Genomic DNA, 45,979 nt, shown 5'->3' with positions numbered 1-45,979 from the left:
AACGCCATTGCCCGACAATTAAACAACCGCCCGCGCAAATGCCTCGACTTTGAAACACCAGCGGAGGTCTTTGCGAGGGAAATCATGAACTTTCAACCCAGTGTTGCACTTCAGACTTGAAACCGCCTCTTGTATTGCATAGGACTGGGGAGTTTCCGGCCATAGACTCTCCCCCGCCACTAATAAGAAAAATCGCCGTACAGGAGCCCAATTTGAGCACACGGAAACTGCCTTTCAACAAGGCAGAAATGATGCAGCGTATTCGGGGATTCAATTGGGGAAATACCCCCCTCGGTGAATTCGACACCTGGTCCCCAACCTTGCGCTGCGCGGTGAGCCTGATGCTCGATCTGCCCCACCCGGCCTGTGTGGTCTGGGGAAATGATCTGCACTCCGTTTACAATGATGGTTTTGCCGCATTGCTGGGCCACAGTCATGCTCAGGGTCTGGGACAACCCTGCCGGGAGTTGTTTGGCGCACGCTGGAGCGCCCTGGCTCCGGTCTTCGACGAAATGCTGAAGGGCAATCGGCAGAATGCCTGCGTCAATCCCTTGACGGGAATTGCTGACGGCAGTGAAACGGGTTTGAGCTTCTCGTGGGTACCGTTGCGGGATGAAGTGGCGCAGCCGCAGATCAAGGGCCTTTTTTGCGTGGCGATCCGTTTGCCCGGGCCGGATGGGGCAGGGCGCCCGCTGCCGGACATTCTCGATGGCAGCTTCCTGGGACTGGCAGAACGTCTGGCCAGGGCGGGCATATGGGAGTGGGATATTCAGGCAGGACGAGTCTACTGGTCACCGGCCTTCTTCGCCTTGTTCGGGCTTGATCCTGCGGTCCATTCCGCCAGCGTTGAGTGCTGGAAGAGCATCCTCCACCCCGAGGACCGGGACCACGCAGTCCTGCGTCTTGAAGCTGCAGTGCGTGACCGTACGCCGCTCTTCAACCCCTACCGGATCAGGCTTCCGGGCGGTGGGGTGCGCTGGATTGAAGCTTATGGGGACACCATGTGCAATGAAGCGGGCCAGCCGGTGCGGATGGCAGGTCTGTGCATCGACATAACCGAACGGGAGAGGCTGGCCTCGGAAAACGTTGAATTGCAGCGGCTGCTGGTGGACCATCGGGCGCTGGAACAGGAACTTCTGGAGAGCCGTGAGCGGCTTGAAATGGCGCTGACCGGCTCGCGCCAGGTGCTCTGGGATTACGATGTGTCCCGTGGGCAAATCGCTTGCGACTGGCGCTGGGGTCCCATCCTGGGATACCCACCCAGGCAACGGATCCATGATCTGGCAGCCTGGCAAGCGATTGTTCATCCTGATGATCTGGCGCTGGTCCTTTCTGCCATGGAGGCTCATGTGGAAGGTGATACGGAAAGTCTGTACTCCGAATATCGCCTGCGCCACAAGGATGGGCATTGGGTCTGGGTCGTTGTGCGTGGCAAGGTCGTTGCACGTGATGCGCATGGCGTGCCGATCCGGCTGGCCGGAACCATCACGGACATCAGCCAGCAGAAACGGCTGACACAGGAGGGGAGCGAGTTGCTGGCGCGTTTGGTTGCACTGTTACGGGAAGCCTCGAACCCTGAGGTGCAGCTCACATCTCCTGCGCCAGATCAGAATGCCCTCAACGGATTGACCCGGCGCCAGCGGCAGATCATGGAGTCCATTGCCAAGGGCATGACCTCGGGCCAGATTGCAACGCAATTGAAAATCGCAACGGCAACGGTCATCACCCATCGACGGGAGTTGATGCGACGCCTCAAATTGCACAGCGCCGCAGATGTGGTGCGCTTTGCATTGCGTAATGGGATTGGATGCGATTGACTTGATCCACCCATTCTTTTGCCGAGTGGCTTGGCGCAGCCATGTGAAACAGTAGCACCACAGATGGCCTTAATGGTCTTGTCATGAGGCAGGCGCTAAAGTAAATTTTAAAAATTGCAATTAAGCGTCTAAAAAATGCCGCAAAAAAACAAAACCGGGACACCCGACATCTTCGACACCCTAGAGGGATGGACCCGACAACCTCGACTTGCCTACGCAAGTTGGTTAAACAGCCAAAAGCTCAAGGACAGCACCAAAACAGTCTATCTGGCCATGTTCGGACGTTTTTGTCAGTGGACTGAAGAGCAGGGACTATCCCTGTTGAAAATCACCCCCTCCGACATCCAGCGTTTTCTGGAAACCCCGAACCCCCATGCGGTTGCCGCCCGGCAACCCGGTCAAACCGGACGGCAACGTCAACAATATGTCCGGCAGCTGGAGCGGGTCTTTGCCCATCTGGGTGCGCTCGGTTATCCCGGTGGTAATGCGGGCTCGGCCGCCGGCCGGGCCCGTATCGGGGAGGGAGACGACAAACCGACCCGGTTCCTGAGCAAAGCGGAAACCGTAGCGGTACGCACCCTGATCGAAGGACGCTGCAGCGCATTTGCAGAAAACAGTCCTGTCGCCGGTAACTGGATGGAATGGCGGGATCTTGCGCTGGTTGCCGTGCTGCTCGGAGCAGGATTGAAGGTTTCTCAAATTCCGCAAATCTCGCTTAATTGCATCAATATTGAGGAAGGCTTTATTGATCTGAGCCGCCCCAACCGGGCACACCGGGCACAGCTTCAGGATTTTGTCGGTCAGCCTCTCGAAACCTGGCTCAAGGTGCTCAGCCGCTTGCATGATGGCCCCCTGACAGGAAGCCAGAAGATCTTCGAAGCCGACCGCAGCATGGGTTTTGGCAGACACAGCAAACAGGCGGCGCTCTCCGCCTCATCCATCCACCGGCGTACTCAACGCCTGCTTGGGGAAGCAGGCATCACCGGCGAACGTGCCTGTGCGCAAACCCTGCGCAACACGTATGCGGCGTTACTGATCGATCAGGGTGCCAGTGACGCCGAGCTCATGGACTGCCTCGGCCTGCAGGCGGCGATCACCACACGGCGGCTGCGCAGCGCCCTGATCCAATTTCGTCAGAAATCTGAGCCCGGTGAGTCTTCACCTACCCTGCAGGCACCGGGGGACAATCTCATGAACATGGGCCCTCGGACGCCGTCGAATCCGTAAGCACTGCTGTTTTTCCTCCGCAGAAAGGGAGCGTTCCATCATGCGAATCCATTTTTTTGGAGCAGCTGGCGAAGTCACCGGTTCTTGCACGCTCGTCGAAGCCGGCGATGTGCGTTTCCTTGTGGATTGCGGCATGTACCAGGGGGGAGCCGAGGCCCACAGCAAGAATGTCCACGCCCTGGACTTCGGGCTTGACGTACGGAAGCTGGATTTCGTGCTGCTGACCCATGCCCATATCGACCACTCCGGCCTGCTCCCCCGGCTGGCGGTCATGGGCTTTCGTGGTCCGGTCTATGCCACCTCCGCGACCATCGACCTGCTCCAGGTGTTGCTACCCGACAGTGCCCATATTCAGGAAAAGGAAGCGGAGTGGCATCTGCGCAACCAGCATCGACGAGGCCGCCACGGACGGGGGATCCCTGCACCGCTCTACACCGTCACCGAAGCACAGAAATGCCTTGAGCTGCTCAAGCCCGTTCCCTACCGCACGCCCGTCCAGGCTGCCGGAACAGTACGGGTGTGCTTTCATGATGCGGGTCACATTCTGGGCTCGGCCTGGCTCGAAGTGGACATCAGCGGCCGGAAACCCCGCAAACTGGTGTTTTCAGGCGATCTGGGCATGCGCAACCGGCCCCTGCTTGAAGATCCCGAACCCCCGCCCCCTCGTGCCGACCTGCTGCTGATTGAATCCACCTATGGCGACCGTCTCCACCGTCCGCTGCCCGAAACAGAGGAAGAAATCATCACCGCCATCGGACGGACACACGCCTGCCATGGCAACCTGATCATTCCCTCCTTCGCGGTGGGACGCACCCAGGAACTGATCTATCTTCTGGCTGAGCTGGTGCGCCAGGAACGCCTGCCACCCCTCAAGATCTATGTGGACTCTCCCATGGCCCAGGCGGCCACCCGGATCACCCTTTGCCATCCTGGACTGCTGGATGTCCAGACCCATGAACTGACCCGGTGGCTGGAAACCCATCCCGGAAAAATGAAGATCGAGTTCGTGGCGGATGTGGAAGCCTCTCGGGCGCTCAACGGCGTCCGCAGCGGCGCCATCATCATTTCGGCCAGCGGCATGTGCGAAGCAGGCCGGATCAAGTACCACCTGCGGGAGAATCTGCCCCGTAGCGAGTGCAGTGTGCTGATCACTGGATTTCAGGCTGCCGGTACCCTGGGGCGACGCCTGGTGGACGGAGCCCGACTGGTCCGCATCTTCGGGGAGCAACTGTCCGTCAAGGCCCGTATCTACACCGTTGGAGGACTGTCAGCCCACGCCGACCAGGGAGATCTTCTCAACTGGCTGGGCATGTTTCATGAAGCGCCGGGACACACCTGCGTGGTACATGGGGAAAGCGCCGCAGCCAGCCACTTTACCGATGCAATCCGGCAACGGCTGGGCTGGAAGAACGTGACGCTTCCCCTCCGGGGCGACACCCTCGAAATCTGAAAAAAAACCCGAGGGGCGCAAGCCGCTCGGGTTTGAAATCCACACCAAAGGAGGAGGGTGGAGGAGACAGGTTCAACAATACTCCTCCGGATGCTGCAATGCAACATCCTTGTTACGGGAAGTTGTCGCGGCACGTAACAAATCCACGATCCCTCCTCCGTCTCCCTTACCCCTGTCCGAAAAATTTGCCCATTTCTTCAATGCTGCGACGCCGCTCCGCCTGCACATAGATCGTCGTGGTCTGCAGGCTGGCATGGCCGAGGACCCGCTGGAGCACGTCTAGGGGCAATTCCTGGGCAGCAGCCCGGGTGCCAAAGGTATGACGCAAGGCATGCGGGGCCGCCCGGCGCAGGGCGTTCCGCTCGTCGGGCTCCAGTTCGGCACGGGGGTCATCAGCCAGGCGCAGCAACACGGTCTTGACCGCACGGTACAGTCCATCCGGGGAAAACCCATTCCCCGTCAAACTGCCATCATCAGCGTCCAGATGCTTGTTACGGGCGCTTTCGGTCGGCGGAATCAGCACCGGAGAAATCAGGGCCAGTTCGACGCCCGGATTGGAAAAATCCTGCTCCCGGTCCTGCCAGTGAGCGTCCAGCGCCGCCACGACCCTGGGAGGCAAAAAGACAGTACGCCACCTGTTGCGCTTGCCCAGCACATCCAGTTCCCAGAGTCCGGCCGGGTGAGCCCTCAGGGGACGCAGGTGATTACGGGTCGCATGGGCAGCCTCCTCCCGACGCAAGCCGGTGTAGCCAAGCAGCAGCAGCACCGCCCGCACCAGCCGGTACTGGGCCTGCCGCCCTGGTTCGGCGGTGGCACACAACTGGTCGAGCAAACCATCGAGCCGGGCCAGTTTCTCCCACAATTCGCGGTTCAGGGCCTTGTCCAGTTGCAAGGGTGCCATGGCCCTGGCTACCGGTGGGTCTCCCACGGCCACCCAGGGATTGCCCGCCAGGTAACGTACCTCCACCAGCCAGGCGAAGAACCCGCGCAGAATGGTGACCGTATAACGCTGGGAAGCAGGGGACAGGGGGCCGACAAAAGGTCGCCAGCGAGGACCGAAACGCAGGGCCTTGATTCCACACCAATCCGGGTCCGGCGCCGCTAGAAAATCCTTGTAGCGTTCGCAGTGGTCCACCAGCACACTGGACAAAGGCTTGCGGGCCTTGTGGATGCACCACAACAGAAAACGCTCCAGTTCCTTCTGGTAGGCCCTGCGAGTCTTGTCCTGGGCGCGGAATTTATAGAGATAGGCCTGAATCGCTTCCAGATCATTGCGGGCCGCCACCAGGCAGAAAGCCGGACTCCGGTTGCTGCCCAGGCTGCCGTCCAGTTCCCCGGCCAGACTCACCCGCTCCAGGGGCACGAGGACAGGCTCGGCGGGATCGAGCAGAACCGGCGTCACCGGCAAGGGCAAGACAGGAGACAGATCCGGCAAGGGCCCCAGGGTGGCCGCCTGCTCCTGCAACCAGCGTATCAGCACCTCTGCCTTGCCTTTGCCCAAGCGGGGCAGGGGACGCCACCAGCCTGCCCCCCGGGCGGCAATCCAGGCCATCAGATCCGCCAGAGTCTCGAGCTTTTCACCCTTGAGGGAGCGGGCCACCCGGGGTTTGAACCAGACAGATACCGCATCCGCGGGACGCGGCGCCCGCATGTCCCGATCTGCCGCCTGGACCAGAAAATCCAGTGCCACCCTGGACCAGCGCTGGGAGCGCCGGGCCTGAGCCAGGGCCTCTGCCACGTGGGGGTTGGCCAGACTGGCCCGCTCGATCAGCTGATCCCGCAGATCATCCAGGCGGGCTCCCAGCGCCGCAGGACTTCCGCAGCCCAGGATGTCCAGATCATCCTCGCTGTAGTAAAGCGTGGCAATACGGGCCAGCGGGAGCTTGTTGAGCCAGGCCCTGAGGGCCGTGAAATCGGCCCGGGTGTAATGACGCTGGGGGCGGGCAACATCCAGATTCTGGGCCATCGAAGCTCTCGTAAGGCAGAGGACACGGCGCCAAAGTATAGCCCGCCCAGCAAGCCTGATAAATGACGGGCTTGCCCCTGACGCTTGCTACCAGTAACCCAGGAGCTTCCACCACACCCCACCGACCAGAACCCATACCAGCAGGTTGACCACGCTCATGACCAGACCAGCGAACCACCACTGCCCCAGGGTCGTGTACCCCGATCCAAAAATGATCGGCGAGGTCCCGGTGGCGTAGTGGGTGAGGGTCATCATGATCGACGAAGCCGCCGCCAGCAGCAGCGCGAAGGCCATCGGTGGCGCTCCGAGAGCGATCCCCGCAGCGTAGAAGGCACCAAACATCGCCGTGATGTGCGCGGTGGTGCTGGCAAAGAGGTAATGGGCGTACATATAGACCAGGGTAAGCAGTGTGACCGCCCCCATCCAGCCCAGCCCCAGCTGCAGGATGCCGCCCTGCAGGACCGACGACAGCCAGAAGATGATGCCGAGCTTGTTGAGGAAAGTGGCCATCATGACCAGCGCCGAGAACCAGGTGATCGTATCCCAGGCACTCTTTTCCGCCAGCACGTCATCCCAGGTCAGCACACCGGCCAGCAGCAGCAGGGCCAGCCCGGACATGGCCGCGGTGGTGGCATCGACCGCGTAGGCCGCACCTGCGATCATGTCCGGGATGCCTGCCCACAGGAACAGCAGCCAGGCAAACACTCCAAGCAGGATCTTCTCGCTGGTCTTGACCGGTCCCAGTTCTGCCAGCCGGGAGAGGGCGAAGGTGCGGGCATCCCGGGTGTCCCGGATCTCCGGAGGGTAAAGCCAGAGGATCACCAGGGGCATCAGCGCAATGGCCACCAGACCGGGCAGCAGCATGGCCAGGGCCCAGGTCCCCCAGGACAGGCTGATCTGCGCTCCGGTGGCTTCGGCCACCAGCTTGACCACCAGGGGATTGGGCGCGGTGGCAGTGATGAACATCGCCGAAGTGATGGGGTTGGTGTGGTAATTCACCAGGGCCAGATAGCGGCCGATCTTCTCCGAAGTGCCCTGTTCGGGCGACGACCCGAAACTGTTGGCAATCGAGCGCATGATCGGATGTATGATGCCGCCCCCCCGGGCAGTGTTGCTCGGCGTCAGCGGTGCCAGGATCAGCTCGGAGATGCTGAGGGCGTAGCCTATCCCCACTGTCTTGCGGCCGAACAGGGAGATGAAGTAGTAGCCTATGCGCGCGCCCAGACCCGTCTTGACCAATCCCCGGGAAATCATGATCGAAATGCCGATCAGCCAGATCAGGGAATTGGAAAAGCCACTCAGGGCATCGGCAATGGCTGCCGAGGGCTTCTCGTTGGTCACACCGGTGATGGCCACCAGGGTGATCGCAATGATGGCAATGGCCCCGATGGGCATGGCCTTGCCGATGATCGCGGCAATCGTGCCGATGAACATGGCCAGCAAGTGCCAGGCGTTCGGTTTGACCCCCTCGGGTACCGGAATGCCGAACCAGATCAGAAGGGTGATGGCCAGCGCGACAAGGGCAGGAACAGGCCGCAACGCATCGTTTTTCATTTCATGGCTCCCATGGAAAACACGCAGCCCACACGCTCAGGCAATCCGCAGGAAGGCCTGTGGGCGGGAAACATCCGTATATGGCCGGATGCTTATGAAGCATACTCCCAAGGACTGGGGCGAGATCAAAAAACGGAACGGCTTGTCGTCCGTTGCGTTTCAAACCACACTTGGCGCAGCGCTTCAGTCGCGTTTGCGCCGGACAACTCCCAGCCCAGCCCGACTTGTTCTCGGCAAACACGAGGGTTGTGATGAATCATGACTCAAGCCGGAGGACGTCGATCCATCCGGATCCGGTTGCGCCCTTCGCTCTTGGCTTGATACATCGCATCATCGGCCCGCTTGAGAATAGCCTCACCATCCAGCTCGCAAGGCGGAAACAGGGTCAGCCCCAGACTGGCCGAACAGGAATGGGCCACGGGTGCCCCCGTTCCGTCAGGAGCAGCCCCTGGAATGAGGTAGGGCTTGCCCAGGTCCTCCAGGATTCGGGCCGCCACCTGGCGGACCATGGCCATCGCGGTTTCCTCGGATTTGGCCACATGCACCAGCAGGACCACGAATTCATCCCCCCCCAGACGGGCTACCGTGTCCTGTTCGCGAATGGAATGGCTCAGGCGCCGTGCCGCCTCCTGCAGCACCTGATCTCCGGCCCGATGGCCATAGTGGTCGTTAACCGGCTTGAAGTTGTCGAGATCCAGATAAATCACCGCCCCATACAGCCCACTGCGCTGGCTCTGGGCCAACGCTTTGGCGAGTCGATCGAAAAACAGGCGGCGGTTGGGCAACTCTGTCAGCGCATCGTAAAAAGCCAGCTGATGAATCTTGCTCTCATATTGCTTGCGCTCGGTCAGATCCCTCAGGGTAGCGAGGAAAGCCGGCACTCCGTCCAGGCTCATGGCACTGATGACGACCTCTACCGGAACCAGTTCATCCTGACCCGCGCTGCGGAGCATCCACTCAAAACGGTGACGGCCTTTGCGATCCGCAACCTGCAGATACTCCTCCAGCAGCTCGGCCGAGGGCATCCCGCAGGGCTGTGCAGGCGGCGAAAGATCTTTCAGACAGCGGCCCATGCATTCCTCCTTGCGGCTCAGACCCAGCAAGGTCAGGGCGGCCGGATTGCAATCCAGCAGGACGAGGCTCCGGTTGAAGACGAAAACGGCTTCACTGCTGGCCTCGAAGAGCGTCCTGAAACGCGCCTCCGAACGGGCCAGGGCATGCTCGGCCAGCTTCAGTTCGGTGATATCCGAGGAAAAACCGACCAGGCAATTGGTCTGCCCTGGCCGCTCCAGCAGCAGCTTGACGGACCAGTAGTAGCGCATCTGCCCCCCGACCCGGAAACACTCTTCCCCAGCATGATGACCACCCTGGGCGTACACCCTGTCATCCAGCGCCCTGAAGGACTCGGCCTGTTCCTCTTCCAGCAGTTCCTCACTGGTATGTCCGATCATTTCCTCGGTGGATCGCTGGAAGAGTTGAGCTACCTTGCGGCTGACAAACAGGTAACGCCGGTTTTCGTCCTTCATGTAGATGTGGGCATCCACGTTGGCCATCACCGTATCCAGAATGGCGCGGGACTCCTGCAACAGCGCCGCGGTACGCTCGCGCTCGGTCACATCCACGTAAACGCTGGACAGACCCACAACACGCCCCTCCCGGTCAAGCAAGGGAGACTTGACGGCTAGAAAGCGCCGCGATTCGCCGCTGGAAGTGAGCAGGAAGGAGGCGTGGGTCTCCATCAGCCGGCAGGTCTCAATCACCTCCTGCTCTACGGCCTCGACCTGCCCGGCAGTCGCTTCATCGAAGAAATCCCTGGCCTTTCTGCCAATGACCGACTCGAGAGGTGCCCCCACCCACTGGCAGAAGATCCGGTTGGCGTAGGTATAGCGCCCTTCCCGGTCCTTGGTCACGATCAGGGCACCCAGGCTGTCGAGAACGCGCTGCCTCAGATCGTTCAAGTCACCGGAGTGCTCTCCCTCCGACACGGAAAAAACCGGACCTGACATGAGCCCCCCTCCACGGACAACACACGGACAAGGTGTGCCTTGGTTTCTATCGTTTTTGATAACTCTAGCGTAAACCCGCTGAATTCAAAGGCAGGAGTTTTGCCCAGGTGCGCCCCCGCAGAGGCCACGGATCCCCTCGGGACGTCACCCCTCTCGGGTTACCCGGGAGCGTCAACAACTTCAGGGAAGCGCATGTCATGCCTTGACCTGCCCTGTGCTCTGGCACGGGACATGATTTCCGGTACCGCCCCCTTCAGGGACGCCGAACGCCCTGCCCATTTATGAGGCAAAACAGAAAAAATGTTCAAATTCATCATCTTGAGCATCAAGCCCACACCTTATCCACAGGCTTGACCACGCTTGGAGGGGATAAAGGGGCAGCTTTCCACAGCGCTGCCGACACTCCGCCGGACATCCTTGGAGTCCATCACGGTCCGTTGCGGGATGACCCTCAGGTCATGCGGGTGATGGCTCGCCGGAAACGGAACAGGGACACGGTAAACAGCACGCAGCCGATCAGGAACAGGTACACAAAAGGTGACCAGACGGTGTCGAGACCTGCGCCCCGGTACAGGATGGCCTGGCTCAGTTCGGTAAAGTGGGTGGTCGGCGCCAGGGTCATGAGGGCCTGGACCCCCTCGGGCATGCTTTCGCGGGGCGTCATGCTTCCGGAGAGGATCTGCAGGGGCATGACGATGAGCATCAGCAGGAGGCTGAACTGGGGCATGCTGCGGGCCAGCGTGGCCAGAAAGATGCCCATGGACGTGGTAGCAAACAGATGCAGCGTGGTGCCCGCAAGGAAAAGGAGCAGGGAGCCCTCGATGGGGACCCCCAGGGCTCCACGGATCACCAGGTTGAGGGAGACGGTGGCGGCCAGGATGACCACCAGGGCACAGGCCCAGACTTTGGCAAACATGATCTCGGTGGGCGTCACGGGCATCACCAGCAGATGCTCGACCGTGCCGTGCTCCCGCTCCCGGATCAGGGCAGCCCCCGTCAGGATCATGGAGAGGAGGGTGATGTTGTTCACCACCTCCATCAACCCACCGAACCAGGACTGCTCCAGGGCCGGATTGAAGCGGGCCCGCAGGGCGAGATCCACGGGCAGGACGCTGTTCTCGCGATACCGCTGGGCAAACTCGTTCACCTCTCCCATCACGATCTGCTGGATGCTGGCGCTACCGGTGAAGGCCTGGCTCATCCGGGTGGCATCCACGTTGAGCTGGATCCGGGGTGCCCGCCCTGCCAGCACATCCCGCTGGAAGTTGGGGGGTATGTCGAGGATGAAGGTATAGCGCCCCTCGTCCATGGCCGGATCCACCTCCGGCAAGGCCAGCAGCGCCGGGGGATTGAAACGGGGCGGATAGAAGGCCGAGACAATCCGCGCCGACAGGGCTGACTGGTCCTCATCGACAATCGCAACAGGCGCCCGGTGCAGGGTTTCTGGCACCGTGGTCGCGGCCACGTAGATGGCCACCGTAAAGGTCCACCCGATCAGAAACACCATCATCGGGTCCCGGGCAAGGCTCCACAGCTCCTTGACCCCCAGCCGGTAGATGTTCAGGAGATGGCGCTTCATGTCAGCGCTCCTGCTTGTCCAGCAGCAGGATGGCGGCCCCAAGGATCACTGGCACGGCCAGCGCCAGGGGCCAGAAGGCCCCCTGCAGATCGGCAAATCCCAGCGCCTTGCTGAACACCCCCCGACTGATCAACAGCATGTGGCTCGCCGGGTAGAGCTCGCCGAACAGGCGGCCTGTCCCGTCCAGGGAAGAAACCGGATTGAGGAGCCCCGCGAACTGGACTGCCGGGATCATGGTGCCGATGGCCGCCAGGAACATGGCAGCGGTCTGGCTCCGGGTCACGGTGGACGCCAGCAGGCCCATTCCCGTGGCGATCACGCAGAACAGCACCGCCGCCACGCCCAGGGCCGGGAAACTGCCGGTCATGGGCACCCCGAAAATGCTTACCGCCACCAGGCACATGAGCAGGAAATTGAGCAGCGCCAGCAGCACGTAAGGCAGCTGCTTGCCCAGCAGGAACTCGCTGCGGGTCACCGGCGTCACATAGAGGTTGATGATGGACCCCAGCTCTTTCTCCCGCACCACCGCCAGGGCGGTGAGCATGGCCGGGAGCATCAGCAGCAGCAGCGGAATCACCGCCGGGACCATGGCCGGCAGACTGCGGACGTCCGGGTTGTAGCGAAAACGGGTCTCTATCCGGGCCAGGCCGGAGGACACGACCATGCCCCGGGCGCGGGCCTGCTCCAGCAACCACTGCTGATGCATGCCCTGCACGTAGCCCTTCACGGTCTCGGCCCGCTGGGGCATGGCCCCGTCAATCCATGCACCGATCTGTACCGGCGCTCCGCGGGCCACGTCGCGGGCAAATCCGGGGGGGATCTCCAGCACCAGGGAGAGTTCGCCGCTGCGCATCCGCCGGTCCAGCTCGCCGTAGTCCGCCAGGGGAGGGCGCTCGGTAAAGTAACGGGATCCTGCGAGATTGAGTCCGTAAGCCCGGCTGAGGACGGTCTGGTCCCGGTCCAGCACCGCGAAACGCAGGTTCTCCACGTCCATGGAGATACCGAAACCCATCACGAACAGCAGGACCAGGCTCCCCACAAGCGCCAGGGTTGCCCGGACCGGATCCCGCTGGAGCTCCAGGCCCTCTCGCCAGAAATAACTGTAGATGCGCCCCAGGCTCTCACGGATGCGGATGCCAGCGCCCTCGGGCTTCGCCCCTGCCGGACCTGCGCCCGCCACGGCGTGAGGGGCCGGCGCGCGCTCCTCCCGTGCGCCTTCCGCCTCACGCAGATAATCAATGAAGGCCTCTTCCAGGGTCGCCTTGCCCCGCCGTGCCACCAGCGCAGCAGGACGGTCACTGTCGAGCACCCGACCCGCATGCATCATGGACATCCGGTCGCAACGCTCGGCCTCGTTCATGAAGTGGGTGGAGATGAAGATGGTCACCCGATCCCGCCGGGCCAGTTCGATCATCAGCCGCCAGAAGTTGTCCCGGGCAATGGGGTCCACACCGGAGGTGGGCTCGTCGAGGATCAGCAACTCGGGCTTGTGGACCATCGCCACCGCCAGAGAGAGGCGCTGGCGGATCCCCAGAGGGAGTTTTTCCGGGAGGACATCCAGCACCTCGGCAAGGCCGAAGCGCGCCACCATTTCGTCCACCCGGGCCGCCACCTGGGCCTCGGGCACATGGAACAGGCGGGCATGGAGCACCAGGTTTTGCCGCACCGTCAGCTCGCCATACAGGGAAAAGGACTGGGACATGTAACCCACCCGCCGGCGGGTCGCCATGTCCCTGGGGTCCACCGGCTGACCAAACAGCCAGGCTTCACCCTCACTGGCCGGCAGAAGCCCCGTGAGCATCTTCATGGTGGTGGATTTGCCACACCCGTTGGAGCCGAGGAAGCCGAAGATCTCCCCCCGACGGATCCGGAAGCTCGCCCGGTCCACCGCCGTGAAATCCCCAAACCGCATGGTCAGGCCCCTGGCTTCGATGGCGACATCGTCCTCGTCTCCCCCCGCCAGAGGAGGAATGTCCACCGGCTGATGCTGGCGGCGCTTGGCCTCCGGCAGGAGGGCAATGAATGCGGCCTCCAGGGTCCTCGTGGCGGTGAGGGCCATCAGCTCGTCCGGATGACCGGTCGCCAGCACCCGCCCCTCGTCCATGGCCACCAGCCAGTCGAAGCGCTGCGCCTCGTCCATGTAGGCGGTCGCCACGATCACGCTCATGCCAGGACGGTCGGCGCGAATCCGCGCGATCAGCTCCCAGAACTGGGCCCGGGCCAGGGGATCCACGCCCGTGGTGGGCTCATCAAGGATGAGCAGATCCGGGTCGTGGATCAGCGCACAGCACAGGCCCAGCTTCTGCTTCATGCCTCCCGAGAGCTTGCCCACCGGACGGTCCAGAAAGGGCAGGAGTCCGGTGCTCCAGGTCAGGCTGTCGATCCGGCGGCGGCGCTCGGCGGTGGCGTGGCCAAACAGGCGGGCAAAAAACTGCAGGTTCTCCTCGACGGAAAGGGTCGGATAGAGGTTACGCCCGAGCCCCTGGGGCATGTAGGCAATCCGGGGGCACACCGCCTCCCGGTGGCTCCGGTGCGCCATGTTTCCTCCCAGGGTCTCCACTTCGCCCTGCTGGATCACCCGCGCGCCCGAGGCCAGCGCCAGCAGGCTGGATTTACCCACGCCATCCGGACCGATCAAACCCACCATGCGCCCTGCAGGCACCCCCAGCGTAATCCCGTCCAGGGCCACCACGGCGCCATAACGCAGGGAAACCTCCGTCAAGCGCAGGACCGGGGGAGGACCGTCCTTCATGGCCGGACCTTCCCGGACTGCAGGCGGGCAGGCCATTCCCCCTGGGGGTCGGTGCGGACCCAGGCAACACCGGGCAGACCGGTCTTCACCTGATCTTGGTAACGGGCCAGCAATTCCGGCGCGACCCGCGCCTTGACCCGGAACATGAGCTTCTGACGCTCGCTGGCCGTCTCCACCGTCTTGGGCGTGAACTGGGCCGTGCTGGCGACGAAACTGATCTGGGCGGGAATGACATATCCGGGCGCAGCGTCCAGGACGATCCGGACCTCGCTGCCCAACGCCACCCGCCCGGCAACCGTCTCGGGCAGGAAAAAGGTCATGTACACATCCCCCAGGTCCACCAGATTGAGCACCTTGCCCCCGGCGCCAATCACCTCCCCGGGCTGGACGACCCGGTACTGGATCCGGCCGTCCCGGGGCGCAGTCAGCACGCTGTCCGCCAGGTCCACCTCAATGCGTGCCACCGTGGCCTTGGCCGCCACGGCGGTGGAGCGGGCACCCGTCACCTGGCTTCGCGCCGCCACCACCGCAGCCCGGGCGGCCGCCACCTGGGCCTGGGTCGCAGCCAGTGCCGCTGCAGCGCTGCGGACCCGGGCCCGGTCATCATCCAGTTCCTGCCCGGACGACGCCCCTTCCTTGGCCAGGGTTTCAGAACGGACCAGGCGCCGCCGGGCCGCATCCAGCTCGCTGTCCCGCTGCAGCACCAGGGCCTGGACAGCCTGCAGGTCACTCTGCCGCGCCACCACCACCGCCTCGGCCCCCGCCACAGCCTGCTCCGCCTGCTGATAGCGGGCCTCGGCCTCATCCCGCTGGGCCTGCAGACTCTGCACCTGCATCCGGGCCAGGGGCTGTCCAGTCCGCACGAAATCCCCCTCCCGCACCAGGATCTGGTCCACCCGGCCAGCCATCTTGGTGGCCACATCCACCTCGGTGGCCTCGATGCGTCCATTGCCACTGACGAGGCCCTCCTGCCCGGCGTTGCCCCGCAGGTAAACCCAGGCCTGGAAACCTCCCCCCAGCAGGGTCAGAACCACGGCAAGGGAAACAAATTTATGGGCGATGGGCTTCATGATCTTTCCCCGGAGACTTCAATGGGCATGGGTCGCAGGGCAACGCTCCACAGGCGGCAGGCACCTCGTGGAGACTGCCGCCCCCGAGGGCCACATAAAGTGTCACCCGGGCACTCAGCAAGGCACGGCGAACCTGAACGTGCTGCTGTTCGACGGCCAAGCGGTCCCGCTCCGCATCCAGCACCTCCAGATAACGGGCGGCACCGCTCTCGTAGCGCAGGCGGGCCAGACGGGTACGCTCGGTCTGCACGGCAAGGGAGCCGTTCAGGGTCGCCAGCTGCACCGTCAACCACTGGATGGCAGCCAGACCGTCGGCCACCTCCCGGAAGGCACCCTGCAGGGTCTTCTGGTACTCCACCACCCCCTGCGCCTGCCGCACCCGGGCCAGCTCCAGCGCGGCCTCGCGCCGGCCGCCATCCAGGAGCGGCAGGGAAATCCCCGGAGAAAAGCTCCACACGCTGCTGCCGCCCTTGAACAGGCCATCAAGCTCCGCACTGGCCGTTCCTGCCGACGCCGTCAGGGCAATTCGAGGGAAGAAGGCCGCCCGGGCCGCGCCAATGCTGGCACCGGCAGCGCGCAGCCGGTGCTCGGCAGCCATCACGTCCGGACGAGCCATCAACAGCTCGGAGGGTAAGCCCACCCGTAACGCCACCCCGCTGAATACCGCCGGATCTACCCGGGCGGCGGGCAGGTGAGCCGCATCTCCGCCCGCAAGCAAGCCCAGCGCCTGGGCCTGGACGGCCCTGGCCTGCTCAAGCTGGGCCACCAGGGTATGAGCCTGCTGCCAGAGAATCTCCACCTGGGTCAGCTCCAGCCTGGAGGTCGCCCCCAGCTCGACCCGCCGCCGGAAGATCCTGAGGGAATCCGCCCGGCTGGCTTCGCTGCGCCGGGCCAGGGCAAGACGCTCATCCAGTTCGCCCAGCGCCAGGTAGCCCTGGATGACCTGATTGATCAAAGTGAGGCGAAATGCCTGCCGGGCGGCATCCGTGGCCAGATAGGACGCCAGGGCAGCGCTTTCCAGGTTGGCCACCCGCCCCCAGAAATCCAGCTCCCAGCTGGCCAGGCTGACACCGATCTGCTCACGACTGGCCAGGTTGGGACGTCCCGTCACGCTCAAGTCGGCGGGAGTCCGGCTGCGGGACAGGTCCACTCCCAGTGCCAGGGAAGGAAAGCGCTCGGCCCTCTGGATGCCGAAGGCCGCCTGGGCCTCGCTGACGCGCAGCGCTGCCGCCTTGAGATCCAGGTTGTGGATCAGGGCCTGTTCCACCAGACGCACCAGATCCGGTTCGCGAAGAAAACCCTGCCAGCACAAGGTCGCAGGGGCGCTCCCCTGATCCTCCGCCTCAGCACGCGGAGGGTAGCGCTCCGGCACCGGCAGGGCAGGGCGCTCGAAGGGAGGGGCCAGATTGATGCAGGCAGAAAGCAGCAGGCCAGCCAGCGGCACGAGACGCTTGCGCCAGGGCATGGCCAACGGTTCAAGCATGGCGGCAACTCCTTCGTGATCCACCCCCGGGAGGGAGCACAATCCGGAAGTAATCCGGCAGCGGCAAGGTGCCTGGGCGCCCGGATTACCGACCAATCGGTCGTTAGATTAACACTCTCTCAAACGGCCCGCACGGCCAGTTGGGTTTCAGTTATCTTTAGTCACCTAAACCCTCAACGAAACCATCCTACGAGTCTGATGGATCCAAAACCAGAAGTACTTTCCGTCCCTCAGCCGCCGCGCCGCAAGCGCCTCACGCCCGACACACGGATTCCCCTGATTCTCGACGCTGCCCTTACGGAGTTTTCCAACCAGGGCTACAGCGCCACCCGGGTGGACGACATCGCCACCCGGGCAGGACTCTCCAAGAGTGGTTTTTACGCCCATTTTTCGGGGAAGGATCAGGTTTTCGAAGCCCTGCTTAAACATTCCCTGCAAACCCCCAGCATTGATCTGGAGGCCCTTCTGGAAGGCGACCCGGACCTGCCAACCCTGGTTGACCGGCTTGTGGCCGCCATCCACGCCCCCCTGGACGATCCGAAAGTGCGGGCAACCACCCGCCTGATGCTGTCAGAAGGTCATCGCCTGCCAGACATCGTCCGACAATGGCGCCAGAACGTACTTGGCCAGGTGAACGACAGGATCTCCACCCTGCTGCGGATCTGCATCGATCGGGGACTGTGTCGGGATGGCCCTCTGCGTCAGTACCCCTGGCTGGTCAGCTCACCCATGGTGCACACCCTGATCCAGCAGCTCAGCTTCAACAGTTTCAGCGCCGCCGAAATGAATCAGGCCCGGCAAGCCCACAAGGCCATGCTGATGGAACTGCTGGCCCTGAAGTGACCTGACCGCCCCTCCAGCAGGTCCGTGACGCTGGGCAGGCACTTCCTGAAGGAGCCCTGAAGTCATCCGACATCGCCCGAGCCGGCCTTCTCGACCCAGGCCCGGGCAGTGGCTGCGGTCAGGCGGAAGTCGGGGCCCACCTGCTCCCGGGCCAGGACCTCACCGCCGTCATCCACGGCAGAGAGCAGGGCATGCGGTTCAAATTCGTCGGGCACGATGTCCAGAGTGACGGTGAGCACCTTGTTGCCCCGGGGAATCGTCAGACGCTGATGCAGACGTGCCTGCAGCTGCCGGGCCTGCAGCGCCCACTGCCTGTCCGCCTCGCGCACCAGGCCCTGGAAGGCCTCGGCATCCAGGGGGCGGGGAGCCAGGCTGTCGTCGTCGTATGGCCAGGGAAGCATCAGGACGTGCTCCCGGTCCTCCTCCCGCCACACTTCCGCAGCCCAGTCTCCGGATTCACTGCGCAGTATGCGGACATGCCGCGAGCCATCCGACCAGGCCCGGGAAGAGTGCAGACCCTGGGTTCGGGACTCCACCTGCGGAATGGAGCGGAGCCCGGGTCGTGGCCTGGCCGGTGTGCGGACCGGGGACACGACCAGAGGCAGTTGGGAACAGTCCGGCGGAGCAAGCTCGGAAGGCTTCGTGCGGGCCGTCCGGCGGATGGCGGTCGAGGGAAGACCGGCAGGCACTCCGGCCCCCTCGGGAAAATCAAAACTCATCTGGACGTTCATGGGTCAGATCCGGCTCTAAACAAGAATAACTGTACAAAATTACATATACCCAATCAAGCCTCTCGGTGCGCCCTCAATCTCCCGAGCACTGGAAATGAAACCGTAAAGAGACCTTCATGAGCCTGGAATAGGCTTTCGGGCTTTGCATACCAAAGCTCAGACCATGAAAAAAACCACGCTCGCCCTGGCCATCGGCCTGATTACCACCGGACTCCTGACCGGTTGCGGCTCCGACAACGACGGCCCGGCGGCCTCTGTCAGCAATGACAACAAGTTCTTCAACCGTACCGCCAGCTTCCCGGTGTGCGACCAGGTGGGCTCCTCCTGCGAGGACAGCACCCCCACCGCCGCCGAGATCGTTGCTGCCAGCGAAGACGGCATGACCCTGATCTACAGCAACAGCCTGAAGGGTGAAGCGGGCTTCGTGGATATTGCCGATCCGGCCAACCCCAAGGCCCTGGGGGCCCTGCCCATGGGCGGAGAGCCCACGTCCGTCACCGTGCTGGGGAGCTACGCCCTGGTCGCCGTCAACACCCGCACCGATTACGTGAACGTATCCGGAAAACTGGTCGTGGTGGACATCGCCCGCCGCGAGAAGGTGGCTGAAATCGCCCTGGGGGGCCAGCCCGATTCGGTTGCTCGCAGCAAGGACGGCAAGTACGTGGCCGTGGTGATCGAGAACGAACGGGACGAGACCCTGGGCAACGGCGCACCGCCCCAGTCTCCGGCGGGGAGCCTGATGATCATCGACGTGGCAGGTGCGCCCGCCACCTGGAAAACCCGCAGCGTCGCCCTGACCGGCCTCGCCAGCCTTTATCCAGGCGATCCGGAGCCGGAATACGTCTCCATCAACGACGACAATGTCGCCGTCGTCACCCTGCAGGAAAACAACCACATTGCGCTGGTGGACCTCGCTTCGGGCAAGGTCACCCGACATTTCAGCGCTGGCAGCGTCACGCTGGATCGGGTGGACCTGACCGACGCACCGCGCCCCAACCAGATCAGCTTCAGCGAAGTGATGAACGCCCGCCTGCGGGAGCCGGACGGGGTGACCTGGATCTCCCGGGACCAGTTCGTGACCGCCAACGAAGGCGATCTGAACGGCGGCAGCCGGGGCTTCTCGATCTTCAACACCGACGGCACGGTGGCCTACGATTCCGGTAACACACTGGAACACCTGATGGCACGGATCGGCCACTACAACGACAAGCGCTCCGATGCCAAGGGCAATGAACCCGAGAATGCTGCCTTCGGCCGCTTCGAGGGGACAGACTATCTCTTCGTCGCGTCCGAACGCTCCAGCGTGGTGGCGGTGTACGACATGAGCAAGAAGAACACCCCGGCCTTCAAGCAGGTGCTGCCCGCCGGTGTCGCGCCGGAAGGGGTGCTCGCCATTCCCTCCCGCAACCTGGTGATCGCAGCCAGCGAGAACGACGACCGGGCCGGCGTGGTGCGCTCAGTGCTCAACATCTACCAGTACCAGAACGCCCGCGCCGCCTATCCGACCCTCCAGTCGGTGGACCGGGCCGACGGCACGCCCATCCCCTGGGCGGCCCTCTCCGGCATGGCGGCCGCCCCCAGCGGCACGCTGGTGTATGCCATCGACGATAGCTTTTTCCGCGGCAACCGGATCTTCGAAATCGACACCAGCCTCAAGCCCGCCAGCCTGAAGCGGGAAATCCGCATCCTCGACAGTAGCGGCAAGATCGCGGCCCTGGCCGCCCAGCTGCCGGCCGCCAAGGACGACAACGCCTTCGACGCTACCGACCTGGCGGCTCTGGTCAATGCCGATGGCAGCGTCAACCTGGATCCCGAAGGGATCTCGATGGCCTCCGGCGGTGGCTTCTGGATCGCCTCCGAAGGCTCGGGCACCGTCGGCGACAGTGCCTACCCGGTCAAGTCCGCCAACCTGATCCTCAAGGTCTCGGCCAGCGGCGTAGTCGAAGACATCATCCTGCTGCCCGCCGACGTGAACGCCCGTCAAGTCCGCTTCGGCTTTGAAGGCATCGCCGAATCCAGCGGCAAGCTCGTGGTCGCCTTCCAGCGTGCCTGGCAAGGGGAAAGCCAGCCGCGCATCGGCGTCTTCGATCTGGCCACCCGCAACTGGCAGTTCCTGTTCTACCCGCTGGACGCCGTGGCCTCCCCCAACAAAGGGTGGGTCGGCTTGTCCGACATCACGGCCCTGGGCAACAACCAGTTCCTGGTGGTGGAACGGGATAACCAGGGCGGGCCGGACGCCCGCATCAAGCGCCTCTACCGTATCGACCTGACGGGCAAGAACCCGGGGGACACTGTGAGCAAGACCCTGGTCCGGGATCTCCTGCCCGACCTGCGGGCGCCCAGGGGGGTCGTGCCCGAGAAGATCGAAGGGCTGGCCGTCCTGGCCAGCGGTGATGTCCTCATCGTCAATGACAACGATGGCGTGGACGGCAGCAGCGGGGAGACCCAGCTGATCCATCTGGGCCCGATCCTGAAATAAGACTGGAAGCATTCAGCTGACCCACGCATGGACGCGCCGGCAACGGGAAGGATCCAATCCTGTCCGAGCCGTCCATTGCGGTGGGTCGGCCCCATCGGCGCTAAAATCGTGACTTCCCCCACGGATTTGCGACGATGGACAAGTACGAGCAGTTTGAAATTGAGCAGCGCGCTCTCCTCAATGCCTTGGCCGAATCCGGCCCCAGCGAGGGTCTGCTCCAGCGGATGCAGGCCCTCTATCAGGATGCCTGCCTCAGCATCGCCCTCGGTCCCAGCCTGGCGCTCAGCCACCAGGACGGCGACCGGGAGTCTGCGGATGAGCAGGACGTGGCGTTCTACACCAAGGCCATTGCCAGCGGTGCCCTGGCCAAGATTTTCGAGGCACGGGAATGGGGCGACGTCACCCTCGACTACGAAGCATTGCTGGTGGATGAAGCATTCTGCCCCGGCGTCCGGGTCAGCTGGTCCAACAAGGTCGCCTTTCTGGCGGGTGGCAAGGATGGCACATTCAACCTCCCCCTCGAGCGCATGGCCGGCGCCCTGGCCAGGATGCTCTCTGCCCGCTGGTATCGCTGGCAGGTGAGGGTGGTATGAAACCCGGGCAACACGCGTCCAGCGTGCCTGCCCGCGTTTGCGGCAGCTGGACCACGCACTCCGGACCAGACTGCAGGCCCGGGACGCACCCGGGATAAACCATACCAATGGGATGGTTTTTTAAAACCCCAGATTCGATGAAAATGCATGAGAGGAAAAATGTTTTGACCTCCGGCAGCGTCAGGGCACCACCGGACAAGAAGGCCTGACGCCGCTTACCCACATTTCAAAACCCATGCCATGACCCGCCCCGACGACCCGACGCTCGGCATTCCGGCAAACGACAGCCTCTCCCACAAGCTTGCCGAAACGTGCTTTGCAAAGCTTTTCGCCGACGCCGAGGCCCTGTCGATCCAGGGCTACCTCGAGGATGGCACGGTGGTCTACTGGAACCGCGCCTCGGAGCTCATCTACGGCTACAGCGCCGAGGAGGCCATCGGCGGCAACCTGTTCGAGTTGATCATCCCCGAAGAGCTCCGTGAAACAGTGAAGAAAGCCGTTCGCTGGATGTTCGACCACGGCAGGGGCGCTCCTCCGGGTCGTCTCGACCTGCGCCACATGGATGGCAGCTGGGTTCCGGTCTATTCCAGCCACACCGTGGTCAGCCTCCCCGGTCAGGAAACCATGCTGTTCTGCATGGATGCGGACATGCGCGCCCTGGTCCAGGCAGAGGACGAGTTGCGGATTGCCGCCGCCGCCTTCGAATCCCAGCAGGGGATGCTTATCGCTGACGCCCACGGTGTCATCCTGCGGGTCAATCGTGCCTTCACCGACACCCTGGGATTCACTTTGGACGACATTCTCGGGCAGAGCCCTGAATTCCTCCTGTCACCGCGCAACCCGCCCAGTTTTTTCCGGACGGTCCAGCGCCAACTGATCCGTGCGGGTACCTGGCAGGGTGAAGCCTGGATCCGGCGTAAAAGTGGCGAGGATGACCAGGACTGGGTCACCCTCACGGCAGTGCAGGACGGTGCAGGACAGGTCACCCACTTTGTCGGCAGGCTTACCGACATCAGCCAGCGCAAGGACGCCGAAGCCCGGATCGTGCAACTGGCCTTCTATGACCCCCTGACCGATCTTCCCAACCGTCGCCTGATGTACGACCGCATCCACCAGGCCATGGCCGGCACACAGCGCACGAACTGCCACGGGGCCCTGCTGTTCATTGATGTGGACGACTTCAAGACCCTCAACGACAGCCTGGGCCATGACGTGGGCGATCTCCTGCTGAAGGAGGTTGCCCGCCGCCTCAAGACCCAGGTGCGGGCCAACGACACGGTCGCGCGCTTTGGCGGGGACAAGTTCATCGTGATGCTGGAAGACCTGGATCCGGAGCCCGGCGTAGCAGGTGGCGTGGTGGAAGCCGTCGGCCAGAAACTCATCCAGGCCCTGGCCTTCCCCCACCACTTCGCACGGGGCGCCTATCAGAGCGGGGCCAGCATCGGGGCCATCCTTTTCCGGGAGGCCGGAACCAGCCTCGACGATCTCATCAAACAGGCCGAACTGGCCATGTACGCGGCCAAGAAAGCCGGACGCGGGACGATGCGTTTCTTTGACGCCGGCATGCAGTCGGCCATCAACCGCCGCGCCGAACTGATCCGGCAACTGCGGGAAGGCCTGGCCCGACAGGAATTCCTCCTCCACTACCAGCCCCAGCTGAACCGGCAGGGGCAGCTGGTGGGCGCCGAGGCCTTGCTGCGCTGGCAGCGCCCGGGGGAAGCCCTGCGGATGCCCGGCAGCTTCATTCAGATGGCCGAGGAGTCCGGCCTCATCCTCAGCCTGGGCCAGTGGGTGCTCGAGTCAGCCTGCACGACCCTGGTCGAATGGGGCCGGACACCCCTCTTCCAGGACATGATGCTGAGCGTCAATGTCAGCGCACGGGAGTTCTCCCGCAACGATTTCGTTGCCCGAACGACGGACACCCTGCGACGCTCCGGAGCCCGGCCCCAGAGGCTCCGGCTGGAACTGACGGAAAGCATGCTCCTCGACGACGTGGACGAGGTGGTCAGCAAGATGGAGGCACTGCGCGCCCTGGGGATATCCTTTTCCCTGGACGACTTCGGAACCGGCTACTCCTCCCTCTCCTACCTCCAGCGCCTGCCCCTGAGCGAACTCAAGATCGATCAGTCCTTTGTGCGACGCATGTGCCTCGAAGAGAACAGCGCGGCCGTCGTCCAGACCATCATCGGACTCGGGCACAGCCTCGGACTCACCGTGATTGCGGAAGGCGTCGAAGACACGGCACATCACGAACGTCTCCTGGCGTTGGCCTGCGATCATTTCCAGGGCTATCTTTACGGCAGGCCCATGGCCGCGGGAGACTTCCTGAACCGGGCCGGACATCTGCGCTGAACGCCAGCACAAGACCTATTCCCGAGCGCTCATCCATCGTGCTGTACGTCACAGGCTTACAGGCATTAAGCTGAAGGGGCAGAAAAAAGAGCCGTCAATACAACCCATGAAACGCCGGAAATTCATCGCTACTGCGGGTGTCCTGATCGGCGCGGCCATCGCCGGGTGTGACAGGACGCCACCACCTTCCGGGCCTGTTTATGATGCTCAGCCCAGGAATGGCATGCGCCCCCGGTACAGGCTGGCAGTGCACCCCCTGCATAATCCGACCAAGCTCTTCGAGGTTTATCAACCTTTGGTGGATGTCATCAACCGCGAAATCCCTGAAGCGCGTTTCGTGCTCGAAGCCTCCAGGGACTACCCCTCCTTCGAACAAAAAATCCGCTCCCGCAGGGCCGAATTCCTGCTGACCAATCCCTGGCAGACCCTCAAGGCCATGGAAGCCGGATTCCATGTCATCGCCAGTGCGGGTGCCCCGGAAGACTTCAAGGGAATCTTCATCGTCCGCCGGGACAGCCCCATCCGCCTCCCGGCCGACCTGAAAGGCAAGGCCGTCAGTTATCCGGCGGCTACCGCGATGGCCGCCTGCATCATGCCTCAGGCGTGGCTTCATGGTCAGGGGATCAACGTCAATCGGGATATCGAGAACCGCTACGTGGGCTCCCAGGAGTCCTCCATCATGAATACCTATCAGGGACACACGGCCATTGCAGCCACCTGGCCTCCCCCCTGGCGGGCATTCCAGCGGGATCATCCTCAGGAAGCCGCCGAGCTCCGGGTGATCTGGGAGACACCCCCCCTGATCAACAATGCCGTGGTTGCCCGCAATGACCTGCCCTCGGCGCTGATCGCCCAGGTCCGCCAGGTGCTCCTGAAGCTCGCTACCCGTCATGAAGGGCAGCAGATTCTAGCAGGCATGGAAACGCGTGCCTTTTATCCGGCCAGCGACGCCAGCTACCAGGTGGTACGGACATACATCGACACCTTCGAACGCCAGGTCAGGCCGGTAGAAAGCCCATGAAATCCCTCTGGCGTGGCCTCCAGGCACTTCTTTTCAAGTCCTTGCGACGTCAGCTGATCGTTGGCGTGGCGCTGGTGCATGCGTCGATGATGGGTATTTTCGTTTTCGACCTGACCTACCGCCAGCGGGAGATGCTGCTCCATCGCCAGGTAGAGGAAAACATTTATCTGAGCCGCGGGCTGGCCATCAGTTCAGCCAATGCGCTCGGCGCCATGGATCTGGCAGGGCTGCAGGAAATCATCGCTTCCCAGCATCGCCTCTCCTATGTCCGCTTCGCAATGATCCTCGACAGGGACGGCCGGGTCGTCGCCCACACCGAGAGCAAGCGCATCGGCAGTTACGTCCTGGACCTGCCCGACGAGCCTGCCAGAATGGAGGAAGTCCAGCTGGTCAGCCGCCAGCTGGAGCTGGTGGACAGCGTGGCGCCGGTGGTTATGGCGGACCGGCTCATCGGCTGGGCACGCATCGGTACCCAGCATCAGGATACCCAGCAGGAACTGGACGCCATCACCAGGGAGGGCCTGCTCTACACCCTCGCGGCCATCCTCATCGGCACCCTGCTGGCGTGGGCCATGGCCGACCGCCTGACCCGTCGCATGCGGACGCTGGTGGGCGTGATGGAGCAGGTGCGGCAAGGCAAGGAAGACGAGCGGGTCGCCATCATCGGCCAGGACGAACTGGCAACCCTGGGTACAGACTTCAACAGCATGCTGGATGCCCTGGCTGCCCAACGCGGCGCCCTGGCAACCTCGGAAGCCGATCTGGGTCAGCAAAAACGCTTTCTGCGAGCCCTGATCCAGAGCATCCCCGATCTGGTCTGGCTGAAGAACACCCAAGGCGTTTACCTCCTCTGCAATCCCCGCTTCGAGCAGTTCTTCGGACAACCCGAAGCCGACATCATCGGCAAGACGGACCACGACTTCGTGGCAGTGGGGATTGCGGATGCCTTCCGGGCAAACGACCGGATTGCCCTGGAATCCGGCGTACCTCACGCCAATCAGGAAGAAGTGACGTTTGCCTCCGACGGTCACAAGGAATGGCTGCTGACCATCAAGTCGCCCATGTATGACAGCGAAGGCCGGATCATCGGCGTCATCGGCATCGGCCGCGACATGAGCCTGCTCAGGCAGGCCGAGCAGGTCATGCAAGCCAGCCTCGACCAGCTCAACGAAGCCCAGCGCATCGCCAAGCTGGGCAGCTGGTTCCTGGATCTGGACAGCCGTCAGCTCGAATGCTCGGAAGAAACCTTCCGGATCCTGGAAATGGAACCTGCCGGAAGGAAGGGCTTTTCCTATGACGAACTCCTCGAGATCGTGCACCCGGACGACCGGGCGACGCTCCGTGCGCTCTACGAGAAAACCTTCAGCGGCGACACCGACTACGACGTCACCCACCGCCTTGTGATGCCCGACGGGCGGATAAAGCACGTCCATGCCCTGGGAGAAATCCAGCTCAACGAGCACGGACAGGCACAGCTGATCCACGGCACCGTGCAGGACATCACCGAACGGATCCAGAGCGAGGCCGAAATCCACCGACTGGCCAACTACGACGCCCTGACTGGCCTCCCCAACCGTCGCCTGCTCACCGACCGGCTGGCCCAGGCCCTGGCCACCCGGCGCCGCCTGCAGCGCAAGGAAACCCTGATCCTCTTCAACATCGACCGTTTCAAGAACATCAATGATGCCCGCGGGATTGCCATCGGCGACACCCTGCTCATGGCGGTTGCCCTGCGCCTTCAGGGGCTGACCCGTGAAGGAGACACCCTGGCCCGGCTTTCCGCCGACGAATTCGCCCTCTATATCTCGAACCAGGCCCTGCACCCATCCCCTGATGGGCGTCAGGCCCTGGCCGTGGCCGAGAAGATCCACAACGCCCTGCGCACCCCCTTCATCATCGCCGGAGATGAAATAAGCATCACTGCGAGCCTCGGGATCACCCTGTTCCCCGAGCACAACGAGGACACTCCGGAAGGGGTATTGCTGTGTGCCGACACGGCCCTGCACCGGGCCAAGGCCGCCGGAGGCAACCGGAGTGCCTTCTTTGAAACCGCCATGGGCGAAGCCGTCCAGCAACGCTTTGCCATCGAAGCAGCCCTGCACCGGGGGATCCCTGCCGGCGAATTACGGCTCTTCCTGCAGCCCCAGGTGGATGAAGAAGGGCACCCGGTCGGTGCTGAAGTGTTGGTCCGCTGGCAACATCCCCAGCGGGGGCTGCTCCCTCCGGGCACATTCATCCCCGTCGCCGAGGAGTCCGACCTGATCGTCGAGCTGGGTACCTGGGTACTGGAGGCGGCCTGCCAGTTGATGGCCCGGGAGGACATGGCGGGCAATCCCCTGCGCCTGTCGGTCAACCTATCGCCGCGGCACTTCCGCCAGAGTGGCTTCGTGCCCTGGGTACGTCAGGTGCTCACCGCAACCGGCGCCGACCCTACCCGGCTGACCCTCGAAGTGACGGAAGGCCTGGTTGTGGACAACGTCGGTGAAGTGGTGAGCAAGATGAGCGAACTGGCCATTCTCGGCGTGCATTTTTCCATCGACGACTTCGGCACCGGCTACTCGTCCCTGGCCTACCTGAAACGCCTGCCCATTCATGAACTGAAGATCGACAAGACCTTCGTCCAGGACGCACCGACCGATCCAGACGATGCGGCACTGGTGGAAACCATCCTGTCCATCGCCCGGCACATGCACCTCAAAGTGGTGGCGGAAGGCGTGGAAACCCGCGAACAGGCCGACTTCCTCAACACCCGGGGCAACGTGATCCACCAGGGCTACCTGTTCGGCAAGCCCGAGCCGGCCGAAGTCTGGCTGGAGCGCTGGCGCAAAGCGGAAGAACGGTTCTGAGGCGGACGCTCAGCCCCGGAGCACCCGAAGCTCCCGGTTCATGAACCGGACACGCATGGCCAGGACCTTGGCGAGCCCTTCGAACAGCAGGCCAGCTTCCGGTCCGGCCAGGTTGGTGGCCGCGTCGAAGCGCTCCCGTGACAGGATGAAGCAATCGGTCTCTGTCAGGGCGATGGCATCGGCAACCCGTCGGGTGCTGTCCAGGAATCCCATCTCACCGATGAAATCGCCCCGCCCGAAGGTGCCGATGTGCCACAGCTCCTTCCTGCCCAGGGCGATCTCGACGCGGACCGTGCCCCGGCGGATGAAGAGCAGATCTCCGCCCGGAGCACCCGCTTCGAAAAGCTTCTCACCTTCGGAAAAATGACGCTGTGCGATGATCGGGGCCAGGCTGGTGAGGGTTGTCGGCAGCCAGCCCAGCAGGTGCTCCAGCTCGGCCAGTTCGAGAGGTGGGTCCAGGTCTTCATGGGTATAGTCGGCAGCCCGCAGGATCTGGCCCTCAACCCACTCCAGGGCGTCATCCAGCTGCCGGAAGGCGAGGGCCCGGGTACTGTCCCGCAGGAGCCCCACATCCTTCAGGTAGCGCTTCATCTTCAGACCGCTGGGCAGCCCGCGGGGAATCTCGGCAAAGATCAGGTAAGCCCCCACCTGCTCCAGGCGATCCTTGATCTGCTCCAGCACGTGGGTGGCGGTGAGGTCCAGGGACTGGACCCGCCGCAGGTTCAGGATCACGTAGGTACGCGGTCCGATCTCCGGCTCCAGGGCTCGGTAGAGCTGGTGGGCGGTACCAAAGAAAAGACTGCCCTGGAGCTCCACGATCACCGTCTTGCTCCCGTGCCGGGTGAGGATGGACAGCTCCTGGTCGTGCCGGACCACCTTGGAGAACTGCTCCCCACCCTCGATCTTGCGGCGCAGGATCCGGCTGTGACTCTGCTCGTTGAGATAGAGGGCAATGGCCAGCACGATGCCCACCGCGGAGGCCGCAATCAGGCTCACGCTGAGGGCCGTCACGATCACCGCCACGATCACGATGAAATCCAGCCGGGTGGCCTTGCTGCGGAAGAACTCCAGGCTGTGCTGGTCGATCATCCGGTAACCGATCACCATCAGGATGCCCCCCAGGGCCGCGATGGGAATCCACGCCACCAGAGGCGACAGGAACAGGAAGGTCAGCAAGGCAAAGCCGCCTTCCAGGATGCCGGAGCGTCGGGTCTGGCCGCCGCTGGCCAGATTGACCATCGACGCCCCCATCTGACCAGCTCCCGGAATGCCCCCCAGCAGGGCCGAACCGAGATTGCCGAGGCCCTGGGCCACCAGTTCCCGGTCCGGACGGTGGTGGGTGTTCGTCAGGGTATCCAGGACGATGCAGGTCTTGAGGGTATCGATGGACAGGAGGACCGCGAGGGTCAGGGCCGGAAAGACCACCTGGGCGAGCAGACCGGGATCGAACGCCCCGACGGTCTGGATATTCCGGGTGACCGCATCCAGCAAGGACGCATCCGGTGTACTCAGGGGGCCGATCACCAGGGGATTGTCACGGGTTTGCCGGAGCGCAGGGTCGAACAGGCCGAGCAGGAGATAGAGGCAGATCCCCGCCCCCATGGCGATGATCGCCGCAGGAATCAGACGCACCAGCCGGTCGGCCCGCAGCATCGTGAGGATCACACCCAGGCCCACCACAATGCTCTCCCAGCGCCAGCTGGCCGGGCTCAGCAACGCGGCCTGGAGCCCCATGTCTTCGGGCACGCCAAGCACCCGGGGCAACTGGCTGCCGATGATGGTCAGGCCTACCCCACTCAGATAGCCGCAGACCACTGGATAGGGAATGTACTTGATCAGGCTGCCGATGCCGGCGAAGCCCAGGCCCATCTGGATGGCGCCGGCCAGCAGGCCGATGAGGATCAGCATCAGCATGCCCGTCTGCGGAGGGACGCCCTGCTGGGCGAAACCGATGGCCAGGGCGGCCAGGACCGCCGCCGCCGGGGCACAGGGCGCGGTGATGAGCCTGTCCGTTCCCCCCAGGGCGGGTGCAATCAGCCCCAGCACGGTGGCGCCCAGAATGCCGGCCAGCGCCCCCTGGGCGCCATAGCCCGGCCCCAGGGGGGAAAAGATCGTCACGCCAAAGGCGATGGCCGATGGCAGGGCGACCAGCGTGGCCGCCAGGCCACCCCACAGGTCTCCCGGCCAGGGCCGGGCGGTCTTGCTGGCATCCATACGTCTTGCCCATCTGTAAGCGGATCACGAACCCGGTGAAACCGGTACGGGCTGCGTACCGGCCTCCCCATGGTAATACCGATGCTGGACAGGTGCCCAGCGGATCCGCCCGACAGGATGAGGGTGGCTCAGGCCGGCGCCAGGAACCCGGCCACCAGAGCCACCACCACCTCAGGCTTTTCCCGATGGGGCACATGGAAAGTATCGGGCATGATCTCCACGCGGGCCGGGCCACTGCTGAGGGCTCCGATCATTTCCGGATGACGGGCCGAACCATACTCGTCCTGGGCGCCGTGGATGGCCAGGACCGGGCAGACCACCTGGGGCAGGGTTTCCGCCAGGGACCAGGAAGCGAACTCCGGATGGGTCCAGGTCTCGATCCAGGCATCCAGCACCCAGCGGGCCTTGTCCCCGTGATAGCGTCCGAGACGCTCCACCTGAAGCGGGTCGGTGAACTGGGCCTTGGCCACCAGGATGCCGTCAAGGGTGCGATCCTCCGGGAAGGCCTGGGCGGCGATGGTCACCAGCGCCTCACAGGCTTCGGGGAAGGCCGCGGCACAATACACGGCCATGCCCCCGCCGACGCTGTGGCCCAAGGCGACGAAGCGCTCGAAGCCCAGCCGGGCCCGCAGTACGGGGACCACGCTCCGGGCCTCCTGGGCGATGAAATCCATGGCCAGGGTGTCCTGGCGGGGAGCCGATCGGCCAAACCCCAGCCGGTCGTAAGCAATCACCTGGCGACCCGTCGCCCGGCTCAGCACCTCCGGGAAATTCCGCCACAATTCCACGCAGCCCAGGGAGTCATGGAAAAGCAGAATCGGGGCCTGCGGTGGTCCCTCTGGCCCCGCCGCAGCGGGGGTCCAGATGCGGGCGAAGAGGGGCCCTTCCGGGTGCTCCACCCAGGCATCCCGGGTGTCGATGGCTGCAGTGGTGAGCTCTGTCATGAATGAGGCTTTCTCGTGGAGAGTATCCGAACCCATTGTATTGACGTTTACGTAAGCGTCAATACCTATTATTCCACGGCTCCCCTCAGACCGGCAGCGGGAAAAAATGCGCGCCGAGGGCCACCAAACGGGCCTGGATGGCTTGGAATCCCGGTCGTGCCGCCACGTCCTCATCCAGGCAGGCAGCCTCCAGGGCCCGCAGCCTGGTCAGGACCACTGCCTCTTCCGGCGATCCAGCCTGGCAACGGGCCAGCAACTCCTCCAGCAGGCAACCAAAGGCCCGCACTTCGATACGCTCCAGCCCTGCCCGGTCCCCCTGACCGGGCAGGCAGGACGCCGCGCCGAAATCCCCCAGCAGGCAGCCGCCCTCCCCATCGTGGAGGATGTTATGAGCATAAAGATCCCCATGCAGGACGCCGCGCCGGTGCAGGTGTGCCACCACCGACGCCACGCGACCCGCCAGGGCGAGCACCGACCGCAGGCTGAAACGGATGCGTTCGGGATAAACGTCCCGGGTGCACGAGGCCAGGCTGGGGGGGCCCGCCAGGCTCTGGAAGCGGGAGTCGATGCGCGCCATCACCAGGCCCCGGGCCTGCTCCGGGTGATCCAGGAGCGGCCCCAGCACGGGAATCAGGTGGGCATGGGTGCCGGCCCTCAGGCAGGCTGCCATCTCGGAAGCCGGCAGGCCGTCGCTGGTCACCGCCCCCTTGAAGACCTTGACCGCGACGGCCCGGAACGGCCCATCCCCTGTTCCGTGAAGAGCCTCGTGGATCACCCCGGACGCCCCTTCACCCAGGCGTTTCCCGGTACGGAGCTCGGTCCAGGAGATCCCGCCGTCGATCGTCCTTTCCTCGTCCGCGCAGAACGGGTTTCCCCCCAGGGCCACCCAGGCCAGCCGGGGCATGCGGGTCAGCCAGCCGGGCAGGGCGGTCAGCCGGTTGGCGGCGATGCGCAGGAGCTCCAGCCGACGGCAGGCAGCCAGGGACTCAGGCAAGGCACGCAGCCGGTTGCCCGCCAGCATCAGCTTCTGAAGCGCCTCGCAGTGACCGATCTCCGGGGGCAAGGCCTCGAGGCGATTGTCCGTCAGGATCAACCAGCGCAGCCGGGGCGGCAGGGCCGCAGGGGGCACCCGCTCGATATAGCAGGATTTGAAGCCCACCATGGTCAGCTCTTCGCAGGCCCCGACCACCGCCGGCAGCACCTGGAAGGGATTGCCCGAACAGAACAGCACCCGCAGACGCCGGAGTTCCGGCAGGCGTTCGGGCAGCTCGGTCAGGGCGTTGCCCGACAGGTCGAGAACCTCCAGGGTGTCGGCCAGCGTGAAGATTTCCTCCGGAAAGGTCTTCAGGCCCCCGCCCAGCTTGAGGTGGCGCGTGCCCGTCAGCGCCCCGGCGCGCAGCTGCTCGAGGGTCTGCACGTCAGCGCGACACCTGCTGCTCGGCGATCAACTTGCCGATCCGCGAATCCTCAGCCACCGGCTCCAGCAGCAGGATGTGGTGACGGTTGATCAGCATCCGGTCCGGCCCATGGGCCTCGCCCCCGCGCTTGACCAGCACGTTGGCCACCTCCCGGCTCTCCGGGTTCTGGCGGGACTGGATGTAGAAGCTGTCCCGCAGCACCAGGAAATCGCCCTGGTCCGCATCGAGCCGGCCGAAGAACACCTGGCCGTTGGCCAGGGCCACGGCCTGATAGGGCGTGGGCAACTCGAGGCGCTGCTGGTGGGAATGGACCTGACGGGCCAGCAGGAGCAACGCAGCTGCCATCAGCAGCGCGGCACCTGCCGTCACCCAGGCAGTGACACGGGACATGGGACTCTCCGGAAGTAGGTTCTTTTTTAAAGCCTATCAGGTTTGCCCATCCGATCACGACCGTATCCGGGCCGCCGTCATCGGCGGAAAACGCTTAATGGGCCTGTAATACTCGCACGTTATTTTCATCGGTCAGCACTTCACTTCCATCCCCCATGTCCATTGCCCCATGGGCACAGCGCCTTTGACAGCGCGCCAGCGATCGCCCCGGAAAGACCCGCCATGCCCACCCCGAATGCATCCGCTCCCCAGGACCTCCACCGCCTTCCTCCCACTGCCGTCCCGCGTCTCCAGCCCCGCCGGCTGACCACCGCGCTGCTTCTGGCTGGCCTGGGCGGGCTGGTCCTGCAGCCGGTCCAGGCCGCCAGCTTCACCATCACCGACCTGTCCGGCACCCCCCAGACCCTGGCCGCCGGGCAGACCGGCACGATCACCGCCACCGGCCAGTTGCAGGTCGGCGGAACCACTGTGGCGCTCACCATCACCGGCAACAATGCCACCCTGAACAACCAGGGCAACCTCTCCCAGACCGGCAGCGGTCGGGTCATCCGCGACAACACCGGCGTGTCCGGGCTGATGATCACCAACGGTAGCCTAACCAACAGCACGGCAACCCTCCAGGCCCAGGACGCCGACGTGATCCAGATGAACAAGGCCCAGGCCAGCGTCACCCTGGACAACTACGGCCGGATGATTTCCCACAACCTCTCGGCGGGGGGAGCCCAAGTGGTGGATTTCAACGCCATCGCCTCCGGGAGCAACATCGTCACCAACCACGCCGGCGCCCTGATCCAGGCCAGCCATGCCGATGCGGTACGCCCCGGCGTCAATGGAGTGGTCCACAACGCAGGCACCATTCAATCCCTGGGAGCGACGGGTGGCAGCAGCGACGGCATTGACGCCCAGCAGAACAGCGGTATCTGGATCACCAACAGTGGTCTCGTGGAAGGCGCCCGCAGCGGCGTGACCGGAGGCGCCGCCACGGCCACGGCAGCGTTCACCCAGACCATCACCAACCTGGCCGGCGGCGTGATCCGCGGCAACGACGGCTCCGGCATCAATCTGGACGGCTTCAACGCCCTGCAGCAGATCACCCTGACCAACGCCGGCCTGATCAGCGGTAACGGCATCACCGGAGACGGCGACGGGGTCGATGTGGACGGCCTCGTGCAGATCACCAACACCGGGATCATCCGCTCCCAGAACGCCGTGGCGAACCCCGCCAGCGGCCCCGCCTACAGCGAGGGCATCTCTGCCGGCGGCGGCACGATCCTCAACGCGGGCACCATCGAAGGCCTGGTGGCCGCAGGCAACGCCAATGCCCTGGGGCGGGGCATCTCCCTGGTGGGGAACGACATCGCCAGCGGCCCCCTGGCCGGCATCCGGGAAGGGATCTACGCCCACAGCAGCATCGTCAACCAGGCAGGCGGCACGATCCGCGGCCAGAACGACTCGGCCATCTACGTGGGCGGGGCCGCCAACGGCTTCACCGTCACCCTCAGCAACAACGCCGGGGGCACCATCGTCGGCGGCGGCGCCACCTACGCCGCCATCCGCACCGGGGCCAACGACGACACCCTGATCAACGCCGGCACCATCGACGGCAGCAGCAGCGGCAAGGCCATCGACCTGGGCGCCGGCAACAACGCCCTCTACCTCACCGGCGGCACCGTCATCGGCGCCATCGACGGAGGCATCGGCGGCCGGAACACCCTGACCATCGCCAGCGGGGCCGGTATGGCCGCCCACTACGCCAGCCGGATCTCCAACTTCGCGCAGGTGAACATCCAGGGTGGCGAAGTCACCCTGTCCGGGCAGAGCGACTACGCCGGCAGCACCCACATCGACGGCGGCCACCTGATCCTGGACGGGGCCCACCGCCTCTCCGCCGACGGCGAGCTGATCCTGGCGGGCGGCATGCTGTCCCTCCGGAACGGAGGCAATGGCGTCGCCCAGCGCTTTGCCCGTCTCTCCCTCAGCGGAGACACCCTCGTGGATCTGGGAGAGTCGTCCCTGGGCTTCCTGGGCCTGGGGACCATCGACGGCATCCACACCCTGACCTTGCGCCAGGATGACACCACCGCCGACGCCCTGCGCTTCCTGGGGGATCTCTCATCGAATGCCGATTTCCTGAACCTGATCGGCGATACCACCATCAACGGGGGCGGGGCCCGCTACTGGTTCGACGGTCAGTACACCCGGATCGCCGCTGCCACGGTTTCCGAACCTGCCTCCCACGCCCTGATGCTGACGGGTCTCGGTCTGCTCGGGTTGATTACCCGCCGCCGCCAGCGGCGCTGACCGGCCCAGGCCCGGGCGGATTCCCGCACCGGGCCCCTGCGGGCGGGGCAGACCCCGCCCTCTGTTGTATCCTCTGCAACAGAGATTTTCCGCAAATCCCCTTTTTCTGCCGCGCAAGAGCCGCTACATTGGCAGCCGGCATGCCTCCCGCGGGGCGTTTTCGCCCAAGCCGCCGGGTCCCCCCTCCCAAAAGACTATTCCCAAAACCACCGCTTAGCCCTAGATTCGGGGTTTCCGCTTCATTCATCGAGAAAGATCATTCATGGAACACCAGCAGGTACAGACGGACGCTGGCCCCCCCCCCCTGACGCCCATCGGCGCCTGTGAGCTGCCAACCCCCTGGGCTACCTTCATGCTTCACGGCTTTGTGGACGAAGCCAGCGGCAAGGAACACCTGGCCCTGACCCTGGGCACCATCGACGACGGCGCCCCCGTGCTCGGCCGGGTCCACTCCGAATGCCTGACCGGCGACGCCCTGTTCAGCCAGCGCTGCGACTGCGGCGCCCAGTTGGAGGAGGCCCTCAGACGGATCGCCCGGGAAGGACGCGGCGTACTGCTGTACCTGCGTCAGGAAGGACGCGGCATCGGCCTGGCCAACAAGATCCGCGCCTACCGCCTGCAGGACGGCGGCGCCGACACCGTGGAAGCCAACAACCTGCTGGGCTTTCCCGCCGACCTGCGGCGCTACGAGATCTGCAAGCCGATCCTGGCGAGCCTCGGCATCACCCACCTCAAGCTGATGACCAACAACCCCCGCAAGGTGGACGCCCTGACCCAGATCGGCATCGAAGTCAGCGAGCGGGTCGGTCTTCAGGTGGGGCGCAACCCGGCCAACCACCACTACCTGGCCACCAAACGCAAGAAGCTCGGCCACCTCTTTTCCGGCTGACCCCTGCCAGCGCGGCCCCGCGCAGGCCTTCCGCCTCCATGCCCGACGGTTTCCGCCTGCCCAGCGCCTGCCGGCAGCTGCTGCTGTGCCTGTCCGACAGCTGGGCTGCGCCCACGGGCACCCTCCAGCGCTTCCGGCGGGAGGACGACAGCCCCTGGATCCGGGAGGGGCCCGCCATCCCCGTCAGCCTCGGCCACCGGGGCATGGCCTGGGGGCGGGGCCTGCACCCCCCCATGGGGGGATCCTCGAAGCGGGAAGGAGACCAGTGCGCCCCTGCGGGCGTGTTTACCCTCACGGCCCTGTTCGGCACGGAGGACGCCGACAGCCCCGTGACCCAGGCCGCCCGGCTGCCCTACCTGGCCACCCACGCCGGACTCCGGTGCGTGGACGACGCCGCCTCCACCCACTACAACTGCCTTGTGGACCAGACCCGGCTTGCCCCCGACTGGTGCTCCGCCGAGGAGATGCGCCGCGCCGACGCCCGTTACACCCTCGGTGCGGTGGTGGCCCACAACACGGCACCCCGCAAGCCCGGTGCCGGCTCCTGCATTTTCCTGCATGTCTGGGAAGCCGCCGGCATCCCCACGGCAGGGTGCACGGCCATGGCACTGGAGGCCATGGAAACCCTGGCCCGGTGGCTGGACGGCCGCGCCCATCCCCTGCTGGTGCAGCTGCCCCGGACGGAATTCCATCGCCTGCGGCGCCCCTGGAGCCTCCCGGAACGATGACAGGCCACCCGCCCCACCGCTAGACTGCCGGCCTTTCCCCTTGCCCGGCAGGGCCGCTCCGGCGGCACGCCCACCGCCATCGTGCTCAACCGGATCTGGATCTCGTTCGTTCTCATCGGCTTCGTGGCCACCCTGGTGCAAACCCTGCAGGGGGACCTGACCCTGTTCACTCGGGTACTCACGGGCCTCTTCGACACGGCCCGGACCGGCTTCGACATCGCCATCGGTCTTGTGGGCATCATGAGCTTATGGCTGGGAATCATGAAGGTGGGGGAGAAGGGAGGGCTGATCCAGCTCTTCGGACGAGCCCTGGCGCCGTTCTTCCGCCGGGTCTTTCCCGATATCCCGGCGGGTCATCCGGCCAGCGGCAGCATCGTGATGAATTTCAGCGCCAACCTGCTGGGGCTGGACAACGCCGCCACGCCCCTGGGGCTCAAGGCCATGGGCGAGTTGCAGGAGATCAATCCCCGCAAGGACACTGCCAGCAACCCGATGATCATGTTCCTGGTGCTGAACACGGCGGGGATCACCCTGATCCCCACCTCGGTGATCGCCATCCGCCAGAGCCTGGCCCTTCAGCAGGGTCTCGTGGGCTTCAATGCAGCGGACATCTTCCTGCCCACGCTGCTGGGCACCTTCGTCTCCTTCTGCGCGGGCCTGGTGGCCGTAGCCACCTGGCAGCGGATCAACCTCCTGTGCTGGCCGGTGCTGGGTTTCCTGGGGGGATTCGCCGCCCTGATGGGAGGGCTCCATGCCTGGCTCGGCGGTCTGCCCCCCGCCCAGATGGCCGAGATGATCGGTCTCCTGGGCAGCGGCATCATCGTGTCCCTGATCGTACTGTTCGTCGCCGTCGCCGCCTGGCGGGGCGTGGATGTCTACGAGAGCTTCGTGGAAGGCGCCCGGGAAGGCTTCGGCGTGGCGGTACAGATCATTCCCTACCTGATCGCCATGCTGGCCGCGATCTCCCTTTTTCGCACCAGTGGTTGCATGGACTACCTGATCGAAGGGATCCGCAGCGTCGTGATCGCCCTGGGGCTCAACGCCGACTTCGTGCCGGCCCTGCCTGTCGGACTCATGAAGACCCTGAGTGGCAGCGGCGCCCGCGGGCTGATGGTGGATGTCATGACCACCTATGGGGTGGACTCCTTCCAGGGGCGCCTGGCCGCCATCATCCAGGGCTCCACGGAGACCACCTTCTACGTGCTGGCGGTGTATTTCGGCAGCGTGAACATCACCCGCACCCGCTATGCCGTGGCCTGCGGCCTGATTGCCGACCTGGTGGGCCTGGTGGGCGCCATCCTGATCGGCTACCTGTTCTACCACGGACACTGAGCCGTGTGCCCGGGCTCTCCCGCGGCACGCCGCTTCCCCTTCCGAAAGTCCTCCCGCATCCCGCCCATGGGGATGAATCCCTCGTCCATCCGCACAACACTTTTCCGGGAGATCATCCCGCAAGCGCGGGGAGCGGCGTCTTTATCGGACGACTGGCGCACATGGCGGAGGGGCTGCCCAGGAGCAGGCGGGCAAACCAAAGGCAAAGGTGAGCGGATTTGTGTGTTGTGCCAGCCAGTCGATCCGGCTGGGGCTGGGCAGCGACGCGCCGGGAGGCCATGCAGCCCTTCAGGGTCCGCACGCCTTCGCGGAAACGCTAGCGCACCGCCCCCGGACGGACCTGCGCTGCGGCCCGCATGGCAAGGGTATCAAGCACAGGGTCTCCCCGGATCCAGGCACGGAGCATGGGCAGGGCATCCAACCCCCAGAACAGGCGCTCCCCCACGGTGATCGTGGGAACGCCGAAAACGCCATCGGCCGCGGCAGCGCGGGTGTTCTCCCGAAGCCTGGCCTTGATCTCCGGAGCGTCCCGGTAGGGGGGCGCCTGCTCCAGGCCCAGGCGGTCCAGGGTGGCCCGCCAGGCCGGCGAACAGGACCGGGCGCCGCTCGAGGAGCAGGGGTTCCCGGCGCAGGGCCTCATCCATCAGGCAGGCCCAGGGAGAAATCACGTCGAAGTAGAAGATGGCCTGGGGCACGGGTTGAGTCACGGGAAGTCCTCGTGGAATCGTGGAGTCGGAAAGGCGCTCAGCCCGCCAGGGCCGGACGCGGGAGACGAGCCTCGCGGATGGGTAGGTGGATGAGGTCCGCCAGGGTGGCCAGGCGCCAGGTGAAGCCGAGGCCGGCGGCAAACAGGTAAAAGGTGAGCGAACTTGGGGGTAGGAGCAGGTATGCACCGATCAACACCACCCGGGAGCTGTACATGAGCGCCAGCACGTGCTTGCTGCGGTAGCGGGCAACGCAGGCGCCGGCATAGAGACTGCCGAAGATGTTGGCCAGCCCGATGATGGCGAGGGACGTGCTGGCCACGGAGGGCGGCAGACCACACAGGTCCACCTCACCCGGCAGATGAGTGACCAGGAACGCAATGTGAAAGCCGCAGGTGCAGGAGTAGGTAACTACGGTCCTTCAAGGCGCTCCGAACCGCGTGCATCGCCCCCCGGCCGGGCTCCGGCAGGGGCCGCACCACCGCCGGGGCCCGGGTGAGCCGTCCCACCAGGGGCAGGACGGCACGGGCCATCAGGGCCATGGCGCCCAGGGTGCTGCCCCAGCCCACCGTCTGGATGAGCCTCTGCAGGAATGGTGCGAACAGGAACTGGCCGCAGGAACCGCCGGCGTTGATCACGCCGGAGGCCGCGCAAGGTGCGGCGGAACAGGATGCACCTCAAAAGGTCCAGGGCTGGAGCGGATCCAGGGTTTCCGCCAGCAGACCAAGCCGGTCGCTCCCCCAAAACAGCTCACCTTTGTAGACGAAGGTGGGTGCACCGAACACGCCCAGGGCCTCCGCCCGCGTTTGGGCTGCGGCGCGAGCCGCCGGCGCCTCGCTGGCCTGCCAGAGGCGCCAGTCGTCCACGTCCAGCCCGGCGGCCGTGAGGGCTGCCTCGATTTCCGCCGGGGACTCCAGATCGAACTCCCGGCGCCAGAAGGCCGCGAGCAAGGGATCGCAGAACGCCCAAAGGCGGCCCCGGGCCTTGGCGAAGAGCATGGCCTCGCTGCCGAGGGTCGCGTCCCAGAGCTTGGTGGTGGCACGGATGGTGAGGCCCTGCAGCCGGGCCAGGCGCCGACAGTCCATGTAGAGGTACTTGACCTTGGCCTGATCCCGCCGGGATCGCTCCTCGACTTCGCCCCCGTAGGCGGAGCGGAAGTCGGTGATGTAGGGCCACCAGTCGAAGGGGGTGCCGCTGCGCTCCGCGAGGCGGCGGGCGGGTTGGAGGGCGAGGTAGGAGTAGGGGCTGCGGAGGTCGATGAAGGCGTCGACGACCGGGGAGTCCTGGAAATGCATGATCGATCAGTCCGTGCGAAAGAGATTCCGTTTGGCCTCGGAGGAGGTGGACACATCCACCCAGCGCTCCCTCAGCAGGTTCAGGCCGCGCCCTACTCCAGGGCGCTGGCGCACCCGGCCATACCAGGCCTGAACATGGGCAAACGGTGCCAGGGACACCCCTGTGAGGGCGTGGATACGGATCCACGGGAAGCAGGCCATGTCGGCGACGGAATAGTCCCCGCACAGGTAGTCGCGGCCGGCCAGCCGCTGGTCGAGGACCTGGAGCAGCCGCCGTGTTTCGTTCTGGTAACGCTCGAGGGCGTAGGGAACCGGCTGGGGTGCATAGCGGAAGAAGTGCTGGGCCTGCCCCATCATGGGCCCGAGCCCCCCCACCTGCCAGAACAGCCATTGCAGGACCTCGCCACGCAGACGCAGGTCGGCAGGCAGGAAACGGCCTTCCTTGCCCGCCAGGTAGAGCAGGATCCCACCGCTCTCGAAGACGGTCAGGGGATCGCCGCCCCCGGTGGGGGCATGATCGACGATGGCCGGGATCTTTCCGTTGGGGTTGATGGCCCGGTAGGACGCCGCGTGCTGGTCACCCCGAGTGATGTCGATGGGGATGAGCCGGTAGGGGATGCCCAGCTCCTCCACCAGGATCTGTACCTTGTGCCCGTTGGGGGCGGGCCAGCTATATACATCGATCATGGCGTCACTTCTCGCCCTTGCCGTGCATGACCATGATGGTCTGCTGCATGAGCGCGCAGAGGGACTCCTTGCCTCCCTTGACAGCGAACACTTCCGCCCGGGTGACGATGAGGGTACGGCCGGAACGGACCACGGCGCCCCGGGCGATGAGCTGCTCCCCATCGGCGGGGGCCATGAGGTTCATCTTGAACTCGACGGTGAGCACCGACGCCTCCGCCGGGACGCGGGTCATGGCGGCGTAGCCCGCCGCCGAGTCGGCAATCATCCCGACCACGCCCCCGTGGACGAAGCCGTGCTGCTGCTCCACTCCCTCCCAGTGGGGCAGGTGGATCTCCGTGCGCCCCTCCTCCACGACCGGCAGGGTGGCCCGGATGAGGTGCATCGCGTTCTGCCGGGCAAAGCTGGCCCGGATACGTTCGACAAAGGAAGGTTCGGACAGGTGTGCCATGCTGATGAACTCCGGGTAGAGGAAAGTACCTGCATTAGAATTCATGGATCGGCGCGGCTCAACTGAGTTTTTCGGCGCCTCACATGAGCCTAGAGAATGTCAATTCCCCTCTCGCGGATTCCCTCCATCGACCTGCTGCGGAGCTTCGTGGCCGTGGGGCGGCGCATGAGCATCACCCTGGCCGCCCAGGACCTGTTCCTGACCCAGTCAGCGGTCAGCCGTCAAATGCACGGACTGGAGTCGAGCCTTGGCATGAAGTTGTTCGAGCGGACCCACCGGGCAATCCGCTTCACCCCCGAGGGAGAGCGGCTGTTCCGGGTGACCGACCTGGCAATGCAACAACTGCAGAACACCCTCGGCGAACTCCAGGCCAGCCTCGGCACGCCCCGGCCCGTCACCCTTACGGCCAGCATCTCCTTCATCGGGCTGTGGCTGCTGCCCCGCCTGCCCGATTTCCAGCAGAAGCATCCAGGAGTCGAGGTCCGCCTGTCGGCCAACAACGACATCGTGGACCTGCACCGGGAAGGGCTGGACGTGGCAATCCGCTACTGCGCTGGGGAACACATGCCCGCCGGCGCCCGGCGGCTGTTTGGCGAGACGATCTTTCCGGTGGCCCACCCGGGGCTCGGCATCACCCGGCTGGACGACCCGGAGATCATCTCGCGCTCGGTCCTGCTGGAATTCGAGGGTGACCGCTCCCCTTGGTGGAACTGGGAGAACTGGCTGGAAATGCAGGGCTGGTCCCAGGTGCGGCCCAAGAGCGTCCTCCGCTTCAACCTGTTCGACCAGATGATCCATGCCACCGTCGCCCGTCAGGGCATCGCCCTGGGGCGCAGCCAGTTCATCCGCCCGATGCTGGAGGATGGCCGGCTGGTGGCCCTGGCCACCCCGCAGCCGGGCCCCCGCTCGAACAAGGTCTTCTGCCTGCTGCAGCGGGATCCGGTCCCGTCGAGGGAGACCCAAGCCCTGATCGACTGGATCCTGGCCGAGGCCTGCCCGACGGATGCTCTGGACCGCGCCGGGGTGTCGTTCAGCCCACCTCCGGTGGCAACGCGATGATGCCCATACCCACCAGGGCACCACCGCTCCCAAACGCTAAAACCCCCGCCAGCCCTGCAGGGCTGGCGGGGGTTTTAGCCTGTTCAACAGTTCGGCGCCGTGCGCCGGAGGACTCAAGCCAGCGGCTTCACCAGATCCCTGGCGGCCTCACCGGACGGCGTGTTCGGCGACATGGACTGGACCATGTCGTACATCCGGGTGGCTGCAGCGGACGAGTAGGCGTTTGCGCCGTTCCGGCTGGCGGGATCTCCCTGAACGACAGCCTGAGTGGAGGGGTTGCGCATGCCATTGGTGACTGCAGTTCCCTGCGCTGTCGATGCGTTGAGGGCATCGACTCCGGTCTGGCTGATGGCAACACGGGTACTGTCCTGAGCGGGAACCGGAGCGCCAGGAGGCGCCGCCTGAGGAGCCGCCGGTGCGGTGGTCGCCGGGGATGCCATGGACTGCGGAGCCTGAGGCCGCTGCAAGCTGTAGGCAGAGGCGAGGCTCGAGGGATTGATGGTCGGCATGATGTATTCCTTGCATGGCAGCACAGATGCTGCACTTCCGTCATGATAAGACAGCCTGTGCCCTGGAGCCATCCCATCTCAGCGCCAGGTTGATCGTCCAGGACTATCGAGGATCGCTCCTCACCAGATGAACACAGCGGTTTGAACAATGTTCCCATGCCAGAGTTCAGGCAAGTCAACCACTTCACTGCCTGGGTAAACCACAGCGGCTGAACATCTGGGCGAGGCGGATGGTCATGAAGCATGCTTTCCGCATGCACCTAACGTACATCAGGCGACCGGAGGTCGAAGGTGAGCCTATTTGGGGCCCGCCCTTAGCAGAAAAAGGCGCACCAGATCAACAGCGGGCGAGTCTTTGCGCCTTGGCACTGCATTCATCCAGCAAATGGACGATGGAGCGGTAGGCCAGGCCGGTGGCATGGGTCAGACCGATTTCGCAGGTCTGGTTGCTGGAGTAGCCGCTGCGGCAGCCGGCAGGCACTTCCAGTTTACGCAGGGCATGGGCATTGAGCTCGGGCACCACAAATCCCCGGTCGCCCCCGAAACCACAGCATTTGACCTCCTCCGGCATGACCACCTGCTCGGCGCACGCGCAGGCCAGCTGCCGGAGCTTCTCCTCCGCCCCCATCCGGCGCGCCGAGCAGTTCAGGTGCAGAAGCACCGGCTCCGTCTTCTTGTGCATCATCAGGCGGGGGAGCAAGGCATCGTGGGCAAACTCCACGAGGTCATACACCTTCAGGCGCTCAGCCAGGAACGTCTTCATCCTCAGGGAGCAGGCACTGGCATCGAGCACCACGGGGTACTGCCCGTGGTTGCTGGCCTTCATCAGGGCCGCCTCGAGCTCGGCCGACTTGCGATCCGCATCCTCGGCCAGGCCCTTGCTCGCAAAGGACTGGCCGCAGCACAGGGTGTTCACGCCCTCCGGCAGGATGGGCGCGAAACCAGCCCGCTCCAGCACCCGGATCACGGTAGCGGACAGGGCCTGCTCAGGGCTTTCGGCGCCAAACATGCGACCGGCGCAGGTAGGGAAATAAACGACCTTGTCCCCTTCGGTGAGGCGGGCCCGCCCAAGGGGCTGGGGCATCGGCATACCTTCCTTCCATGCACCGCCAGAGAGACGAACCAGGGCTTTCGGCCCGATCACGGCTTCCGCCAGATGGCCGACCTTGAGGGCTGCCCGAGCCAGCGCCTGGGTTGCACCGTAATGGTTGGCGGCCACCCGTCCCAGGCTGCGTGCCACGCGGGACAGGTTCTCTCCCCGTACAGCCCGGGTCAGGGCGCCGGTCTCGATGCCGACCGGACAGGCCGTGGAGCACAGGCCGCAGGTGGCACAGGTATCGAGGCCCATGTACAGGTAGTCTTCCCCCAGTTGCCCGGGCGCCTCGCCAGCCGTTTTGCGACGGGACAGCTCCCGCCAGCCGACGATCCGCTGGCGGGGCGACAGGGTCAGGCCATGGGAGGGACACTGGGGCTCGCAAAACCCGCATTCGATGCAGCGGTCCACAGGGGCATAGAGCAGCCCGGCGGCGGGCATGGGCTTGAGGTGCTTTAGGTGGGCTTCTGCGTCCTCATTGAGGATCACCCCCGGATTGAGCAAGCCTTCCGGATCAAAGAGGTGCTTGATCTCCTTCATGAGTTCGTAAGCCTGGGTCCCCCATTCCAGTGCCACAAAGGGTGCCATGTTGCGACCAGTGCCGTGCTCGGCCTTGAGGGAAGCGTCGTACTTGTCCACCAGGGTGGTGCACAGCTCATCCATGAAAGCTGCGTAGCGAACCACCTCGGACGCTACGCCGAAGTCCTGCGTGAACACGAAATGCACGTTGCCTTCCAGGGCGTGTCCGAAGATGATGGCCTCGTGATAGCCGTGCTTGGCAAAAAGCCCCTGCAGGTCAAGACAACAGGCGGCCAGCATGGGTACCGGGACAGCCACATCCTCGATGATCACCGTCGTCCCCGGTCTGCGTACAGCACCAACGGCAGGAAAGGTGCCCTTCCGCACGTTCCAGAGCCCTGCGATCTCGGCGGGGTCGGTAGTGAAGGCAGGCCGCTCGATGAGGGGGCAGGCTTCGAGCGTCTCCATCACTTTCCCGATCCGGTCCTTGAGCTCGGTGGAGGAGGGGGCCCGTGTCTCGATGAGCAAAGCCGTCACCCCCTCGGGCAGGGTCGTGAGCAGGGCCGGCATGCCGGGCTTGTCGGCAACGCAGCGCAGGGAAGCACGATCCAGAAGCTCCACCGCATCTACTGGCCGGTGCTTCAGATCAACCACAGCGCGGCAGGCGCTCTCCATGTCCGGGAAGAAGGCAAGGGCACTGGCCTTGTGAGCGTATTCCGGGACCGTGTTGTAGGTAACCCGGGCAATGAACCCGAGGGTGCCTTCAGAACCGATCATCAGGTGTGCAAGGATGTCCACCGGATCGCTGTAATCCACCAGGGCATTGAGACTGTAGCCGGTGGTGTTCTTGATCTTGTACTTGCTCCGGATCCGGGCAGCCAGAGCCGCATCCCCGCGGACCCGGGCTGCCATCACGGACAATTGTTCGAGAAGGCGGGCATGACTGATCCGGAATGCCGCCACACTCACCGCGTCCCCGGTATCCAGCAAGGCCCCGTCAGCCAGGAGGACGCGCATCCCAGCCAGGGTGTTGTAACTGTTCTGGGCCGTACCACAGCACATGCCGGAACTGTTGTTGGCCGCGATGCCGCCCACCTTGGCCGCATTGATGGAGGCCGGATCGGGACCGATCTTGCGTCCGAAGGGCGCCAGACGACGGTTTACCTCCGCTCCAATCATTGCCGGCCCTACCCGGACGGTAGCTCCGTCAGCCCCCACTTCGCAGATGGCGAGGCCTTCCCCCAGCAAAACCAATACACCATCTGTCACTGCCTGGCCACACAGACTGGTCCCCGCGGCCCGGAAAGTAACCGGGCGGCGATGGGTGCGTGCCACTTCCACCACCTGACGAACCTCTTCCTCATCGTGGACGACGACGACCACTTCGGGAATGAGCCGGTAAAAACTACCGTCCGTACCGTAAGCCAGACGGCGCAGTTCGTCGGTGATCACGCGCTCGGCAGACAGTTTCTGGCGCAAGGCATTGATGAGAGAAGACATGGCGGGATATCCCGGAAAGAGGAAGAGTAAAGGAGGGCAGACGGAGAGACCGGCTTAGCAGGGTGTTGAAAATTGCATCGTCACCTTCCGTTTCCAGCTTGGCTGGGAAAAATCGACGCTGAAGAACCCCGGCGTGGTTTGGCATGAAGCACTTTCCAGCCGTCTTTCGAGCCGATTCCG

32 protein-coding genes and 1 pseudogene are annotated in these 45,979 nt (G+C 64.5%); 14 read left to right on the top strand and 19 right to left on the bottom strand.

Features of this window, described 5'->3' with window-relative positions:
- Positions 1 to 212 precede the first annotated feature (212 nt).
- From PHD22_RS04230 to PHD22_RS04220, 3 genes are all read left to right on the top strand, one after another.
- On the top strand, positions 213 to 1,817 hold the full coding sequence (locus tag PHD22_RS04230; RefSeq protein WP_299862724.1) for a PAS domain-containing protein: 1,605 nt from the start codon (positions 213 to 215) through the stop codon (positions 1,815 to 1,817).
- Between the two features lie 135 nt (positions 1,818 to 1,952).
- Positions 1,953 to 3,044 (top strand): tyrosine-type recombinase/integrase, encoded by a 1,092-nt coding sequence (locus tag PHD22_RS04225; protein ID WP_299862720.1) that lies wholly within the window; start codon positions 1,953 to 1,955, stop codon positions 3,042 to 3,044.
- 40 nt (positions 3,045 to 3,084) lie between these two features.
- Positions 3,085 to 4,494, top strand: a complete 1,410-nt coding sequence (locus tag PHD22_RS04220) for an MBL fold metallo-hydrolase (RefSeq protein WP_299862717.1) — start codon at positions 3,085 to 3,087, stop codon at positions 4,492 to 4,494.
- A 166-nt stretch (positions 4,495 to 4,660) separates the two neighbouring features.
- Here the strand turns inward: PHD22_RS04220 and PHD22_RS04215 are convergent, their stop codons facing one another.
- From PHD22_RS04215 to PHD22_RS04185, 7 genes are all read right to left on the bottom strand, one after another.
- Positions 4,661 to 6,460: a phage integrase family protein gene (locus PHD22_RS04215; RefSeq protein ID WP_299862714.1), complete on the bottom strand. Its 1,800-nt coding sequence runs from the start codon at positions 6,458 to 6,460 to the stop codon at positions 4,661 to 4,663.
- A gap of 87 nt (positions 6,461 to 6,547) precedes the next feature.
- Complete coding sequence (locus tag PHD22_RS04210; RefSeq protein WP_299862711.1) at positions 6,548 to 8,014, bottom strand: DASS family sodium-coupled anion symporter; 1,467 nt, start codon at positions 8,012 to 8,014, stop codon at positions 6,548 to 6,550.
- A gap of 263 nt (positions 8,015 to 8,277) precedes the next feature.
- Positions 8,278 to 10,020: a PAS domain-containing protein gene (locus tag PHD22_RS04205; RefSeq protein WP_299862709.1), complete on the bottom strand. Its 1,743-nt coding sequence runs from the start codon at positions 10,018 to 10,020 to the stop codon at positions 8,278 to 8,280.
- A gap of 451 nt (positions 10,021 to 10,471) precedes the next feature.
- Positions 10,472 to 11,599, bottom strand: coding sequence for an ABC transporter permease (locus PHD22_RS04200; RefSeq protein ID WP_299862707.1), 1,128 nt, complete (start codon positions 11,597 to 11,599; stop codon positions 10,472 to 10,474).
- Position 11,600: 1 nt separating this feature from the next.
- Positions 11,601 to 14,351 carry a ribosome-associated ATPase/putative transporter RbbA gene (gene rbbA / locus PHD22_RS04195; RefSeq protein WP_299862705.1) on the bottom strand — a complete coding sequence of 917 codons (2,751 nt, stop codon included), beginning with the start codon at positions 14,349 to 14,351 and terminating at the stop codon, positions 11,601 to 11,603.
- Entirely contained in the window at positions 14,348 to 15,421 is a 1,074-nt protein-coding gene (locus tag PHD22_RS04190) for an efflux RND transporter periplasmic adaptor subunit (protein ID WP_299862703.1), read from the bottom strand. The genes rbbA and PHD22_RS04190 overlap by 4 nt, the downstream gene beginning before the upstream one ends.
- Positions 15,402 to 16,904, bottom strand: coding sequence for an efflux transporter outer membrane subunit (locus PHD22_RS04185; protein WP_299862701.1), 1,503 nt, complete (start codon positions 16,902 to 16,904; stop codon positions 15,402 to 15,404). Before PHD22_RS04185 ends, PHD22_RS04190 begins: the two co-directional genes overlap by 20 nt.
- Before the next feature lie 198 nt (positions 16,905 to 17,102).
- Here PHD22_RS04185 and PHD22_RS04180 point away from each other — a divergent pair, with 198 nt between their 5' ends.
- Positions 17,103 to 17,747 carry a TetR/AcrR family transcriptional regulator gene (locus tag PHD22_RS04180; RefSeq protein WP_299862699.1) on the top strand — a complete coding sequence of 215 codons (645 nt, stop codon included), beginning with the start codon at positions 17,103 to 17,105 and terminating at the stop codon, positions 17,745 to 17,747.
- A 62-nt stretch (positions 17,748 to 17,809) separates the two neighbouring features.
- Here PHD22_RS04180 and PHD22_RS04175 read toward each other — a convergent pair whose 3' ends face one another.
- Positions 17,810 to 18,478, bottom strand: coding sequence for a hypothetical protein (locus PHD22_RS04175; RefSeq protein ID WP_299862697.1), 669 nt, complete (start codon positions 18,476 to 18,478; stop codon positions 17,810 to 17,812).
- A gap of 163 nt (positions 18,479 to 18,641) precedes the next feature.
- Here PHD22_RS04175 and PHD22_RS04170 point away from each other — a divergent pair, with 163 nt between their 5' ends.
- From PHD22_RS04170 to PHD22_RS04150, 5 genes are all read left to right on the top strand, one after another.
- Positions 18,642 to 20,957 (top strand): esterase-like activity of phytase family protein, encoded by a 2,316-nt coding sequence (locus PHD22_RS04170; protein WP_299862695.1) that lies wholly within the window; start codon positions 18,642 to 18,644, stop codon positions 20,955 to 20,957.
- 134 nt (positions 20,958 to 21,091) lie between these two features.
- Positions 21,092 to 21,550, top strand: a complete 459-nt coding sequence (locus PHD22_RS04165) for a hypothetical protein (RefSeq protein WP_299862694.1) — start codon at positions 21,092 to 21,094, stop codon at positions 21,548 to 21,550.
- 240 nt (positions 21,551 to 21,790) lie between these two features.
- On the top strand, positions 21,791 to 23,902 hold the full coding sequence (locus PHD22_RS04160) for a bifunctional diguanylate cyclase/phosphodiesterase (protein ID WP_299862693.1): 2,112 nt from the start codon (positions 21,791 to 21,793) through the stop codon (positions 23,900 to 23,902).
- A gap of 106 nt (positions 23,903 to 24,008) precedes the next feature.
- Entirely contained in the window at positions 24,009 to 24,923 is a 915-nt protein-coding gene (locus PHD22_RS04155) for a PhnD/SsuA/transferrin family substrate-binding protein (protein WP_299862692.1), read from the top strand.
- Positions 24,920 to 27,769 carry an EAL domain-containing protein gene (locus tag PHD22_RS04150; protein WP_299862689.1) on the top strand — a complete coding sequence of 950 codons (2,850 nt, stop codon included), beginning with the start codon at positions 24,920 to 24,922 and terminating at the stop codon, positions 27,767 to 27,769. Before PHD22_RS04155 ends, PHD22_RS04150 begins: the two co-directional genes overlap by 4 nt.
- Positions 27,770 to 27,778: 9 nt before the next feature.
- Here the strand turns inward: PHD22_RS04150 and PHD22_RS04145 are convergent, their stop codons facing one another.
- The 4 genes from PHD22_RS04145 to PHD22_RS04130 form a co-directional block, all read right to left on the bottom strand.
- Positions 27,779 to 29,983 (bottom strand): SulP family inorganic anion transporter, encoded by a 2,205-nt coding sequence (locus PHD22_RS04145; RefSeq protein ID WP_299862687.1) that lies wholly within the window; start codon positions 29,981 to 29,983, stop codon positions 27,779 to 27,781.
- Between the two features lie 128 nt (positions 29,984 to 30,111).
- The gene (locus PHD22_RS04140; protein ID WP_299862685.1) at positions 30,112 to 30,927 is read right to left on the bottom strand and encodes an alpha/beta hydrolase; all 816 of its coding nucleotides are present in this window, start codon (positions 30,925 to 30,927) and stop codon (positions 30,112 to 30,114) included.
- Between the two features lie 85 nt (positions 30,928 to 31,012).
- Positions 31,013 to 32,344, bottom strand: a complete 1,332-nt coding sequence (locus PHD22_RS04135) for a leucine-rich repeat-containing protein kinase family protein (protein ID WP_299862683.1) — start codon at positions 32,342 to 32,344, stop codon at positions 31,013 to 31,015.
- Between the two features lies 1 nt (position 32,345).
- On the bottom strand, positions 32,346 to 32,735 hold the full coding sequence (locus tag PHD22_RS04130; protein ID WP_299862681.1) for a hypothetical protein: 390 nt from the start codon (positions 32,733 to 32,735) through the stop codon (positions 32,346 to 32,348).
- Between the two features lie 222 nt (positions 32,736 to 32,957).
- Here PHD22_RS04130 and PHD22_RS04125 point away from each other — a divergent pair, with 222 nt between their 5' ends.
- The 4 genes from PHD22_RS04125 to PHD22_RS04110 all read left to right on the top strand — a co-directional run bounded on the left by PHD22_RS04125 (position 32,958) and on the right by PHD22_RS04110 (position 37,985).
- Positions 32,958 to 35,036 carry a hypothetical protein gene (locus tag PHD22_RS04125; RefSeq protein WP_299862679.1) on the top strand — a complete coding sequence of 693 codons (2,079 nt, stop codon included), beginning with the start codon at positions 32,958 to 32,960 and terminating at the stop codon, positions 35,034 to 35,036.
- A 262-nt stretch (positions 35,037 to 35,298) separates the two neighbouring features.
- Positions 35,299 to 35,925 carry a GTP cyclohydrolase II gene (gene ribA / locus PHD22_RS04120; protein ID WP_299862677.1) on the top strand — a complete coding sequence of 209 codons (627 nt, stop codon included), beginning with the start codon at positions 35,299 to 35,301 and terminating at the stop codon, positions 35,923 to 35,925.
- A gap of 38 nt (positions 35,926 to 35,963) precedes the next feature.
- A complete protein-coding gene (locus PHD22_RS04115) occupies positions 35,964 to 36,653 on the top strand; it encodes a L,D-transpeptidase family protein (RefSeq protein WP_299862675.1) in 690 nt (229 codons plus the stop codon).
- 81 nt (positions 36,654 to 36,734) lie between these two features.
- Positions 36,735 to 37,985 (top strand): spore maturation protein, encoded by a 1,251-nt coding sequence (locus PHD22_RS04110; RefSeq protein WP_299862672.1) that lies wholly within the window; start codon positions 36,735 to 36,737, stop codon positions 37,983 to 37,985.
- Between the two features lie 316 nt (positions 37,986 to 38,301).
- Here the strand turns inward: PHD22_RS04110 and PHD22_RS04105 are convergent, their stop codons facing one another.
- From PHD22_RS04105 to PHD22_RS04085, 5 genes and pseudogenes are all read right to left on the bottom strand, one after another.
- Positions 38,302 to 38,625: a DsbA family protein gene (locus tag PHD22_RS04105; protein WP_299862669.1), complete on the bottom strand. Its 324-nt coding sequence runs from the start codon at positions 38,623 to 38,625 to the stop codon at positions 38,302 to 38,304.
- A gap of 104 nt (positions 38,626 to 38,729) precedes the next feature.
- A pseudogene (locus tag PHD22_RS04100) lies at positions 38,730 to 39,339 on the bottom strand (MFS transporter); the annotation flags it as partial.
- 27 nt (positions 39,340 to 39,366) lie between these two features.
- Complete coding sequence (locus PHD22_RS04095) at positions 39,367 to 39,984, bottom strand: DsbA family protein (protein WP_299862666.1); 618 nt, start codon at positions 39,982 to 39,984, stop codon at positions 39,367 to 39,369.
- Positions 39,985 to 39,990: 6 nt separating this feature from the next.
- Positions 39,991 to 40,671, bottom strand: coding sequence for a glutathione S-transferase N-terminal domain-containing protein (locus PHD22_RS04090; RefSeq protein WP_299862663.1), 681 nt, complete (start codon positions 40,669 to 40,671; stop codon positions 39,991 to 39,993).
- A gap of 4 nt (positions 40,672 to 40,675) precedes the next feature.
- Complete coding sequence (locus PHD22_RS04085; RefSeq protein WP_299862727.1) at positions 40,676 to 41,119, bottom strand: PaaI family thioesterase; 444 nt, start codon at positions 41,117 to 41,119, stop codon at positions 40,676 to 40,678.
- 96 nt (positions 41,120 to 41,215) lie between these two features.
- On the opposite strand from PHD22_RS04085, the gene PHD22_RS04080 reads away from it, so the two are divergent.
- The gene (locus tag PHD22_RS04080; protein WP_299862660.1) at positions 41,216 to 42,178 is read left to right on the top strand and encodes a LysR substrate-binding domain-containing protein; all 963 of its coding nucleotides are present in this window, start codon (positions 41,216 to 41,218) and stop codon (positions 42,176 to 42,178) included.
- A 113-nt stretch (positions 42,179 to 42,291) separates the two neighbouring features.
- Here PHD22_RS04080 and PHD22_RS04075 read toward each other — a convergent pair whose 3' ends face one another.
- Both PHD22_RS04075 and PHD22_RS04070 read right to left on the bottom strand, forming a co-directional pair.
- On the bottom strand, positions 42,292 to 42,687 hold the full coding sequence (locus PHD22_RS04075) for a hypothetical protein (RefSeq protein ID WP_299862657.1): 396 nt from the start codon (positions 42,685 to 42,687) through the stop codon (positions 42,292 to 42,294).
- A gap of 337 nt (positions 42,688 to 43,024) precedes the next feature.
- The gene (locus PHD22_RS04070) at positions 43,025 to 45,799 is read right to left on the bottom strand and encodes an FAD-binding and (Fe-S)-binding domain-containing protein (protein ID WP_299862654.1); all 2,775 of its coding nucleotides are present in this window, start codon (positions 45,797 to 45,799) and stop codon (positions 43,025 to 43,027) included.
- Positions 45,800 to 45,979 lie beyond the last annotated feature (180 nt).

This window comes from Zoogloea sp. (assembly GCF_028693495.1).
Classification (GTDB): Bacteria; Pseudomonadota; Gammaproteobacteria; order Burkholderiales; family Rhodocyclaceae; genus Zoogloea.
This window is presented reverse-complemented; position numbering and strand designations above follow the sequence as displayed.

Excerpts from the sequence above, each read along its gene's own strand:
- PHD22_RS04210 (WP_299862711.1), bottom strand. The coding sequence starts at position 8,014 with ATGAAAAACGATGCGTTGCGGCCTGTTCCTGCCCTTGTCGCGCTGGCC.
- PHD22_RS04130 (WP_299862681.1), bottom strand. The coding sequence starts at position 32,735 with ATGTCCCGTGTCACTGCCTGGGTGACGGCAGGTGCCGCGCTGCTGATG.
- PHD22_RS04105 (WP_299862669.1), bottom strand. The coding sequence starts at position 38,625 with ATGAGGCCCTGCGCCGGGAACCCCTGCTCCTCGAGCGGCGCCCGGTCC.
- PHD22_RS04175 (WP_299862697.1), bottom strand. The coding sequence starts at position 18,478 with ATGAACGTCCAGATGAGTTTTGATTTTCCCGAGGGGGCCGGAGTGCCT.
- PHD22_RS04205 (WP_299862709.1), bottom strand. The coding sequence starts at position 10,020 with ATGTCAGGTCCGGTTTTTTCCGTGTCGGAGGGAGAGCACTCCGGTGAC.
- PHD22_RS04200 (WP_299862707.1), bottom strand. The coding sequence starts at position 11,599 with ATGAAGCGCCATCTCCTGAACATCTACCGGCTGGGGGTCAAGGAGCTG.
- PHD22_RS04220 (WP_299862717.1), top strand. The coding sequence starts at position 3,085 with ATGCGAATCCATTTTTTTGGAGCAGCTGGCGAAGTCACCGGTTCTTGC.
- PHD22_RS04085 (WP_299862727.1), bottom strand. The coding sequence starts at position 41,119 with ATGGCACACCTGTCCGAACCTTCCTTTGTCGAACGTATCCGGGCCAGC.
- PHD22_RS04095 (WP_299862666.1), bottom strand. The coding sequence starts at position 39,984 with ATGCATTTCCAGGACTCCCCGGTCGTCGACGCCTTCATCGACCTCCGC.
- PHD22_RS04160 (WP_299862693.1), top strand. The coding sequence starts at position 21,791 with ATGACCCGCCCCGACGACCCGACGCTCGGCATTCCGGCAAACGACAGC.
- rbbA (WP_299862705.1), bottom strand. The coding sequence starts at position 14,351 with ATGAAGGACGGTCCTCCCCCGGTCCTGCGCTTGACGGAGGTTTCCCTG.
- PHD22_RS04150 (WP_299862689.1), top strand. The coding sequence starts at position 24,920 with ATGAAATCCCTCTGGCGTGGCCTCCAGGCACTTCTTTTCAAGTCCTTG.
- PHD22_RS04140 (WP_299862685.1), bottom strand. The coding sequence starts at position 30,927 with ATGACAGAGCTCACCACTGCAGCCATCGACACCCGGGATGCCTGGGTG.
- PHD22_RS04075 (WP_299862657.1), bottom strand. The coding sequence starts at position 42,687 with ATGCCGACCATCAATCCCTCGAGCCTCGCCTCTGCCTACAGCTTGCAG.
- PHD22_RS04165 (WP_299862694.1), top strand. The coding sequence starts at position 21,092 with ATGGACAAGTACGAGCAGTTTGAAATTGAGCAGCGCGCTCTCCTCAAT.
- PHD22_RS04090 (WP_299862663.1), bottom strand. The coding sequence starts at position 40,671 with ATGATCGATGTATATAGCTGGCCCGCCCCCAACGGGCACAAGGTACAG.
- PHD22_RS04185 (WP_299862701.1), bottom strand. The coding sequence starts at position 16,904 with ATGCTTGAACCGTTGGCCATGCCCTGGCGCAAGCGTCTCGTGCCGCTG.
- PHD22_RS04215 (WP_299862714.1), bottom strand. The coding sequence starts at position 6,460 with ATGGCCCAGAATCTGGATGTTGCCCGCCCCCAGCGTCATTACACCCGG.
- PHD22_RS04170 (WP_299862695.1), top strand. The coding sequence starts at position 18,642 with ATGAAAAAAACCACGCTCGCCCTGGCCATCGGCCTGATTACCACCGGA.
- PHD22_RS04155 (WP_299862692.1), top strand. The coding sequence starts at position 24,009 with ATGAAACGCCGGAAATTCATCGCTACTGCGGGTGTCCTGATCGGCGCG.
- PHD22_RS04070 (WP_299862654.1), bottom strand. The coding sequence starts at position 45,799 with ATGTCTTCTCTCATCAATGCCTTGCGCCAGAAACTGTCTGCCGAGCGC.
- PHD22_RS04115 (WP_299862675.1), top strand. The coding sequence starts at position 35,964 with ATGCCCGACGGTTTCCGCCTGCCCAGCGCCTGCCGGCAGCTGCTGCTG.
- ribA (WP_299862677.1), top strand. The coding sequence starts at position 35,299 with ATGGAACACCAGCAGGTACAGACGGACGCTGGCCCCCCCCCCCTGACG.
- PHD22_RS04180 (WP_299862699.1), top strand. The coding sequence starts at position 17,103 with ATGGATCCAAAACCAGAAGTACTTTCCGTCCCTCAGCCGCCGCGCCGC.
- PHD22_RS04125 (WP_299862679.1), top strand. The coding sequence starts at position 32,958 with ATGCCCACCCCGAATGCATCCGCTCCCCAGGACCTCCACCGCCTTCCT.
- PHD22_RS04145 (WP_299862687.1), bottom strand. The coding sequence starts at position 29,983 with ATGGATGCCAGCAAGACCGCCCGGCCCTGGCCGGGAGACCTGTGGGGT.
- PHD22_RS04080 (WP_299862660.1), top strand. The coding sequence starts at position 41,216 with ATGTCAATTCCCCTCTCGCGGATTCCCTCCATCGACCTGCTGCGGAGC.
- PHD22_RS04225 (WP_299862720.1), top strand. The coding sequence starts at position 1,953 with ATGCCGCAAAAAAACAAAACCGGGACACCCGACATCTTCGACACCCTA.
- PHD22_RS04190 (WP_299862703.1), bottom strand. The coding sequence starts at position 15,421 with ATGAAGCCCATCGCCCATAAATTTGTTTCCCTTGCCGTGGTTCTGACC.